Below are 57,671 nucleotides of genomic sequence, written 5' to 3' on the forward strand. Positions count from 1 at the left end.
AAATCAATGTAAAAGAAGAGCGCATTTCGGCTTTAATCATGTGTCCAACACGGGAACTTGCCATTCAGGTTGCGGAAGAGATTGAAAAACTCGGTCGTTTCAAAGGCATTCGTTCCCTGCCAATTTACGGTGGACAGGATATCGTTAAACAAATTCGCGCTTTGAAAAAGAAACCACAAATCATTATCGGAACACCAGGACGTCTTCTTGACCATATTAACCGCAAAACAATCAAGCTTGATGATGTTCAAACGGTTATTTTGGATGAAGCGGATGAAATGCTTGATATGGGCTTCATGGATGATATCCAATCTATTCTTAAACTTGTTCCAGCAGAACGTCACACCATGTTGTTCTCTGCAACTATGCCAACAAACATTCAGAAATTAGCTCAACAATTCCTTACAAATCCAGAGCACGTTTCGGTAATCCCGAAACAAGTGAGCGCTCCTTTGATCGAGCAAGCTTATATTGAATTGCATGAGAAACAAAAGTTTGAGGCGCTTAGCCGTTTGATCGACATGGAAGCACCAGACCTTGCAATTATCTTCGGACGTACAAAGCGTCGGGTAGATGAGTTGGCAGAAGCTCTTCAAAAAAGAGGTTATGCTGCTGAAGGACTTCATGGTGACTTGTCTCAAAATCAACGTGATAACGTAATGAGAAAATTCCGCGATGGCAGTATTGATGTCCTTGTAGCAACTGACGTTGCTGCGCGCGGATTAGATGTATCTGGTGTTACGCACGTTATCAATTTTGACCTTCCGCAAGATCCAGAAAGTTACGTTCACCGTATCGGCCGTACAGGTCGTGCAGGTAAAGAAGGTACTGCTTGGACTTTCGTAACGCCACGTGAAATCGATCACCTTCACTTTATTGAGAAGGTTACACGCCATAAAATCAACAAAAAGCCTTTACCAAGCGTAGCAGAAGCGGTAGAAGGTAAACAAAAAATGACAGCTGAGCGTATTTTGGATATGCTTCAAAAAGAAGAGCACTCCGAATTTAAAGGCCTAGCTATTCAAATGCTTGAGCAATACGATTCCGTTAACTTGCTTGCAGCAGCTATGAAGCTTCTAACAGGTGACAAGAAAGATTTAAATATCGAATTGACACCAGAAGATCCGATTCGTGCAAGAAAGAAAAAATTCGATGTTCGCAGCTCAGGTAGACGTGTTGGCGGTGGATACGGTTCAGGATCAGGATCAAGCGATCGTCGTCAAGGTGGCGGCGGTTACGGTGGATCTGGATCAGGCAATTCCTCAAGTGGTGGCTCACGTTACCCGCGTAAGGATAGCAGAGATTACGGTTCAAACAGAGAAGGCGGAAACAGCTCAACTTCGAGAAACCGCGAATACGGAAGCAACAACTCCGGAAATCGTGATCGTTCCAGAGCGCCGCGCAAAAGTGAAGATACACTTGTAAATAAATAAGATGCAGCACCAAAAAGGCGGAGATCCTAGGATCTCCGCCTTTTTTCAAGTTGTATATGGATTAAAGTATAAATGAGCTAGTGATGATAACTAACAAGATGAAAAGTACCAAAATAGCACCTGCGGATGTTCCAACTGGATGAGACATAGTATCAACCTCCTGAATAATGATTTGGGGGTGGTGCGACTAGACAATACTATATTATGTAAAAGTACCTATAACGACTAGACGGCTACCTATATCATGAAAAATAGGCTATAATTAAGTACATATACAAATAAGACATGCTATTGTCATGTCAGCAGTTAACAACGTAGAAAGTTTCCAGACGGAAACGCTAAGGAGGAAGCAGTTTTGGAGTTTAAGGGAGTTATGGGAGGACTATACAGAATATCAGAGTGGATTATGCGGTTATCCGTTATTAATTTACTTTGGATGCTTTGTTCGATTCCGGTATTCTTTTTCCTCTTTATGGGGTTAGTGAGTCAAACGCCGGATGCGTTGCAAGCTACACTGCCGATTCTTGCTATTTTGGCACCGTTTACTTTATTTCCAGCAACGACTGCTATGTTTGCAGTAGCTAGGAAATGGGTGACTGGCGAAGAAGATGTTCCATTGTTAAAGACATTTTTCCGCGGATATAAAGAAAACTACTTGCAAAGTATGTTAGGCGGTATTTTCTTTGTTCTTATCTTCGTGATTATCGGAGTGAATTATTTCTTTTATTTAAAGCAAGGCAGCTCGTTGAAGGTTTTGGCTGTTTTGTTTATCGCTTTCACCGTGATTATGATTATCGCCTTGTTTAATTTCTTCTCAATTATTGTTCATTTGCACATGAAAATTTTTCAAATCGTTAAGAATTCAATCTTAATTACGATTGGCAATCCTATCAATTCTATAGTGTTGCTCATTTGTAATGGTGTGATTGTTTATATTTGCTTAACAAAATTCAATTTCTTCTTAGTTGTGTTCTTCATGGGTGCTATTGTTGCCACATTCTCCTTCTGGCAGTTTAACCGAAGCTTTACGAAGCTTCAGACGAAACAACAGGAGTTGGAAGAGAAAGAACAACAGAGACTGGCTGAAGCTGAAGCGGCTGAAGAAGGAAATGCTGATGCGAGTGAGGGAGATATGAATGATTCTCCGATTAGCTTGCATAAAAAAGATGAGAATGACAAGACTAAAGATTAATCCTACCAGTTGATTATCAGCGAGGTTGGATCTATAATAAGAAAACAGAAGAAATCTGCGATGCTCGTAACGGTTTTAAGTTGTTTTAAACCAATGACTGTTTCTAGGGAGACCTATATTGAAGTGTGGCTGACATGCCCTCGAAAGGGGACCTCAAATACACGTCTGCGGACACCCACCTGCGAGAGCGGGTTTGAAGCACGGAAACCGGACGGCATAGGCGGGTTTCTTCGAATAAAAAAGAGGTTGAACAGGGTATAACCTGCTCAACCTCTTTTTTATTGAAATATAATTTTTTTTTTGTTAAGGGTTTCTTACCAAGCGAATAACTGGATTTTCTGTAGCTAATTCAAGCGAAATCATAGGAATTTGCTCAATAACTGGATTTTCTCCCGTTATTTCTGACAAACCTCGTCAAACGGGACATTTTGAGTAATATTAGATGTAGAAAATCCAGTTAAACTCCATAAAGTGCTAGTTGTGCTTGCGAATAGATGTAGGAAATCCAGTTAATCCTCAGAAAACAGAAACTACCCAGATCGGGAATGCAAAAGTAATCCAGCGTAGGCAGTTGCTACTGTCCCTTTCCCATTCGAATAACTGGTACAAGGTGTAGAATCTCCATTTCGGCATTACGTAGCCAATGTCCCCATTTGCCAATAAGTTATTACCTTTTCTTATTGCTGCTCAGCAAGATCCGTTAACTGATGGAAAGTGCTTTGTAGTGTAGGATACAGACTGCGATAGATTTTATAATATGCTTCATATTTCTGTTGGTTAGCAACATTCGGTTCTACACGATCTGTGACTTCAATCCAATCTTCACATAATTTCGTAATATCGACTTGCAGGACACCAGATGCAGCCATGATAGCTGCCCCATAAGCTGGGCCATCTGTCGAATTAACCGTTACGACAGGGATTCCAAAGATATCCGCGATCATTTGACGCCAGAATGGACTTCTAGCACCGCCGCCGTTAACGCGAAGTTCTGTCACTTCGATACCGGATTCCCGAATCAATTCCATGGAATCGCGAAGTCCGAAGGTGATACCTTCAAGAACAGCGCGGGTCAAATGGGATTTCTCGTGTCTTAGATTCAGCCCAATGAAGGCACCACGTGCTTTGGGATCAGGATGTGGCGTACGTTCGCCTGATAAATAAGGAAGGAACAATAAACCTTCACTTCCGAGTGGAGCTGTAGCTGCTTTTTCTGTCAGTATTTCATACACATCTTTGCCTTCTCGCTCAGCACGTGCAAGCTCTTCACTGGCAAAATGATTGCGCCACCACTGGAAGGAGCCGCCTGCCGCGAGCATTACACCCATGCGGTGCCACTTGCCTGGCACACCGTGACAGAAGGAATGAAGCCGGTACGCTTCATCCACTTGGTAAGTGTCGTCGTGGACGAAGACGACACCAGAAGTGCCGAGCGCCACCGAGGCGATGCCCTGGCGTACGACGCCTACCCCAACGGCGCCGCATGCTTGGTCGCCGCCGCCAACAACGATTGGCGTGCCTGGGGCTAAGCCGGTGAGCGCTGCTGCCTCAGGCAGCAGGTGCCCGGCAATGTCGCCGGACTCATAGAGCGGCGGCAGCCACTCGAGCGGGATCTCTAACCGCTCGGCGACGGTTTGAGACCAGCTGCGATGGGCTACATCGAGCAGCAGCGTGCCGCTGGCGTCGGCCATGTCCATGCCGAACGCACCCGTCAGGCGCAGCCTGACGTAGTCCTTCGGCAGCAGCAGATGCCGAACGCGGGCGTAATGCTCCGGCTCATGCTGCCGGAGCCAAAGGAGCTTGGGCGCGGTGAAGCCAGTCAGCGCCCGATTGCCTGTGAGTCGACCGAGCTCGGCTTTGCCGACAGTCGACTCGATGTAGGTGCACTGCTCCGCGGTGCGCTGATCGCACCAGAGCAGCGCAGGCCGGATGACCTGCTGCGCTTCGTCGAGGAAGACCGACCCGTGCATCTGGCCGGAGAAGCCAATACCTGCGACTGCATCGCCTGATACGCCGGTGCTAGCCAAGAGCCCTTGTATGCCTGCAATGGTGGCATTCCACCAATCTTCTGGATGCTGCTCAGCCCAACCTGGATGGGGTTGTTGCAGCGGATATTGGGCAGAATGTGAGCCGATAACCGTACCGGCCTCATCCACTAGAATGCATTTAATGGCAGAAGTACCTAAATCTAAACCCATAAAATAAACCATAAGATCACCCTTTATATTAAATTATGGTTATTGCTTCGATATTCTTTGTTTGTTTATTGAATATACAAAGATAACTATCTCAATGTATTCGCTCATGCTTTCAAATATCCTTCTTTTCCAGATGATTATTCCTATGAATTTTTCTCAGAAGGGAAACCTTATGAGAAGGGATCTATAATCGTTAATAAATGTGGTAAAACTTGTATCAAAACTTTCCCCAGGGAAAAACAATTTCGTTGGAACATAAATGTTTACCTGTAGCATAAGATGGGGTTATGTAGTATACTACATATAAATGTTTCCCTAGAACAACATTATTGGTCTTGTGAAAGAAGGGTGAAGCTATGGATTTTGCAATGAAAAAACCAGATCAGGAACCGAGTGGATGGCGTAAAGATGCTTCCACGCCAAGTTTACCTGAAGTTCATCATAGTATGAAAGTGCCTAAGAAAGCTGGCTTTTTCCGAAAGTTACTTGCCTTTGTGGGACCGGGTTACTTGGTAGCTGTTGGTTATATGGATCCAGGAAACTGGGCGACGGATTTGGCTGGAGGATCCCAGTTTGGATATACACTGCTTTCAGTCATTCTAATATCTAATCTAATGGCCATTCTCTTGCAGGCTCTATCAGGTCGACTAGGTATCGTAACAGGGCGAGATTTGGCGCAAGCATGCCGTGATCATTATAGCAAGCCTGTCTCTTATGTACTTTGGTTTCTGTGTGAGCTTGCGATTGCTGCTTGTGATCTTGCTGAAGTCATTGGTGCCGCGATTGCTTTGCAGTTACTGTTTGGGTTACCGCTTATCTATGGTGTGATTCTTACAGCGTTAGATGTTATTCTGGTGCTAATGCTGCAGAAGAAAGGCTTTCGTTATATTGAAGCGATGGTTATTAGCTTAATTGCTCTTATTATGGTTTGTTTTATTATGGAGCTCATTTTCTCTCGACCTGAATTTGCAGCTGTAGCTGCAGGCTTCATTCCAACTACTGAAATTGTAACGAATCCAGCCATGTTATATATTGCCTTAGGTATTCTAGGTGCGACGGTCATGCCGCATAATTTATATTTGCACTCATCTATCGTTCAGACGCGGAAAATTGAACCTACGATTGAAGCCAAACGTGAAGCGATTAAATTCTCAACTATTGATACAACGATTGCCCTAATGCTAGCGCTATTCGTAAACGCAGCAATTCTTATTCTTTCTGCGGCAGCTTTTCATTCAGCTGGGAAAGAAGTGGCGGAAATTCAAGATGCCTATCATCTCCTTGGACCTATGTTAGGTACAGGGGCAGCGAGTATATTGTTCGCCGTTGCACTCTTAGCATCCGGTCAGAACTCAACGCTTACAGGTACACTAGCCGGACAGATCGTCATGGAAGGTTTTCTGAACATTCGATTAACACCTTGGCTACGTCGGTTGATCACTCGGTTAATTGCTATCATTCCTGCGGTCATCGTAATCGGGATCTATGGGGAAAGCGGAGCAACAGATCTACTCATTCTAAGTCAGGTTATTTTATCCTTGCAACTATCTTTTGCAGTGATTCCACTAGTTACCTTTACATCAGATCGTAAAAAAATGGGCGTACTCGTGATCCCGAAATGGATGGCGGTACTGAGTTGGTTTGTAGCTATTTTAATCGCAGGATTGAACGCTTACCTGCTGTTTACAACTTTTTTTGGATAAAAAGGAATAGATAGGAATGGAATCTGCTAAATCGGGGGAGTAATCCCTCGATTTTTCATTTACCTCTTTTTCTAAAGCTTAATCAATGGTATTATAGAGAATAGTGTTGAAATGGCAAGTGGTCTACATGCACTTCATTGAAGGGGGAAAGGGCTTTTGCTAAAGAGAACTTTAATCGGATTAGTACGTAGTCATGAAACGACAGGGGAAAAAGCTAGAGATCCTTTACTTAAAACTAGATATTTTAAGCTGCCGAAGGAGCAAGTTTGGGAAGAGGTAACAGCTGTATTGAAGAAAACACCAGGGTACAAGCTATTACATGAGGTCCCGAACGTAGGAGAAATTCTTGCTGAGCGCAAGACGGTTACTGGAAGAACCCAAGACGTTACGCTAACTTTATTTGCCATTAATCCGGTGAAAACGGCTGTTGATATTTATTCAGCTTCACGTGGTTCAATGGGCGATCTTGGATCCAATTACCGTACGATATTAGATATTTATAAACAATTAGACCGTAAGCTTGCTTCATATAAAATTGATGGATAACAAAAACAGCAGGGAAGCTTGGCCTCCTTGCTGTTTTATTTGTGTGGATTAAACTAATTTTTTAACAGCTTCTACAGCTGCTTCGTAGTTCGGGTGAGCTGTCATTTCGCCGAGGTACTCAACGTATTGAACAGTGTCATTAGCGTCGATTACGAAAATTGCGCGCATATCCAATTGAATTTCTTTGATCAATACGCCATAAGCTTCGCCAAAGGATTTTGTTTTGTAATCAGACAATGTGATCACTTTATCGATACCTGCAGCACCGCACCAACGAGCTTGTGCGAAAGGAAGATCAACGCTGATTGTAAGAACTGCAACATTGTCGCCAAGGCCAGCAGCTTCTTCATTGAAACGACGTGTTTGTGCATCGCAAACGCCTGTATCCAAGGAAGGAACTACGGAGATCAATTTCACTTTACCTGCGTAATCAGCAAGTGATACTTGCGTCATCAAATCTTTGTTGACTTTGAAATCAGGTGCTTTGTCACCTACTTTAATTTCGGGTCCTACCAAAGTGATAGGATTGCTTTTCAGGGTAGCAACACCAGTACGTTCTTGTGCCATTGAATGATTTCCTCCTTTATTATCCATGCTAAATAACAACTCACTTATTATAAGCTTTTTGCAGATAAGTTGTCCAATCGTTGCTATCGAGCTATAATCGGAGTCATAGAACGCATTTTGTTTCTTCATCATGTAGTTAAGTCGGGGGATTTACTCACGTGGAATTAAGACAGTTGCAATATTTTGTGAAGGTTGCTAGGAAACAGCACGTGACACAGGCGGCGGAAGAGTTGCATGTAGCACAGTCGGCGGTTAGTCGGCAAATTCATTTGCTGGAAGAGGAGCTCGGCGTTGATTTATTCGTTCAAAAGGGACGTAACTTACATTTGACCTCTGTCGGGCATTTATTTCTTAGCCGGGTTGAAGGTATTCTTACGGATTTAGAGCGTGCGGTGGGCGAAATACATGAGTTTCTTGATCCAGAGGCTGGTGAGATTCGTATTGGTTTCCCGCATAGTCTGGTCATCAATTTACTGCCTGCTGTTGTTGCGGCATTCAAGAAAAATCATCCCAATGTTAAGTTTAGACTGCGTCAAGGTACATACACTTCGTTAATTCGTGATGTTTCGAGAGGGGAAATTGATCTAGCCTTTATTTCACCCTTTCCTGAATCCCACGAGCATGTGACAGGTGAAATTTTGTTAACGGAAGAGTTGTATGCTATCATCCCATCGAATCATATTCTGGCAGACTATACGTCAATTCGCCTTGAACAGTTGAAGAATGAGCCTTTCGTTATGTTTAGTGAAGAATACACGCTTCGAACGATCGTAATGGATGCGTGCCAGCAGGCAGGCTTTGTGCCTAAGATTGAGTTTGAGGGTGAAGAGACAGACACGATTCGTGGACTTGTTGCCGCGGGTATGGGTGTCAGCTTACTTCCGGCGATGGCTTTATTGGAAAGTGGTCAAACGCAGCCAGTCAAAATACGGGTCACGGATCCTCAGGTTACAAGGACGGTTGGATTGATTTGTCGCAAGGGTGTGAAGCTGCCACTGGTGGCTGAAGTGTTTCGGCGATTTTTATATGATTATTTTAAATGAGAAAAGCTCTCCCGATAGGTCTATGAAGAACCTGTTAGGGAGAGCTTTTGTATCTAATCGTCGTTATTACGACCATTGAATATCATAATGTACTTCAGTAGCTCAAGTACGGAGATTAATGCAGCGGCTACATAAGTTAGTGCGGCAGCATTCAAAACTTTAGCTACTCCACGTTCTTCTTCATTAGAGATGAATCCTTGTGCTACCATTTCATTGCGTGCTCGGTTGCTGGCATTAAATTCAACGGGTAATGTAACTAATTGAAAAGCTACAGCTACGGCAAAGAAGATGATACCGATTTCCAATAGCCAAGGGATGCTTTGAAAAAAGAAACCCGCAAGGATGAGTATAGGAGCTACGCCGGAAGTAAAGTTAACAACAGGGAACATCTTGTGTCTTGCGACAAGCATTGGGTAATGCACTTGGTGCTGAATAGCGTGACCTACCTCGTGACAGGCAACAGATACAGCTGAGATGGAACTCTGGAAGTAGACGGGCTCCGACAAGCGTACGGCTCGAGCCATTGGATCATAATGGTCTGTTAACGTTCCTGGTACAGCTTCAACGGGAACATCATAAAGGCCATTCGCGTCTAACATTCGTCTTGCAGCTTCTGCTCCGGTCATGCGCGAATAGACAGGTACGCTGGACCATTTGTTGAAAGTTCCTCGCACTCGAAATGAAGCCCACAAGGAAAGGCCGAATGCGATGATAATTAGGAAGTTCATTGGGTGGAAAAACATAGGGCATTCCTCCGTATTTCAATTATGAGAACGGATTTTTACCTAGAAGGACAATAAGTGCTTCGATGCAAGCGGCGGTAGGTTGTGTCAGAATATGATACAGCTTTTTCAACTGCTTCGGTTTCAATTGCTGAACAAGTGGACTGAGTTCTTTGGCTTCCTTCATCAATTGTTCCAGATGCAATTGAAGGGATGTAAGCTTATCTGTCACTGTATCATCGGAGGTAACTTTACTCCATTGTTGTAAGTTTACTTTGATTTCCTCTAAGGTATATTTCTCGTTCTTCATTGATTCAATACGCTTCAGTCGATACAAGGTTTCATCACTGTATAGACGATAGTTCGTATCGGATCTTCTTTCGGGTTCAATTAAGCGCAGCTTGGTGTAGTAATCAATGGTACGAGGGCTGACGTCAGCAAGCTTAGCGAGCTCTCCGATTTTGTAAAGCTTCTCATTCCCCATGCTAATTTCACCTCTACTCCAATGGTTTGAATTACTTTCTTCTATATAAACATGATACCTGATATTAAACCGTACAGTCAAACGTGATACTTCGGAAAGCTTACATTAGATTTTGGCATAAAATCGGTGTTTTGTGTTCGCTTATGAGCTGAAACACGAATTATGCCTGTTCGATGTTAGGTTATTTTTCGCTTTTTTCAATATTTTAGCGAAAATCCTATTGTCAAACCCAAATAACCTGTATATAATGACATTAAGAGTTTCATTACATGTTACTTAATCTAACATTAAAAGGAAGTGGTCGTATGGTTAAGAAGTTGTTGTTAGCTTTCGGCGTTATGTCATTACTGTTCCCTACACTCGCATTTGCAGCGGATGAAGCGACAGTACCACAACTACAGAGTGCAATTGATGCAGTATGGGTCATGTTAGCAGCAATCTTAGTCATCTTCATGCAAGCTGGTTTTGCACTTTTAGAAGCAGGGTCAACTAGAATGAAAAATGCCGGTCACGTAGCCGGTAAAACGATTTTAACTTTTGGGATATGTGCCATTGCATTCTGGGCTGTAGGATTTGGTTTCGCCTTCGGTGATGGAAATGCATTTTTCGGAGAAACGGGCTTCTTCGTAACAGGTTTAGAAGATCAAGCTGCAGCAGCATTTGGATCTCTTTCCTTCTCTGATGTGCCAATTGGTATCAAATTCTTGTTCCAACTAGCATTCGCTGGTGTATCCCTTGCTATTGCATGGGGCGGATTTGCAGAAAGAGCGAAGCTTCCGGTTTACTTCATTTTCGGAATTCTTTACACTGTTATTATTTATCCAATCGTTGCGCACTGGGTATGGGGCGGCGGCTGGTTAAGTAAATTAGGTATGCAAGATTTCGCGGGTTCAACTGTCGTTCATTTACAAGGTGCAACAGCGGCGTTAGTAGCAACGATCTTGCTTAAACCACGTATTGGCAAATATAATAAAGACAAAACACCTAACTTAATTCCAGGTCATAACCAAGTATTGTCTGTTCTTGGTGTAATCATCCTATGGATTGGTTGGTTCGGTTTCAACCCAGGAAGTACGCTTAGTGCAATGGGAGACGGATTCTTCGGTTATATCGCATTGACAACGAATATGGCTGCTGCGGCAGGTGCTGTAGCTGCATTGATTATCTCTTGGATGTACTTCGGGAAAGCAGATATTCCTAGCATGTTAAACGGTGTTCTGGCTGCGCTTGTTGCCATTACTGCAGCATGTGCGTTCGTAGACGCTTGGGCTGCAATCGTTATTGGTGCAGTAGCGGGTATCGTTACTTTCTTCACCGCACAATGGTTCGAAAGAGCTGGAATCGATGATCCGATCTATGCTTTCTCTGTACACGGTATCGCTGGTATCTGGGGTACACTTTCCACTGGTTTGTTCGCAACACCTGAGCTTTCAGCTAAAGTAGGTATTGGTGGTGCAGGTTTATTCTACGGCGGTGGTTTCCACCAATTGGGAATTCAAGCACTTGGTCTTGCTGGAGCTCTAGCATTCGTACTTGTTCTTTCCTTCATTATCCTTGGAATTCTTAAAGCTACAATTGGTCTTCGTGTTACAGAAGAAGAAGAAATCATTGGTCTGGATCTTTCCGAGCATGGTTCATACGGATATCCTGAGCAAATGAAAAAAGCAGCTCAAAACGGTGTGTCCGTTTAATAAAACATATACTTTCTACTAGAGCAAAGGGGATGCAACATGAATCATCTCTCAATGGAACGGATCCTGGAACGCATTTATCTCTCAGAGCAATTCGAAGAGATGCGAATAACCAGAGATCAGGTGCATGAGATGTTTCGGGAGCATCTCCTTTTTTCCTATACATCTGAATTGGGGCAGCAAATCAATCAAATGCATGATGCATTGATTCAAAGAACGACACAGATTGCAGAACATTTACTTGAGGATGAAGGTTACGGTAAGCCACCTGTTTCGTATGCTTTTATTTTATTCGGCAGTGGTGGCAGGAGAGAGCAGACGCTGTGGAGTGATCAGGACAATGGACTCATTTATGAAGATAGTGAAACGCATACCCAAGATGAATTAGATTTTTATTTCGATAAGCTTGCATCGTATATCATTCGCGGTTTGGATGTGTTGGGATATCCTCCTTGTGAAGGGAATGTCATATCCAGCAATCCACAATGGCGGAAGTCGCTGCAAGGATACACGGATATGATGATCGGCTGGTTTATGGAACCTGATTGGGAAAATGTGCGCTACCTGCTCATTTTGGCTGATATGCGTTGTATGTATGGGTCTGGAACGTTGGTGACGAAGTTGAAACAATCGTTTCTTGACTATGTGCAGGAGCATCCAGGACTTTTGAGATACTTGTTGTCGAACACATTGCATCACAAAATTTCGTTAGGTATTTTCAGTCATTTAATTACAGAGCGTTACGGTGAAGATGCAGGTGGATTTGATATCAAATATGGGGCTTATATTCCGATTGTTAATGGGATCCGACTGCTTGCTATTCAAGCAGGAATTCTTTCCGCTTCTACGCTTGAACGAATTAGGCAGTTAAAGGTGCATGGAATTATATCTGAACAGCTAGCCAATGATTGGGAAGTGGCTTTTTCTATCGCTTTAAAACTAAGAGATAGTACACCGTTCCAATTAGATGAAGAGAAATACACGACTAGAGGTAAACTTTCGGCAAATCAGCTTAACAAAGAGGTTCGCGCGCAACTAAAGCAATGTTTACGTACGGGAATTCAGTTGCAGAAGTATGTCGGTAAATCCATAGGCTCACACATAGAGAGAGAGAAAGGTTAGTTATATCGGAATCGGAATTCACGTTTCATTCGCGTAGGGAGAGGTGAGTCAGTTGAAGGATATGCGTCCCGCAGGTCGTATGTGGCACTTATATAAAATGGGTGGTTTGACCCCAGCTTTAACCTCGATGTTTGATGCACAGAGTGCACAGCAAATGGCCTTCATTAGGTCGATGCTGAAGGAGCAACGGAAAGACTCTTTGTTTGAAATTCCTTTGCACGCGATGGAAATCGTGGTGTTTGATCTTGAAACGACGGGTTTCTCTCCATATAATGGAGACGAAATTATCTCATTCGGTGCTGTCTCTGTTATTGGTGGTGAAGTGCAAATACAAGATACCTTCTATAGAATGGTGAACCCCAAGCGCAAGATTCCAGATGAGATCGTAGAGTTAACGGGTATTACGAATGAAATGGCTAGTGATGCACCTGACTTAATCGGTGTTTTAAGTGAATTTTTAGAATTTGTTCAGCAGAAAATTTTAGTGGCTCATGCCATTGGACATGATAAAAGTTTTTTGAACTCGGCCTTGTGGCGTACGTCAAAAGTTAGCTTATCCCATCGTGTCTTAGATATTATGATGATTGCGAAATGGCTCATGCCTAAACGCAAAAATCTTGGTTTAGACTCACTTCTACATGCCTATGATATCCCAGTAACTGTGAGACATCATGCGCTTGAGGATGCACTGATGACCGCGCAGTTATGGTCCAGATTTATGGAAGAAATAAGGGCAAGAGATGTAGACACACTAGGTGATTTATATGCTTTATTAAGCCATCATTGACCGATGACAAACGAAAGTTTGTGATATGCGGTAGTGGTGGTTTTTTTTAGGGAATAGACCTGGAGGTCAGGATTCTCTTCGTGTTGCAGGGAGAGGATCCAGTAGGTTGGAATAGTGTGCCAGAGCGTTAAGAGATCCTCGGCAGATGGAGTTGATGCGGCAGTAGGGTGTGAATGAAAAATCCCGACGATCGTTCGACGTTCATCTGTTAGGTAGGGAAGCATATCGATGGGGTTGATGGTGAATTGTTTAGTTGGATGTGCCGCTTGATTGTGCAGAGGGATAAAGGTGTGGATCTGGAGCTCGTCTGTCTGTGAGAAAGAGGCCTCTTGAATGAGAATGCCACATGCTTCATTAGGGAGCGAGCGCATACTGTGAGAGATCATTTGATCATATAATTTTCTAGTTAAATGAATGTTCACTTTGCTCACTCCCTCACATTACATGGATATGAGGTAAGTATATCATGTTTGTTCTTGTAGCTCCGCATTGGGTTTAATGCGGAAAAATACCAATACTAACATCGTAAGTGATAATGAGGCTACGGTAATAAAGAGAGTTTTATGGGAGATGCTCATGAGCCAGCCGAATAAGGGGGGGCCGAAGGCGACTCCTATAAATCTTAAGCTATTGTAAAGGGAAGTAATCATCCCGCGTTGCTCACGCTCTACCGATCCGGTAATGAGCGTGTTCAGGCATGGGAGTAAGAGTCCTGTCCCTATCCCGCTAAGTGATAATAAGCCAATGAAGATATATAGGTTCCCATTTAGGAATGTAGCCAAGGTGAGGGATACAACCATAATTATAAGTCCAATGTTCATGAGCCAGCGCATGAGTTTGCCGTTTTGTTTGATTTTTGCCCCTGTGGTATAAGAGGTGATGACGAGGCAAAGCAAAGGGATTGCCAGAATAAGGCCTTTGCGCACGCCTTCGATGCTATAGGGCTTCTCTTCCAAAATCTGTGAGAGGTAGAAAAGCACGCCGAATAATATGAATAAGGTGATCGACCCGGCTATGAAGGCGGGAATTAGCCAATGACCTTTGCTTTTAAGAATGGTTTTGATTTGCTTCAAATAGAGCTTAAGGGGTTGGGCTTCTTTCTCTTTGGCCGGTTCTTTGATCATGAAAATAACAGCGAGCAGAGCGAGTAAACAAAAAAGTGGAAAAGCAAAAAAAGGCGCAAACCAAATTATTAGCGCTAGAAGAGAGCCTAGAATAGGACTTACAACTTTGCCAATTCCGTTGGAGGCTTCGATGAGTCCTAGTGCTTTGCTGGCTTTGGGGCCCTTGTAAATATCGCCAACAAGCGCCATGGCAATAGGGGCTGTTCCCGCGGCTCCAAGGCCTTGTATGGCTCTAGAAGCTATTAGTATAGGGTAGGAGTTCCAGACAGCGCCAAGCCCTGCTAGGACCCCGGCAGCGCCGTACACGATAAGCGATGGGATGATAACAGATTTACGTGTGAAGCGATCAGACAAATAACCTGATATCGGAATGATGAGGCCGGCTGACAGTGAAAATAAGGTAATGATGAGTGAACTTTGGAAGCGTGAGATATTCATTTTATCTTGCAAATCTGGCAGAATCGGGACAAGCATAGAGTTGCCTAGGACAAGCACCAAAGGGATGGAGGCAAGTGCGAGGTATTGCCATATACCCCCATTTTTGCTCGTATCCTTATTTATTTTATGAGACGAGCCATCCTCTTCATGTTCGTAAATTCTCATTTTATTGAGCGGGGCTTTACCTCTCGCTTTCACGGCAGCTGGTTTCATTTCATTGGTTCCTTTCATCGCAAAGAGTAGGTATACTCTTCCCTATTAGGATGAAAACATACTTCCGGATTGCGATGTTGGAATTTTCGTTAATTTGGAGATAATATAGAGGGAGTGGGGGTTGATATTGTGAAGAAGAATCTCATCGTGATCGCTTTCGTCGTTCTATTGGCGGGCTTTGCGATTTATCAAAATGTAAGGAATGAAGATAAACAAACTCTCATGCCCAGCGAGCAAGCGGCAAAGGTGAATTTCTTAGCGCCTCCATTTACGTTACAAGGGTTGGATGGGAAGGAATATTCGGTTGGAGGTCCCCGTGATAAACCGATGTTTGTAAACTTCTGGGCATCCTGGTGTGGTCCTTGCGAGGAAGAAGCGCCTGATCTGGTGAATATGTATAAAAAATATGAGGGCAAATTTGATCTTTATGCGGTGAACGTGACGCCAGGGGATAAAATGGACAATATTAAAAAATTTGTGGATACCTATCAGTACCCGTTCCCTGTGCTGCTCGATAAACAAGGGACAAATGCGGATACCTATAACGTTATTGCGATCCCTACGAGCTTTCTTATTGATAAAAATGGCGTGATCAGAGAAATCATTCATGTGCTTTCCCCGAAGGAGCTCGACAAGAAGATGGCGAGTCTTCTGAAGGAAGACTAACTAAAAAAAGCTGCAAGAGCGTGGATAGCTCTCTTGCAGCTTTTTCGTATAAGGATCAGTGATTCACTAAACCTAATCGTTCTTGTTGCTCTTTGTTAGCTGGCTCCACGCGTTTCCTGCTGATGAGGGCATAGCGTAAGCTGTCAACAAGTGCATACCAGCTAGCTTCAATAATGTTACTAGATACACCGAGTGTGTTCCATGTGGTATTGAAATCAGTGGATTCCATAAGCACGCGAACTTTGCCTGCTGTTGCATCTTTCTCGTCAAGTACACGTACTTTATAATCCGAAAGATGAACGTTCTTAATGTCTGGATAGTATTGAATGAGCGCTTTCCGCAAGGCATTATCAAGTGCATTGACAGGACCGTTACCTTCAGCCGCGGTATAAATAGTTTCGCCATGTACTTTCACCTTGACGATCGCTTCGGAGACAACAGAATGATTCGCTGATTTCTCAACGAGCATCTTAAATGATTCTAAGGTGAAAATTTCTTCAAGGCCTTCAAAGGCTTCGCGCAATAAGAGTTCAAGAGTAGCGTCCGCACCTTCGAATTGATAGCCCTGGTGTTCCATGTCTTTTATTTTCTCGATAATCTCTTTGGTCTTCTGATGCTCTTTGTTGAAATCTAAGTTTAGTTCTTGTGCCTTGACCAAAACGTTACTTTGGCCGGCGAGTTCGGAAACGAGCACGCGTTGTTTATTTCCTACATACTCAGGTTTCGTATGCTCATACGTGCTGGCATCCTTAAGGATGGCGGATACGTGAATGCCCCCTTTGTGTGCGAAGGCCGCGTTACCCACATAAGGTTGGTTAACAGGCATATGCATGTTGGCGATCTCACTGATATATCTCGAAACCGATGTAAGTGACTTCAGTTGATCTGCAGAGATGACATCATAACCCAGTTTCAATTGCAAGTTAGGGATAATCGAGCTTAAGTTCGCATTTCCGCAACGCTCCCCGTAGCCGTTGATGGTCCCTTGAACTTGTCTAGCGCCGGCTTGTACAGCTGCTAAGGAGTTCGCTACACCTAATTCACAATCATTGTGAGCATGAATGCCCACTGGTGTGGAAATGTGCTGTGTAACTGTCGTTACAATGGCAGTGATCTCATTCGGTAAGGAGCCGCCATTCGTGTCACAAAGTGTAATCCAATCCGCGCCAGCGTCTTGTGCTTTTTTGATTGTTTGAAGCGCATAGTCAGGATTATTCTTGTAGCCGTCAAAGAAATGCTCGGCATCATAAATAACTTCCATTCCGCTGCTTTTCAAAAAGAGAACGGAGTCATAAATCATGTTTAAGTTTTCTTCAAGTGTTGTTTGAATAGCTGTCGTTACATGAAAGTCCCATGACTTACCGAAAATCGTGGCAACTTGCGCACCGGATTCAACGAGTCTATTTAGGTTAATGTCATCAGCGGCAAGCGAATCTTTCCGTCTTGTGCTACCAAAAGCGGTAATCTTGGCATTCGTAAAAGTCATGGTGCGTGCTCGCTCAAAGAATTCAATATCTTTGCTGTTGCTGCCCGGCCATCCGCCTTCAATATAATGAACCCCGAGCTCATCTAGCTTACGGGCAATTTTGATTTTATCCTCAACGGATAGGGAGATACCTTCTCCTTGGGTTCCGTCTCGTAGGGTGGTGTCGAAGATTTTGACTGATGTTGGCATGGGTTCCTCCTTCAAAAGCTAGCAAAGTGACTTTGGTGCATTGGAAATGTGAGTAGTTTCGCTTGCTTTAAAGCGCTAATGTATAATTTACGATTATAACATAAATGTACAGGTAAAGACATCATAACGTAAAACCGCGTCACCTTGAATGATTATTTTTTTGACATCTTAATTGGGTTATGTTTCACTCGAATAGACGGCTCTGAAATCTGATTCAATATACTGGGAGGTAATGAGTATGGTGTCGGTAGAGCATCATTATCCCAAGCAAGGCAGAGTCATTTTACATATTGATATGAATGCATTCTATTGTTCGGTTCATGAAGCCGTAGAGCCTGACCTCTATAAGGGGAAGCCGCTTGCTGTTGCTGGGAGTGTGGAGCTACGTAAGGGGATAGTTGTTACTTCATCATATGCAGCTCGCAAGCTAGGGATCAAGACAGGCATGCAAGTTAGGCAAGCGTTGAAAATATGTCCAGATCTGATTTTAATCAAACCAGACTTTGATCTCTATCGAAATTTCTCGAGGCGGTTTATGCAGATAGTCTATGGGTATTCACCGATGGTAGAATCTATGTCTATTGATGAATGTTTTGTAGATATCACAGGTTCCAAACAGTTTGGTACGCCACTTGATATCGCAAATAGTATTCAAAGAAAAATAATGCAAGAGTTGAATTTACCATGCTCCATTGGTGTCGCGCCGAATAAGCTGCTAGCTAAAATGGGATCTGATATGAAGAAGCCAAATGGGATTACGGTACTGCGGCTTCGAGATGTGCCGACTGTTTTCTGGGATAAGCCGTGTCAATATTTATATGGAATTGGGAAAAAAACAGCGGAAAAGCTTACGAAGCTTGGTATCCTGACTTTAGGGCAGTTGGCTGTTGCGGATGACACGTTGTTAAGTAAGCACTTCGGAGTCATGGGTCCTCACTTAAAGCGCGCAGCCAATGGAATTGATTCCTCGGTTGTGAATCCAGAGCAAGAGCAGAGCAAGTCCATTGGGCACACGACGACATTACCTCGTGATTATACGGATCGCAACGAAGTTCATCGTGTCCTGCTAAATTTGGCGGATCAAGTAGCGAGGAGGCTACGTAAGCAGGAGCTCATGACTTCGACAATTCAGATTACGATTCGTAATCCTGAGATGAGGACGATTACGAGATCACTTACTTTGCAGGCTCCGACTGAACATATGGATGATATTTATCGCACCGCCTGTCAGCTATATGATCATCAATGGGAAGATGGTAATCCCGTAAGGTTACTTGGAATCACATTACAGAATTTGATCGCTAAGGAAGAATCCTACGTACAGCTTGATTTATTCGATTACGAGAAACAGCCGCGGAGGGAAAACCTGAATCGAGTAATGGATAAACTGCGTGATAAATTCGGTGAAGGTGCGATTCTTACAGCAGGGATGATGAGTGACGACCCCTCTTCCTTAATTCGAAATCACAAAGTAAGAGGGACGTCCTTGCAAATGGATCATTTGCGAAATAATCCTCTTCATAAAGATAAAGGAGAGTGAAGAACATGGCTCATTATTTGGGCTTCGCGGGATTTTCCAACAGCGGGAAAACAACATTGGTTGCTAAGCTCGTCATAGAAATGAAACTTCGCGGCCATCGGATTGCGGTAATGAAACATGATGCCCATGGACACTATAAAGAAGCACAAGGAGCCGACTCCACTGTATTTGTTGAGACAGGTGCCGACGTCGTGGTTACACTTTCTCCGAATGCGATACACGTCTATGAGAAGAAGGAAACAACGTGTCTGGAAGAGCAGTTAGTAGCATATGACCATCTTGATTATATTTTTATTGAGGGGTTCAAGAAGGAAAAGCATCCAAAGATTGGGGTTTATCGTACAATAGAGCAAAAGGGATTACTTGAAGGAAGGGCGCCGGGCTTAATTGCAGTTGCGACAGATCTAACAGATCTAGAAGATACTTTCGCGCTTCCGCAGTTTAATTTGAATGATATCGGTGGAATTGCAGACTTTATTGAGCAGTATTTCATGAATTGTCAATTTTAAGGTTTGAACTTTGTCCGTATTTATATTATATTTTACAATGAGGATAATTAGAGGAGGAGTAGAACACATGGCTAAGTATACATTTGTTGATAAAGATACGTGCATCGCTTGCGGCGCTTGCGGAGCTACAGCTCCAGATATCTATGATTACGATGATGAAGGTTTGGCAGAAACAATTTTTGATGGTGATGGGAACAAAGGTGTTACTGAAATTCCTGAAGATCTATTTGATGATCTGCAAGATGCTCAAGATGGTTGCCCAACTGACTCCATTAAAGTTGCGGATTCACCTTTTAACTAATCATAATTTCAAAATTCATTTTGTGGGAAAACTGCGAAATGTCGAAAGAGCTCGTTTCCTGAGGGGGAACGGGCTCTTTTTTTTTGATGAAAAACGTGAAATTTGTAACAATTTATTGCCAATTCACAGCTAGCATCTTACAATGAAACTAGTAAACTCGGGGAGGATTATATGGGTAAGAAGAAATGGATTAAGACTTTAGTAGTAGGACTCATTTTAATGGTATTTTCGACATATTTCTACACAGTGAACTCTAGTGGTTTATTTTACTTTGTCGAGGGTCCTCTCCAGGATATTTTGCGCAGCGCCAAATCGGTAGAGGAGCGTCAACCGGACGATCGGATCAAGATTGTTAAAATTGATGAAAAGTCACTTTCTGCCATCGGGAAATTTCCGTGGGATCGAAGTACATATGCACAAGTCATTGAAAAGTTAGAGCAATCAGGTGCGGCGGCTATTGGGATCGACGTTGTGCTTGCAGAGCCATCGAAGAACCCTGCAGACGATAAAGCATTAGCTGATGTGCTAGCGAAGTACTCCAATATTATTTTGCCTGTACAGATTAACTATCCTTCCAAACAACAGTCAGCAGGCGAACTAGTTCCTGAGAGAATTGATTATCCCTCCGAAACCCTAACGACCAAAAGAGAACAAATGGCTCATATCAATGTATTTGTTGATAAGGATGGCAAAGCACGCAAGCTTCCTGTCGGTTTGCCTGATGAGAAAGGTGCATACATACCCGCATTCAGTGTCGCTCTTGCGAATTTAGTTTTGGATGACAATGAAAAGGTAACACGTGATTCGGCAACTGGTGAATGGAAACGCGGGAATGAAGTCTTACCGACAAATGATAGAAATCAAGTGACGACTGAGTTCTTCACGCAGCCAAGACAAAAGATTGACGCAACGACTGGTTATGAGTTGCTTTCCTTCGTTGATGTACTTAATAGTACAAAAGCACTGCCCCTAAAAGGCAGCATAGTGCTTGTGGGTCCATTTGTTACAGCCATGCAGGATGAATACCCAACACCGATCTCCTCGGTTAAGATGTTCGGGATAGAAATCCATGCCAATATGATTCAAACATTATTGGAGAGTGTGTTCTTTAAGGATGCTTCGAAATCCGCTGGAATCGCGATTATTTTACTAATTTCATTGCTGGCCATATTTTTATTTGAAAAGTTCAATGGGAAGACTGCATTATTCATATTCCTGGGCATCTTCGTGCTATATGGCCTTGTATGGTTAGGATTCTATACGGTTGGTTCTATGTTCTTACCGCTGGTGTATCCACAATTTGCACTAGTAACGATCTATGTTTGGTCATTAGTTAGTCATTATTTAGAAGAACGCAAAGAACGGAATCGGGTTACTGGGATTTTCGGTCGATTCGTTTCCAAAACAGTTGTGGATGAGCTGCTGCAGTCAGGTGAAGATGTGAAGCTCGGCGGAAGCCGTAAAGACATTTCATTAATATTTGTTGATATTCGAGGGTTTACACCGATGTCGGAACGACTGGAGCCAGAGCAGGTTATTCAGGTGTTAAATGAATATCTAGATGTCTGTACCAAAGCAATCTTTAAGTTCAATGGTACGTTAGATAAATTCATTGGTGATGGCGTTATGGCGATGTTTGGCGCACCGATTGAATATGATAATCACCCTGAAATGGCTGTTAGAGCTGCGATCGAGATGAAGTCTCAAGCAGATATTCTCGAGCAGAAGTTGATTAAGAATTATGGTATCGGTGTGAAATTCGGTTTGGGTATTAATAGTGGTCCTGCGGTTGTTGGTAACATCGGATCTGAAGATCTGAGGTTGGATTATACAGCCATTGGAGATACAGTTAACTTATCAGCACGACTAGAATCTAATGCTAAACCAGGCCAAATTTTGATTAGTGAACAGACGTATGAGCGAGTCAAAGGTTTATTCGAGATTGAATCTATAGGTGAAATTAAAGTAAAAGGGAAAGAAAAACCGGTTGCTGTTTTTGAAGTTATCGGGCACTTGAAATAAAATTGCTGGGAGGCGTGCGGAGTGGGAATGACAAAGAAATCATTTGTATCAATGTTTTTAAGTTTTAGCTTAGTGTTTAGTTTAGTTTCTGTGCTGTTGGTAAAACCTGTGGATGCGAAAACGGTCCGGGTTGCCATTATTTCAGCTTTGTCTGGAGACGTCACGATTAAGAAAGGCGGCGGCTCTAAAACATACGATGCTTATGAGAGCATGAGCTTAAACCAAGGTGATACCGTTTATACAGGAGACAGCTCCTCGGTAACGCTGAATTTAGCAAGCGGTGACGCTGATGTCACATTAGGTGACAATGCAGAGCTTAATGTATCAGACCTTAACTCAGCGAATGGAAATAAGAAATCAAAGCTGAAAGTTTGGGCAGGTTCCATGTGGGTTAAAGTTAAATCATTGGCCGGTGCAGATGATGAATTTGAGATTGAGACGCCAACTGCAGTAATGGGTGTACGCGGAACGCAATTCTTCGTTTCCGTTGATCCGGTTAGTGGTAAGACCAAAATGGTTGTTGGCTCAGGAAGGGTTTCCGCATCGACGGTTAAGTCCAATTCAGATGAGACGCAAACCACAACGATTACATACTTAAATCCGACGCAAGAGATTTCGTTAGATAATCGCGAAGAAACGTCGGATTTGGATTTGAAAGTAGAATTCTTTGATCTAGAAGACTTTATCAAACAAGCTTCTCCAGAAATTATTGCAGAGTTGCTGTTGAACAAAGCAGAGATTGATCAAGAAAACGAAGAGTTTATTTCTAAGAAGAAAAAAGAAATTGAAGAGGGCCTTCAAGGTGATCCATCTACCCTGAGCATTAAAAATCTATCAGATTTGGATAAAGTGAAACAAAACTTAGAGAATTTGATAGGTAATATTGCTAAAGAAGCATTGGCTGAGAAAAAAATAGATCAAAAGGCATTGGATAAAATTATTGAAGAAACGAATAAAAAGATAACGCAAGAGGATAAGAAACTTGATTTATCTAAAGTTAAGCCGCTAGATAAAACGGCTGGTGTAGATCCTGAATTAGAGAAGAAGAAGCAAGAAGAGCTGAAAAAGCTAGAAGAAGCAAAGTTGAAAATGAAGCTGGAAAAAGATAAAAAAGCTGAGGAAGCTAAGATTAAGCTAGCTGATGCATTGAAGAAGCTAGAAGAAGAAAAGAAAAAGATTCAGGAAGAGAAGAAAGCTGCTGAAGCGAAGGCGAAAGCTGAGGCTGAAGCGAAGTTGATGGCTACTTATTCAGAGCTTGAGAAGAAAGCATTCGAAGCGGCGCAGACGGCAGTGAATAATGGGAATGGTAACACTCCTAATACCAACCCAGGCGCTAGCCAAGGAACAGACCCAGGAACAGATCCAGGAACAGATCCAGGAACAGATCCAGGAACAGACCCAGGAACAGACCCGGGAACAGACCCAGGAACAGACCCGGGAACTGACCCAGGTACGACGCCAGAGCCCTCTGTTAGTTTGACTACGGAGGCATTTTATCCAGATAGTATGAGTGGTCATGAAGAAAAGACGGAAGGTCCGAATTTTAACCCATTTTATTATCTAAACATCCAATTATCTAACTTTACTGATATTTATGCTGCAGAGGTTCATTTGCTTTACGGTGAGGATACATTCGTAGTGTCGCAAGAGTTACCACTCATTGATCAACTTGAAAATAGGAATATTTTCCACACAGCAGCACAGGCAGGAACGAGTGCGGACTATATCAAGGAATATAGCTCGTTGTATGAAAGTGGAGGGAGTAATGAGCTTGTTTATGCTGTAACCAAATTCGGGAATGCAACTAATGTTGAAGTTAACGGAACAACAACGTTAGTTAGTATACCGATGGTAACCGTCGGAGTTGACCAGATCCGAGTTGGTAAGATCGTGGTTGTTCGGAAGAATGGTGACACTGTACAGAAGATTAATATTCCATTAACAAATATTAAACCTGCTAATGTGAGTAATCTACCACCTCTTTAATTAATTTGTAATTCTATTATCACTGCAAAAGGAGATCCTATGAAACCATTACAACAAATATTTGTTTCAAGTATAATAGCTGCTACCTTGCTTGGAGGCTCATCGGCTTCGGCGGCTGGGTTAAGTGCTGATGCGTTGAAATCTAGCGATGGTCAAATTCTATCGGACATATCGACACTGGCGGGAATCGGCGATTTTGATGATCGTGAAGGGGAAGCATTACAGGCGGCATTTCGTGCCCCGAGCAGTGTACTACAGCTTGCTGATGGCAGCCTGCTCATTGCGGATACACGGAACCATGTCATTCGTAAAGTGAAGGATGGACAAGTCAGCACGTTTGCTGGTCCTGAGTTAGCCATTTTGAAGAATAGTCAAGGTTTCCCGACGGGGGGACTCCTTGATGGGAAAGCAAATGAATCATTCTTTAATGAACCGACAGGTCTTGCTGTAGATGCCAACGGTAACGTTTATGTCGCTGATGCAGGTAATCATGCAATTCGCAAAATAGACGTAAATGGGAATGTCTCCACAGTTGCAGGAAATGGTGTGCCTGGAAATAAAGATGGTAAGGGATCCGAAGCGAGTTTCAATCACCCAGGTGATATTGCTGTTGGTGCTGACGGTACCTTGTATGTGGCGGACTCACTTAATCATGCGATTCGTAAAATCACTGCAGATGGTAATGTTACAACGCTCTCTGCGCCTGTTACACGTGTTATTCAAGTTCGTCCAGGTGAAGCTTCATTCGCAGGAGAATATCACGACGGAAGCCTTTCTACAGCGACATTCAATGAGCCTTCTGGACTTGTAGTGGATGGCAAAGGGAATCTCTATGTTAGTGATACAGGGAATCAGCGTATCCGTTATATTGATTTGGCATCAGGAACGGTTTCGACTATCGCTGGATCTACACCGACAGTTGGTGCTTCGGCGATCTATGGGAAGAATGAGTTATATGCAGAAGGTGATTATGCGGATGGAGAAGCTTTGAAAGCGAAGTTTGACTTCCCGAAGGGTCTCACTGTAACCTCTGAGGGGGGGCTTCTCATCGCGGATAGCTTGAATCATTCAGTTCGGTACCTATTGAACGGCCAAGTTACTACACTTACAGGAACGCCTCAAACGGGGGAAACAGACGGTGTTGAGCAATCTGCTGCGTTCTATAATCCTTCGGATGTACTGGTAACATCACAAGGTAATCTGGTTGTAGCTGATGCATCTAATAACAAAATTCGCAAAATTACACCATATCAATTGCCTGAGACGGTTTCAAATGATGGGCAAGTGAAGGTAGTTAGCGGTAACAAACTTATTTCCTTCGATACTCAACCTGAAATTCAAGATGGGCGTACGATGGTGCCAGTTCGTGCAATCAGTGAGACGTTTGGGTATAAGGTGACTTATGTTGAACGGGATGGTAAATCAATTGTACAGCTCTCCAAAGGTGATTTGACGGTAGAGTTAACCATTGGTGAAACGGGGATCATTCGTAAGCAAGGAGTTCTGCCAGATTTGAAAGTGGATACAGATGTAGCGCCTTATGTGAAGCAAGATCGTACGTATGTGCCTGTTCGCTTCTTCGCTGAACAGATTGGATTGGATGTGCAGTGGGATGCTTCGTACCAAACAGCAGTTTTACGTGTGAAATCGTATTCGAAATAAGCATGAGATCAAGAAAGGCTTGGCAGAGTAAACTACTCTGACCAAGCCTTTTTTTCATTCGGACTTCAGCTTTGTGCCTCGATTGCCGATAAAAACGGAGAATACTGGAAAGCGGACTGGGGGCATGAAAGCTTGAAGCCGAATAATCGAAACGATCAATTGACGAAATTCTTCCAACATAATCCGATTGAAGATCCATTATATCTCAAAAAATATGTCAAAGTGCATCCAGATCATAAAATGGCGTGGTATTTGCTAGGTAGAGAATATACGGCTCAGGGAAAAACAGGTAAGGCGGCATACTGTTTTGCACAGGCTGGGGAAATATATGAAGCGTTTGAGCAACAGAAAATAGTATTGGATGAGCCGCTACCTTCTAACCTAACGGCATCAATCCTTAGCAAAGAAGCGGCAAAAGGGGAACGTAGAGTTCAGGCCAGTGGCAAGCGGAAATGGCTGCTATATCTTGTGATTTTCGTTTTACTGGCATTACCCTCGGGCATGGATCTAGCTAAATCGGATGGTAGTGAGCATGTGCTCATGTCGACTGAAGAACCTGTGATGGGAAACGAGGTTGCAGCACGAACGGATATTCAGGTGAATAATCCGGGATTGAAGTTATACTTCTCTGATGGGGATTGGGGTACTAAACTGCAACAGATTTTACAACCCCCTGTTAGAGGAATGGGAGAGTCTGTGATCATGGATGCACCTCCAAGCAAAGATGGCAAATGGAAAGAATGGCATCGCTCTGTTAGTCCTTTGCTTAGTGTGGAACATTCAGCGACGGGTGGAAATCAAGCTGTGTTAACGTATTATCAGGAACAAATTTGCTCCTGTCAGGTGGTAGATAGCTCTAAGCTAGTGCCCGTCATTCACGCTTGGATGCATGATCGTGAGGAAGCTATTATTGTGCAAAGTGCGATTCAGGCCTATCAAAAAAAGACGGGAGTTTTGCCGGATAAGCCACAACAATTGACGAAGCCGTATCCAGATAATCTGTTGCCAGGACTTACGCCGCAAATGAAGGAGTCTTTTCCTATGGCCTTACAAAAGGTCGCTGAGCTCTCGAGTGGGAAAGCAGCTCAGGTGCCGAATCTAACGGGTGGAAGTGCTGGAGGACAACCTCCGCAATCGAGTGAAGAAAAGGTGCTGGTGGCGAGCAGTTCACAGCCTGTCGCCTCGTCAGACCCGTTGATAGAGCCGCTAAGGATAATAATTGATACCGAACAGCATCAGCTGGCTGTAGTGAGCGGGAATTTCATCCTTAGGCGTTATCCAGTAGGGCTTGGTGGAATAAAAACGCCAGTAGGAGAATTTATAATCAGTGAAAAAGTGCGCAACCCGAATGGCAGATCGAATGGCGAATTCGGCAGCCGCGGCATGACGTTGTCCAATTCTCTATTTGCGATACATGGGACGAATAAACCAACAAGTATAGGTAAGGATGAGTCTCATGGGTGTGTTCGTATGCTGCAGCAGGATGTAGAAGAATTGTATAACATGGTTCCTGGGCAAACGAAAGTGACGATTGGGAAGGGAGGGTTACCTCTTTCTGAAGCTGGTGAAGGAATAGGCGCTGGTGCTGGAATTCCTCAGCAAACGATTAGTTTGCCTTTGGAGACGAAGGATAATAATCCGGGTAAGGTGTATAAATGGCTGGATTGAAAAAAGGAGGAGCAAGTTTGACTATGCTCCTCCTTTTTGGGGTTAATACGCAATTATATGAAGTATGTAGGTATCGTAAGTTTTCTTCTTGACAATCATTACGAAAGCGATTACAATTCAAAATGTGAAGTTTTTAATCATTCTAACGAATTCATTTGTTCAAAATGAGCAGTAAAGTCATTATTATTATGACGACTAAGAAAATCGATCCTGTCCAGTAAATCGCTTTCAAATTAACTTCGTTTTTCTGTCTGCGAGATGCGGTTACTGGTTTGCGTTTGGCCATAAGAATCACCTTTTCCATTAGGATTAAACGAGATGATTCTATCATATCATAAGAATGCGCATACAACGATACGAAAAATGAGCGTTTCGAAAAAGAGTATTGACGCTCATGTCATTTTATTGTAAGATTTAATCACACGGAACACCTCAAACAGTTGAATATGTCAGTTTTAATAACATGTTACCGTAAGGGCATTAGTTATTAGAAGAAATGCAAGAATTCTTCTATAACTATGCCCTTTTTATTTTGCCAATTGCCAATCATGAAAGGGGTTGATCGCGCGAAACTAATCGAAGTTTAACTATCGGGTACACGATTTACCAATAAATAAGTAGATGAATTAAAAAAGGGAGAAGATGATCACATGAACATGAAAAAATGGTCAACAATTGGTTTGGCAACATCAATGGCACTCGTAGCTGCAGGTTGCGGTAAATCCACGCCAGCAGAAACTACTAAACCAGCAGCATCTGTAGCTCCAACAACGGCGGCAGCTACTGCAGCTCCAACTACAGCAGCTTCAACTAAACTTACTGGTGATTTTGAAATCCAATACTTTGTTGGCGGTTACGGCGACAAATGGTGGAAGAAAGTTATTGCTGATTTCCAAGCGAAAAACCCTGACTTGAAAATTAAAGAAAGTGCGGGACCAAAAATCAACGAGCAAATGAAACCCCGTTGGATCGCTGGTAACCCACCTGATTTCGTATACATCGATGGACCTGAGTTGTTCGACCGTCAAATGGTTACAGACGGCCAATTAGAAGATTTGACGGACTGGATTAAAGACGCTAAAAACGTTGATGGCGAGAAAATCATTGATTTGCTTGCTCAAAAGCCACAACTATTTGACGGTAAAACGTACAATATTCCTTTCGTAATGAGCTCATGGGGTATCTTCTACGATAAAGCCTTGTTCAAAGACAAAGGATGGGCTGAACCAAAAGACTTCGAAGAATTCTTGGCTGTGAGTGAGAAAATCAAAGGCGCTGGCATTAATCCATTCATCCATACTGGTAAATATCCGTACTACATCAACGGCGGCGTATTGCTTCCAGCGATCGTGTCCGCGAACAACAATGATTACAAATTGCTGCAAGATATGTCCACCAACAATCTTGAAGCTTGGAAAAACCCTGCAATCCTCAAAGGATTAAACAAAATCGTTCAAATGCGTGATAAAGGCTACATCGACAAAGCATCCGTACAAATTAACCACACGGATTCCCAATCCTTGTTCCTACAACACAAAGACGCATTCATCCCGAACGGTCTATGGCTACCAAACGAAATGGCGAAGGACGTTCCAGGCGGCTTTGACTTCGGTTTCATTCCATCCATTACGCAAGATAAAGGCGGGAAAGTTGTAGCTAACACGTCCACAGCTACTTTCGGAATTGCGAAAAAGGCGAAAAACAAAGATGCTGCAAAAGCATTTATGCAATTCGTATTCTCCAAAACACAAGCTTCCCAATGGGCTGAGCTAAGTGGTGCTCCTTCCAACGTAAAAGGTGACATTTCATCTTCCAAAGCTCCTAACTTCGTTAAGGACGCTGCGAAATTTTTGTCTTCGCCTGACACTGTAGTCGTGCCAACTGTTTCCTTCGCTGCTGACGTAGATAAAGCTATGCAAGATGCGACAGTTGCCTTGACAATCGGAACAATTACACCTGAACAATGGGTTACACGTGTATCCGATGTTGTTGCGAAACAAAAGAAATAGGAACTGAATGAAGCAGTGCGGAGAACAACAAAGGCATCGCTGCCTAAGGCGTTCTCCGCCATTTTAATGATAGGACGGTGACGATAGAATGAAGACCAACGCGAAAAAGCTGAAACGGAATTTATTCATCGCTTCATTCATCATTCCGACTTTTCTATTCTTCTGCGTATTTACGATATATCCCGTTATACAGGCGTTACAGAAGTCTTTCTATGATTGGTCAGGAATGTCTGAAAATAGCGAGTTTATTGGTTTTGATAACTTCGTTGAGCTTTTCAAAGATCCGATTGTACTTAGAGCCATTGGAAATGACTATTTCCTAGTTGTTGGTAAAGTGATTGGGATTATGATTTTGGCGACTTTCTTCGCCGTAGCGTTAACAAGATTTAACTTGAAGGGTTCTGGTTTCTTCCGAGCTATCTTCTTTATCCCGAATGTCATTTCAGTCGTTGTAATCGGCGTACTTTGGAATTTCATCTACAATCCGCAAATCGGTTTCTTGAATGCTTTCTTGTCTCTCTTTACTGAGAAAAAAGTTGATATTACTTGGCTAGGATTTCCTCAGCACACGATCTGGATGCTTTTACCCCCTACCATTTGGGCAGGTATCGGCTTCTACATGATCCTAATGATTGCTGCAATCGTGAATATTCCTGCTTCTTACTATGAGGCAGCTAATATAGACGGAGCTGGTCAATGGTCGCAATTCCGCCATATCACCATGCCGCTCATCTGGGAGCAGATTAAGGTTTCCATCGTTAACATCGTTATTACAACTCTCAACGGATCCTTCGTTATTGTTCAGCTCATGACCAATGGCGGACAGCCCGATAATACGACGCAAGTTATGGGTTCTTATCTGTATCGGATGGCTTTTCAACAGTATCATTTCGGTTATGGAGCAGCCATTGGAGTCATGATTCTGATCGTGTCACTTATCACAACACTGATCTTGCAACGTATCATGCGCCAAGAAACCATCGAAATGCACTAAAGTCATCATAGACAAAGATACTGAGGGAGGGAAACCATCGTATGGCTATCAAAAATCCATTAGCAAAAATGTTAGTTTGGATCATTCTGATCATATGGAGTGTAGCCGTGCTTTATCCACTTGTGTGGACATTGCTCGATGCGCTCAAAAATAATGAACAATTTTTCTTAAATGCCCCATGGGCATTGCCTAAATTCCCGTTACTCTGGTCCAATTTTTCTTATGTATGGAGTAAATATAACTTCAGTACATACTTCCTGAACTCCATTGTGGTGACGGTTGGAAGTACGCTACTGGGTATGATCCTTGCAGCGATGACGGCTTATATTTTGGCGAGATACGATTTTAAAGGGAACAAATTTCTTCTAACGATCTACATCTCTTCCATGATGATTCCGTTCGCACTTGCTTTGATTCCGTTGTTCTTCTTGTTGAATGATTTACACCTTATCAATACTTGGCTGGGGCTAATTCTAGTCTACGCGGCGCTTAACTTACCTTTCGGCATCTTCTTGCTTGTTGGATTCTACAAATCGCTGCCGAAAGAAATTGAAGAAGCTGCGATTATTGACGGAACTTCTCACTATGGTACGTTCTTCCGAGTTATGTTACCATTGTCACAGCCAGGTCTGATTACGGTTATGATTACGAACATGTTGAATAACTGGAATGAATACTTCCTAGGGGTAGTTCTAACGAACGAGCCGACGAAATACACACTTCCAATTGGTTTGGCAGTTATGCAAGCTGAGATGCAATATCGTGTTGAATGGGGTCCATTGTTCGCAGGATTGCTGATCACAACATTACCGACTTTGATCGTATATATGATATATCAACGCCAGATTGCAAGTGGGATTACGGCTGGAGCTGTGAAATAACTGCATAGGGCAATGCATAGAAAAAACACCTTAACCTAGAGGAATTTATCCTTTCGGGAGGGTGTTCTTTCTACTATAATGGGGATAGGTAAAAGCAAACAAGGAACGGCCAAACTTGTGGGCTATAGGTGAATCAGATGAGTGTAATGTATGCATTTCAGAAGATGGGGAGATCACTAATGATCCCTATTGCGGTGCTGCCGGCAGCATCCATTCTTCTTCGAATTGGTAAAATGTCGTTTAATGATCCATTCCTTGTTCAAGTGGCTCAAATTTTTGAGTTGGGTGGAAGCGCAATTTTTGATAATTTGCCACTCATTTTCGCAATAGGAATTGCGATTGGATTAACTTCGGGTGAAGGCATTGCTGCTTTAGCTGCTGCCGTTGGATATCTGGTTTTTGATAACGTCCTTAAACATTTTCAAATGGTATCAGGCAGTTCAGAGCCACTGGATACAGGCGTGCTCGGTGGGATGATGGTGGGAATGCTCTCCGCTACATTCTTCAATCGATTTAGTCATATTCAATTACCGAAGTCGCTTGGATTCTTCGGTGGGAAACGGTTTGTTCCACTCGTGACATCCCTTGTTATGGTTTTCCTTGGTGTAATAGTTGGGCTCATCTGGCCTCCTGTACAGCGAGGAATTAATGAGATAGGATTATGGATTGTAGATAACGGAAACATAGGGGTTTTCATTTACGGCGTCATGAATCGCTTACTCATTCCTACAGGTCTGCATCATATCATTAATAATATCGCTTGGTTCCAAATAGGGGATTTCGTAACACCAGCAGGCAAAATGGTTCATGGGGATATTTCACGCTTCTTCGCTGGGGATCCCACAGCAGGGATGTTCATGACAGGATTCTATCCGGTCATCATGTTCGGACTGCCAGCAGCAGCCCTTGCTGTCGTGCGAAGCACGTCTTCATCTACGAGGAAGTTTGTAGCACCTGTGATGTTAACAGCAGCACTTACAAGCTTTCTAACAGGCATTACAGAGCCAATCGAATTTGCGTTTATGTTCGTAGCCCCTGGCCTTTATGTGATACACGCGGTTCTTACTGGCTTCTCCATGCTAATCATGAATATACTTCAAGTGAAAATGGGTTTTGGCTTCTCCGCAGGCTTTATTGATTTCGCGTTGAACTGGCACTTGGCGACGAATCCCTATTGGATATTGCTCATTGGAGCCGTATACTTCATTTTATATTTTATAACCTTTCGAGCTTATCTGCATGTCTTTCCGATGAAAGTTACAAGCAAGGATGACGCCGAGCAACATGTTCAGGTAGAAGCTGTAGAAGAGAAACCTGTTGTGGTAGATCGACCAACACGAATTCTCAACCATATCGGCGGAGCCTCTAATATAATATCCATCGATGCTTGTATTACACGACTGCGCCTACTCGTGAAAGAAGAGGTGCTTGTGAAAGATAACGAGCTTAAGGAATTAGGTGCCATAGGCGTTATCCGGCTAGGAAAAGGCAATGTTCACGTTGTTTTTGGGACAGAGTCGGAACAAATTCGTGAAAGCATTAAACCTTTGCTAGGTACAAAATGAGAAATAATCAGGACAAGCCTAAATATACCCCACAAAGTGACGTATGCCTTCGAAGTCTATTCCGATTACTTTGCGGGGACCCCGAAACTATAAATTGGGAGGTGTCTTATGATTGATCGGACGATCATACATGTTCTATCCCATAACGTGGTGATGGCGCATTTAAGCTCAGGGAAAAATTCCATTGCATTTGGTAAAGGAATTGGCTTCAAGAAAACACCAGGTATGATGATTGGCGAAGGTGAAATTACACAAGAGTTCCTTTTACATACATCAGAAGTACTGAAAAACTACGAACAAATCCTAAATGCCGTCGATGTGAAAATCATCGGGATCACCGAAGAGGTGATTGCCTACGCGCAAAGCATGCTAGAAGGCGATTTCTCTGAAACGATCCATGCATCCCTCGTAGATCATATTAACTTTGCGGTTGAGCGGCAAAAGCGCGGAATCTTCATTACGAATCCATTTGCCTATGAAATTGGATACATGTACCCTGAGGAATATAAGGTTGCTAAGAAAGCTGTTGAATTCTTGAATGAACATCTTGATGTGAAATTGCCTGAGGATGAGGTTGCTTTCTTGACTATGCATTTCAATAGTGCGCGCAAGAAAGAACAAGCATCGGATTCGCTTGCGGTTGTCAGAGTGGTCTCTCAAACGATTGAAGCTGCGAAGGAACTTGGCTTTAATTTTGATGATTCGTTCTCAACACTTCGTTTTATCTCCCATTTAAAAGGCGTAATTGAACGGGTTAAGTCAAAGAAAACGCTTCAAAACTCACTCCTTTCCAAAATTAAAGAAGAATACGGCGACACTTATGTGAAGGCAAAGGTTTTGTCGTTAATGTTAAGTGATTCCTTGCAATTAGAAGTGCCTGATGATGAGACGGGATATTTAACGATGCATTTGGAGCGCTTGCTGCAACGTACAGAAGTTTAAGTGAAATAAATAAGCTAGAGCATTCCCTTGCAACCTTTGTGGAGCAGGGATTTTTTGTGTGAATACGAGGTTTAAGATCTTAAGTGGATTGCATATTTCTACATAGTCAGCTAAACTGACTGTTAGAGTACTTAGAGAACGGAGTGCATAGGACATGCTGTATAAGAAGTTAGCAAAGCCGGTTTTATTCCGAATGGATCCGGAAAAAGCGCATCATTTGACGATTGACGGCCTTAGTGTTGTAGGGAATTTACCAGGTGGAAAGCAATTACTTAAATCCATGTATGGGGTGTCAGATTCACCTCAATTAACGCAGAATTTATGGGGATTACACTTTGGTAATCCAGTGGGTCTTGCTGCAGGGCTAGATAAAAACGCGAAAGCGGTCAAAGGTTTTTCGCAATTGGGTTTTGGTTTCATGGAGGTGGGTACGATTACGCCGAAACCACAGTCAGGTAATGAGTTACCACGATTGTTCCGTCTTCCTGAAGATAAAGCACTCATTAATCGCATGGGTTTCAACAATGTGGGTACAGCTGAAATGGCTCACAACTTGGAAAAAACAGGGAAACGTGCCATTCCAGTTGCCGTCAACATTGGTAAAAATAAATCAACGCCAAACGAGCAGGCCGAGGAAGATTATCGTGCTTGTATTGGTGCGTTATATACATACGGAGATTTCTTTGTTGTTAACATAAGCTCACCAAATACACCTGATTTGCGTAATTTACAACATGGCGATGATTTGAAACGATTGTTGTCTACGGTGCGGGATGAAATGCAAGTGCAGCATAAGAAGCATGGCGGAGCCGCGAAACCGGTGCTTGTCAAAATTGCTCCAGATCTAACGGATGATGAGCTTGTTCTTACCGTACAGATCATTAAGGAAAGCGGAGTATCTGGGATTATCGCAACGAATACCACACTAAGCAGAGAAGGCTTACGACATGCTAATCGTGATCAAGCGGGTGGGTTAAGTGGATTACCATTAACACAGCGCTCAACTGATGTTATTCGACGTGTGTATCAATTATCAGAGGGCAAGCTGCCGATTATTGGGGCTGGCGGGATTTTCACTTCGCAAGATGCATATGACAAAATCCGGGCTGGAGCAAGTCTAGTTGAGGTATATACCGCATTAATTTATGAGGGACCAGGTCTACTTGGGCGTATAAATAAAGGGCTTCAAGAACTGTTAAAGAGGGATGGTTTCACACATATTTCCCAGGCAATAGGCGTAGATTCGCACTAACTTCATTCAGAATGGAGGATACATGGATGGATGGACGAGACTGGAAGAAGTTTCTACTGCCTTATGAACAAGCGGTAGAGGAATTGAAAGTAAAGTTCAAAACATTACGTGGCGAACTTAAAAGTCGTGAAGAGTACGCACCGATCGAATTCGTAACGGGACGCGTTAAGAAAATTTCGAGTGTGCTGGAGAAAGCGAAACGTTTGAGCGTGCCGATGGATCAGTTAGAATCAGGAATTGAAGATATCGCAGGCATTCGTATTATGTGCCAGTTCGTTGAAGATACAGAAAGTCTGGCTGAGCTAATCCGCAGTAGACAAGATATGAGTGTTGTTTATGAGAAGGATTATATTACGAATAAAAAGCCTAGCGGATATCGAAGCTTTCATATTATTATTGAATATCCTGTGCAAACCGCACTTGGCATGAAGAAAATTTTGGCAGAGGTGCAAATCAGAACTTTAGCGATGAATTTCTGGGCGACGATTGAGCATTCTTTGAATTATAAATATAAAGAGCAATTACCAGTTGAGGTTCGGGCTCGTTTAAGTAAAGCTGCAGAAGCTGCGTACCTATTGGATCAAGAAATGTCGAGCATCCGCGGAGAAATCGTTGCTTCCCAACGGATGTTTGAGGATAATTCTAATCTAATTAATCGTGTACTGAGCAACATTCAAGAATTGTATTTCTATCATCGTGTACGAGAAGCTGCGCAGTTTCAATTGCGTTTCAATGAAATTTGGGAAACAGAAGAAGGACTTAGTGATTTATCTGCCGATATCGAGGCTGCCATCTCGCGAGCCAAAAAAGGAGAAAATAGCTAACCCATGAGCGGATATGACCGATTGTATGTCGCTTTTCTGTACTATTGGATCGATCAGCGGGATTATTTCGAATGTCATGAAGTGATGGAGGAGCTTTGGCTGGAGGAAGGCCGAAATCCGTTATACCAAGGTCTGCTGCAAATTGCAGTAGGCCTTTATCATCATGGGAATGGCAATCCGAACGGATCTATTAAACTGTTCAGTGCGGGGTTAGACAAGTTGGTTCCGTATCCAGATCATACGTTAGGGATTGATCTAGGTTTATTAGTGAAGGATAGTGAGGTTTATCTGGGGAAGCTGTTGAATTTGAAAGAGGAACCGTTTCTTCCCTATGATTTGGACATCGTAATTCTTGATCAAGAATTAGTGAGTCTTCTGGATGAGTTAAGATTGAATCCGCCAGCTACGATAGAACATGAGTAATATGAGAAAAGGACTTCTCACCAAGTGGTGAAGAAGTCCTTTTGTAAGTTCACATGTAATTGATTAATGGCATTAACCTTTATACTTATTGAAAAAAGCTTTGAACACTTCAGGTGTATTGCCTGCTGTAGATCCAGCTTCTGGAACTCCACCAACAATGCGATCTACTTCTACGCCGTTTTTGTAATAAACTAAAGTAGGTGTGGATTCGATCTTGTACTTGTTCCAGCCTTCTTTGAACTCTTCCAAATTATATTGCTTCACATCTAGATTTAGTTCTTTCTGTAGCGGAACTAGAACGGGTGTTGTCACTTTGCAATGTGGGCAAGTTGACGCATAATAGTATTGGAAGAATGTTTCTTTGTTCTTCAACTTGGCATCTAGATCAGCAGGTAAAATTAAGTTCTGATAGTTCGGATCGTTTAACTGTTTCACAGTCTCTGGGTTGAGCTTAGATGCGGCAACTCCATAGGGATTACCAGCGTTCGCTTTATCCGAAGATTTGGTAGATTGCTGATTTACAAAGTATAAACCACCGAATAAAATAACAACTATGCCTAAATAAATAAGCAACTTCTTCATGTATGCACCTCTTTATAATGTGTACTTTCTACTATCTTCTATAAAAAGTATAGCATATCCTGTCCAAAATCGGAATAATATTGGCTGTTTCGTGACAACTCAGCTATAATACCGTTACACCGTACATGGAAATAACAAAAGGTCTGAACATATGGGATTTTATATAGAAAGCGAAGATGTCGAATGGCGAAGCAGCTACCTCCCCTTTTTAGGGAGAAAATGATTGATTTACTGGGTATAGAGGAGTTTGAGCATTTTCTTGCTTCCTATGAAGAACCGAGAGTTTATGGATTACGAGTTAACACAGGGAAAGTAGAACGATCTGAATTTTTGGAAGAAAGTCCATTTCAACTGACCGCTGTACCTTGGGTACCTGAGGGGTTTTATTATGAAGAGGGTGAACGTCCAGGTAAGCATCCCTATTATCATGCTGGGCTTTACTATATCCAAGAGCCGAGTGCAATGGCACCGGTGGAATTGCTTAGGATAAAACCAGGGGAGAAGGTCCTGGATTTGTGCGCAGCGCCTGGCGGGAAATCGACGCAAATCGCCGCGAAGCTGCAAGGTGTAGGTGTGTTGGTTGTTAACGATATCCATTCAGATCGGGTCAAAGCTTTGGTTAAAAATCTAGAGCTGCTCGGCGTGCGCAATGCCGTTGTGTTGAATGAAAAGCCAGAACGGATGTTGACGGCTTTTGAAGGCTATTTTGATAAAATCTTAATCGATGCGCCTTGTTCAGGTGAAGGCATGTTCCGCAAGGAAGAAGAGATGATGGGACAGTGGGAGCGTCATTCTGTACAGGAATTTGCTGCGATGCAGCGAGAATTGTTGGGACAAGCGGCTGTTATGTTGGCGCCTGGCGGAAGAATCGTGTACTCGACCTGTACGTTCTCACCGGAGGAGAATGAGGCTCAGATTGCTGAGTTTCTGGACAAGTATCCTGCGTTTGATGTTGTGCCTATTGAGGGATTCAGTCCTGGCCGGCCGGCTTGGTTAAGAGAACCGTGGTGTGAGGCGGATGCTTATTCGGAAAAGGCAAAAGCTGCAGTTGCAGGGACGGCGAGGTTGTGGCCGCATAAGTTGCGGGGTGAGGGGCATTTTTTGGCGGTTTTGGGGTTGGGTGAAGGATTGGGTGCGGGGGAAAGGGACAGAGCAGGTTCGAGTGCGGGGGAAGGAGAAAGAGCGGAAAGCTCGAGAGCGAGTGCGGGGGCAAGTGCAAGTGCGGGGGCTGCCGACTTTGTGGCGGCAGCGGGGAAGCGTAGCAGCCGTCAGGCGCTACGCGGGAAGGGCCGTGCAGAGGCGCCGCCTAGCACGGGGGTGAGCTTGGAGCCGCTGGAGGCGTTCTCCGGTGAGCTGCTGCGCAGCGAGCCTTTCGCCCTGAGGCGGCTAGTCTGTTACGGCGAGCACGCGTATGCGTCGCCGGCGGGCTTGCCCGAGCTGCACGGACTGAAAGTCGTGCGGCCGGGCTGGTACATCGGCGCGCTGCACCGCGGCCGATTTGAGCCGTCCCATGCGCTAGCCATGGGACTGCGTTTGCGCGAAGCCAAGCGAGCGCTGAGCTTGGCTTCGCGCGACGAGCGAGCCCTTCGGTACTTGAAGGGCGAGACGCTCGAAGTCGCGGAGAGCGAGATACTCCGCGATCCGGAAGAGACCAAGGCAGCCAAAGGCTACTGCCTAGTCTGCATTGACGACCATCCCGTCGGCTGGGGCAAATGGCTCGACGGGATGCTGAAGAACGAATATCCGCCCGGCTGGAGGTGGACCTAACGGTCATGAAACAAACACAACGACTCGATAAAATACTCGCCCATGTAGGCGTTGGCACACGTTCTGAACTTAAACGTCTGGCCAAAGAAGGTGCCATTTACGTCAATGGTGTAAAGGTCAAAGACAGCGGCATGCAAGTAAATCCAGATAAGGACACGATTACCGTGAATGGAGAAGCCGTCACTTACCGCGAGTTCGTTTATCTGATGATGAACAAACCGCAAGGGGTTGTCTCCGCAACCGAAGATAATCGAGATCGCACGGTAGTTGATCTTTTGGACGAGGCGTACGATCCGTTCGAAGTTTTCCCTGTAGGCCGATTAGATAAGGATACAGAAGGTTTTCTTTTGCTCACAAATGATGGGAAATTAGCACACAACTTGTTATCACCTCGCAAACACGTTCCGAAAACCTACTACGCCAAAGTAGAGTGGGCAGTGACCGAAGCTGATCGGGACGCATTTAGTAAAGGCGTGACCTTGGATGATGGCTACGAAACGTTGCCTGGTGATCTGACAATTTTACAGACTGGTGATGAGGCTGCGGGAATCCCTTCCGAAATCGAATTAACGATTATGGAAGGCAAATTTCATCAAGTGAAACGCATGTTCCAAGCCGTTGGCAAGCAAGTTGTTTTTCTTAAAAGAATTTCGATGGGCCCGCTGGCTCTAGATCCAGATTTGGCTTTAGGTCAAGTTAGAGAATTAAGTTCAGAAGAACTCAACGCATTACGGAATGCTAACGAGAATCAAAATTAACTATACAAAAATACTAGAATATGGTATTTTCTTGGTAATGGAATTTATTTGTGCGGAAGAACCGCTCGGATATTGCTCAAATTGAGCGATGTTTGGGTGGTTTTTGCTGTTTATAGTGATAATAGGTAGACATTTACAAATATGAAATGAGATACTACCAATAATTGGTTTTTTTGAAAATTTCAATGATATAGAAAAAGGGGAGAATTATTATGAAAAAAGCTTTGTTTTTAGCCTCGATTATCTTAGTAGTGACCGTTTGTCAATCCATGACAACATCTGCGGATTCACCGATAAGTAATAGTTTGAAGGACATTTCAAGTCATTGGGCTAGAGCATCTATTGAAGGTGCTGTGAAGAGTGGTTACGTGGATGGATACGAAGATGGAAGCTTTAAACCAGATAGCGAGATATCGAGGGCGGAGTTTGTGAAGCTTGTTGCTGCTGCAACAAAAAGTAAATCCATCGCAACAGTTGAAGGTGATAATTGGTATAAGCCATATATAAAAGAGCTTCAGGATCAAGGAGTGCTTAGCCAGAGTTTTTATTCTGACGATATGATGGTTCCCATTACTAGAGGCGAGATGGCCGTGATTGCTACTAAGTCCGTGGATAAAGCATCAAACGGTAACTTTGTAGATGCAACTAAGTTAGGATTAATTCATGGATTAAGTGGGGGAGAATTAGCACCAGATGGAAAGACAACACGCGCGCAGGCTGTGACCGTTATCGAGCGTATTCTAGCAGCCAAACGTGGGGAGAAGTTGCCTGTTGATAAGTATGCTATGAGTAAAGCTGAAATCGAAGCAACGGGTAGTAATGTAGGAACAATGCTTGGCTTGAAGCCGAAGGAAATTGGAACTGTCTGGACTTATGGAACTGGCGTGACGGTGAAATTGAATCAGTTGATTATTGCCGATCCATCCGATCCGGAAGATCCTTTTATGCCGTTGATCGATATGGAGACCTTTGACGAAACTTTAGACAAAACAAAGAATACTGTGGTTCTAGCAAACTTCACAGTTACTGTTGATCAGTCTGGAGTTGATCAAAATGTTAGTTTATTTCCTGAGCAAGTACTTACTTTGTTAGATCAGACTGGTGCGTTTCTTCTTAAGGATGCAGTACAACTCAAACGTTGGATTAGATTTGATAAACCGAAAATTCAAACAGGTTTTGTTGCATATGCTGGAAAGAGGAATCTAGTATCCCGGGAATTTGGTTTTGATATACTTGGTGAGCATATCAAGCTCGCAACCAAATAAAGGGAGCACTGTCTTATGAAACATTTTATTAGTCGTGTCATGTTCTTATTGCTAATTTTTGATTTAATGTTCCCACTTCTAAATCTTAATGAGGCACAAGCTGCAAGTAACAAAACGCTGCATTACAACTTTGAGTTGGGCATTTACTCTGAATCAACAAATATAAACGCACAATACTCGGCATCAGATAAAAAAAGCTTTGACAAAGATATAAGCTCTTTTGTATCTGGAACTATTACGAGTGTAACCTTAAAGAGTAATGGAGTAGATCGTTCTTCTAAGGTTTCCTTTGATGGAAGTATAATTAAAGTTGCTGCATTAGAAGGTACAAAAATGATAGTTCACGGAAAATCTGAAACGAAACCTATGCATCAAATTTATCGTCAACCACCGGGGAAGATATGGGAGCATAAGGGTGAAAAAAACCCTTACCCAGTAGAGTTTACGGGGGCTTCTGGAACACCATCTGAATACCCTGGACTAATACCTATTTTTGGTAAGAAGCGTTATGCTGGACCAGACTTTGATTACAGAGTTCCAAGTAATTTTGGACCAGACTTGCGTTATTCGTGTAATTCACCTCTGTATTTGGAAGATGGCGAACCAGGTCATGAAGCTAGTGGAGATTTTGTTTACGATTGCGATAGGGATGGTTATGCGGTTACTACCGCATATGAGGTGGATAGACCAAACTTTTGGTTTAATGATCCTACAGACGCAAATGTACTCGGAACAGATGCAACCATAAAAGACGGAGACAAACTGGTACAAAGTTCAATAGAAATGTATGACGCTGAGAAATTCAACTCAAGTTATGGTGCTGAGCCTTTTTCGGTTGGTAAAGGTAATATCGCTGGTCAGGGTATGATACGTACTATGATGTTGCTAGGTGAAAGAAAATCCAATGGTGGAAATGTTCCCAATGGACAAATAATTGATGAGACTGACAACGGCCCCTATGGTCTACTCCGCAACTATCAAATGTACGCCATTGGCCTTTGGAAAGGTGATACCTACAAATACCAAATGTCCATCGAGGTGACCTACACACCACCAGTTCAAGCCGATCTAACTTATATTTCAATCGATGCAGGATCTTGTGTACAAACAGGTGCAAGTACGCTCATAACGATTAAATTTCAAAATATTGGTATTGCAATTCCTAATGGTACAACCTTCAATGTTACATTGTCAGCAGACGGAGTAGTCTTTAAAACATATACTTACTCATCTGGTTTGGGCAGCACACCTATAACGGAAACTGTCAATTACACCTTTACCAGTTCCAAAAGTATTACACTGGCTGTTGATTCGAATAACGCCATTAGTGAGGCCAGCGAGTCTAATAACTTGACCACAAAAAATGTATCTCCTGTTGCGAGCTGTGGACATACAGGTGGAAATTTAACCGGAACTGTAAGTATGGACAAAGCATACATTCCTTGGAAGTCAGACAACCTTGCAATTGTCAAAGTTAATGACTCGGATCCAAGTTGCAAGGCTTCCAAGTTTAATGTTTCTTTTGAAGATAGCCGAGGTAACAGTTACAAAAGTCCCGACATGTCATTTAACGGGATTGTAGATGGAAAACTGGAAGGTACGACCATGTTCTTCTACATTGGTCCTAATTATCTTGGAGGTATTGGATCGGGGAATATCTCAGTCTCTGCAGATGTCCTAGACACTTGTGGCAGTTGGAGTTCAATCGGTAACACGAATTTTACAATCGGGAATCCACCACCAGTTCAACCACCTAATATTCAATTTGCTTGGTTTAAAAATGACTACAGCACTCAGATTACGAAGGCAATCGTAGGAGATAACGTTGCACTCAAAATAACCAAAGCCGAAGATATACAAAACTACAGCTTTAGTTACGAGTGGGACTTTACTGTAGATACACCTTGGATCGCGGGTATACCCGCGAGAAAGAGTCTCGTATCGCCAATCAGATTCAACCAACTTAATGGCATATTGGCCGATGAGGTTGGGGAGCACACCGTATGTATTAAAGCAGCAAACAGCCAACGAAGTGCAACCTACTGTGAAAGCTTACAAGTTATCCCTCCTAATCCCATACCAATTATTACTGGTGGTCCTACAGTAAAAGAAAATAGGATACTCACACCAGCGTTGGATGTAAGTAGTTCTTACTCACCTGTTGAAGGTAGAACAGTAGATCACACCAAGGATGAAAAAACAGGGCTTTGGGCTACAAGTTATAGCACTCCTGGAGAGTACGATTTATCTCTGCATGTGTATGACAACACCGGATTAAAGTCATTACAGCCAGCTACACATCATCTAACAGTGACGCCTGATTATCCGCCAATTGTTACACTTGAAAAACCTATTGCCACCGTGAGAAACACGGATTACACCATGCGCAATACATCTTACTCTCCAGATGGTGACAATGTAGTTATCTTTAGGGTTCGACAGGGTTATGACGCGGCTAATAATGGTGTTTGTACTGGCTACGCAGACGTGTCCAACGATGCAAATAACTTCATCTTCACACCTACAAAAGTTGGTACCTACTGCTTCCAAACATACGCTGAGGAAGACTACGGAAAGAATGCCGCTAGCGTGTTCACTGTAGAGGTGGTTGATGATGCACCTGACGCATCATTTACTGTAAAGGGGAAGAATACCACACCTGTTATTCCAGATGTTACGGTATTAAAACCATTGGATTTGGCAAAGAGTGCTTCTTCCACGTTAGATCAAGCATCCGTTCCTAATATGTACAGGCTCAACTCGGTTGGTAATCTTCTCGCATTACCTGCCAGTCGGTGTACCTTTGCTACGGTTGGGTTTACCGCAGAGTGCGGAACCAATGATTTCTATAAATACTCTTATCAAACAATTGAAGAGGTGTCGCCAACTTACAGCGTAGTTAGCTCAATTGCGATTCCACCAAATCCTAGTTATGTAAGTAACATACCCATACTGAAAGATTTACTACTACAGGTGGGCCAAACTAACTTCGATGACGGAGAAGATGAGGACACTACGAATTCGCGGACGTGGGCCTTAGTGACACCAACCAGTACGGTATTTACAGGATTTACCGTTTACTCAGAAAACATGGATAGTGGGGGTAGTGGTTCTTGGTATGGTACTGATACTAGAAATCACTTCATATACGTTAATCCATCAACTGGAAACTACACCATAGAATCATACACGACCTACAGTGATGGTGGTGGAACCGATTGGTCATCTAATTATGAATCTTATAATAGCTCACACGTCAAAACTAGCACATATAGTTGTTCAAAAAGAGTTCCATGCTTAACTTTTAGCATGGATGGTCATTCATTAAGTCGGGGTGTTATTGGAAACAACGATGGTTCAGTTGCCGTGTATCCAATCGTTTTAGATCGCATAGATCCTTCTTTGCGTGTAGCCAAGCCACTGATCTATGACGCGACTACGGCTGTTGCCACTATGACTGGTTGGATGAACACCTACAAATTTAATACAGGATTAAAGTTTCAAGACTACGCGACAAAGATGCTAACTACTGGGGAATCTAGGTATTCCTCAACGGTACCTGATCAAAGCACAACCACCATAGCTTCTTTTGGTAACACGCATGTCTATGACAACCCTAACTCCATAAAATCTACGTACGGGTTACAACCAAACATACAGATAGTAAAAGATAACACTATCAGTAGTATAAGTTGCCCAGCACCTATCGCTTCGCTTGACACTAATAATCGAGTGAGCGACTATACCAAGCGCACCTTTTTGGATGCACATAATCCAAACATCGTTTATTACATCGTAAACTACAACAAGTACAGTTTAACGTACGATTATTCTGAAGATGAATATCAATGGAAAGCTACACCAAATTGGTTCACACAGGCGCTTAAGTTAACGCATGATGGTAATGGTAATGTAAACTGCGTTGACACAGCAGGCCAAGTTCCCATAGATGCTGTAGCTGTGGCTTCATTATCCGATAGAGGAAAAGATGCGGCTACAAACGCAAGCTTGTACGCGGGAACTCGGATATACCCAGGGGGATTGATCTATAACGGAACAAGTATTATTAGTGTAAACTTAGTCCGAGGCTCAGGAACTGGCGCAAACAAGGAAGTGGTGATGGGCAACGGAATCACTAGAAATATTGGTCAGCTACAGAACAACAAGCTAATAAAGAACGTAGCATTGAGCACATCCTTCCGGTTTTATAACAACGGATCTTATGAAAACGTGCCTGCTGGAGTTTCTTTCCGTATGCAAGATAATCGAAACATGTATCGCGTAGAAGTTGATGCGAATACCGTTTCTCTACTCAAGATCGTGAACGGAGTAAAAACGTATCTAGAAACAAAGACGATCACTGCTGTCGGCACCTCATGGGTTAACCTAAAAGTACGTGCGCTTGGGAATCAGATTAAAGTATATGTCCAAGGTGTTCCTTACATTATTCTAAACGACAATACATTTTTATCTGAGGGATATGTTGGCCCGTATACCGAAGTAGCTTATACAGAGTTCAAATCTATCATAGCGGAGAAATATCCAGACAGCGCGTCAGAAGATTCTTTAGGTGTAGTTCTTGTTGACGAGCCTGCGGAATATGACACTATTGTAACGGATGCTGAGAATGACCCGATAGCTCCTCCGCTCACGGAGTGGACTGTACAGCAAACAGACAGCACCATGTTCTTTGATGCTGGAGATGGAAAGTCTGGATTTGAGGCAATGTACACCAGTACCGCAGCCAAGCCTATTTTTTCTAAGGTTGGCAAGTATCGTGTTGGTTACAAAGTTGTTGATGATCCACAACCAGACTTTCTCTATCCATCTAATGTCTTTGGATCCTACCGAAAAGCTAGCCCAATTTACTACTCAGACATTACGGTTCATCGCAAGCCGATAGCAAGATTAGCTCTCTATCTAAACGGAGATGGATCAATAGGAAATACGGACACGTCTTACGACCCTGACCGTTGTTATGCGAATCTAAGTTGTCAGTCTAGTTATGACGCAAATAAGGGAATTTACGAAAGAATGTCCTACTTTGTTTCTCCATCGGGAGTTTCATCAGCGTCTTTACCGACTCGTCCCATTGAGTCGGGAGACTACTACGCTTATCTCGCCGTGAAAGACGAATACGGAGCTTGGAGCGATTTTGTCGAAGCAACAATAAACATTACCGTTCCATTGCCTAATAATGCACCTACTGCCACACTAACATTCCCAACTGGAACACAGGGATCGCCTTCATATGTTTCGCTAATTCCAACCATATATTGGAATCAAAAAGATCCCGATGCGGGCAGCTTCTTTACACAATTTGAAGTTTCGGTGAAAGATCAGTGGGGAAATTGTGTGGAATGTAAGGTTGAAACTTTCAATACTTCGCTTACCTCATGGTCATGGACTCTTGACACAACGCTAACACCAGGAGGGCTGTATCAAGTACAGGTTAGAGTATGGGATGAAGGAGGTAAAGCTTCCGCCTGGTCCAATACATGGTGGATGGTTACCAATCGTCCGCCAACAGCAACTATGTTGGATCCAAATGGTACACAAGCTTCACCATCAATACTTCACACGCTCACACCGGTTATACGATGGACTCAGATTGACCCTGACCCAAGTACGACATTTCATTATTTTCACATTCAAATTACGAATGAAGCGAATACTGTCATGATCTTGGATACTGGTCCATATTGGCAAGGGACGACCTCAACAACAGGAAGTTGGCAAGTGAATGCCAATTTGCCTGCTGGACAAAAGTTAAGAGTACGTGTACGAACTTTCGATGGTGTTGTCTGGTCAGACTACTCCGAGCAAACTTGGATGTATATTAATCGCGCTCCTATAGCTGATTTCGATTGGAGTCCTAAGCCTGTCTGGGAAGGCGATGAAGTGCGGATTACCAATACTTCGATCGATCCTGATGGCGATGAGCTATCTTATTTATGGACCGTTGAGGGGCCAGAGGGAATTACATGGACTTTTTCATCGTTTAATTTTATACAAAAATTCGCAGAGCCAGGTAGTTACAAAGTGACTCTCACCGTTACGGATGGGATTCTTACTACATCAGTAGACAAAATGATCCTAGCATTGCCCTTGACCATAAACGCTGAGGTGACTTACATGGACAATTGGTTGATTTTGCATAATCAGAAGGGGCACCAAACACAAGTAAATCCGAAACAATTTTATTCAGGAGAGATATTCGTGGTGAAAAGTCGGAGTGCATCCGCCCCAGTAGTGGAGGTGATCGCTTGGATAGACACAATTGGTCTGGACGGTCAATCCTTGTATGTTTCACAGGAACTATTACCCCAGTTAGGTGATAACAACATGTATAGTGCCGAACTATTCGATAGTAAATTCCAATCCTTCACGGAGGGGCTGCCGACTGGGGCACAAACGATTCATTTTCAGATTACATATGAGAATGGCACTGTAAAAAATGAGGATATTCCAATTGAAATTATTGGGAATGTACAGCAATCTATTGGCGTACATCGAGTGCAATAAGTATGTCGGTGATCTGGAGTTACACCTATGGTACAATTAATCGATAAAAAGGCGAGGGAGAGCGAATATCTTGAACTATCGATTAATCGCACTGGATGTAGATGGAACACTTCTTAACGATCATCATGAATTAACAGATCAAACGATTGAAACGATACAAGAGGTTCATGATCAAGGCTGTCATATTGTGCTATGTACGGGGAGAGCGCCGGCAAGTACGTTACCGATCCTAGAGCAATTGGGTTTGGAAGGAACGATGATCACCCACAATGGAGCAGTAACTGTTCATGCCGATGAGCGAGGTCAGTCGCTGGTAAATGAGTTTTCTTTTGAAATTAGCGAAATCGAAAGTATGTTGGCGTATGCTCGCAGTGCGGGGATTCACTTCGATGTATGCACAGCATTTAATATGTATATCGAACGTGTCGGCGAGTATGAGAAGATGATGTATCAGAAGTTTCTCATCAATCCTAAACTTGTCACATCTGTTTCAGAGCTCGGCGTGCCGATTGTTAAATTTACGCTTTTTGCCCAACCGGATGTGTTGGATCGAGTTCAAGTGGAGTGGGAGGAGCAGATGCTTTATGGGAATTTGAGGATGATTCGCAGTGGAGATTTGTTCATTGATGTGATGAATCCGCAGGCCAATAAGGGGAACGCATTGAAGGCGTTGGCTGCTACGCTAGATGTTGAAGCACAAGAAATTATGGCTATTGGTAATTATTATAATGATCTGGAAATGATGCGTTTCGCGGGGTTAGGGATTGCGGTAGAGAATTCACCGAACGATGTGAAAGAAGCCGCAGATGCGGTGACTTCTTCCAATAATAATGAAGGCGTACATGAAGCCATACGAAAGTACTGTTTTTAATATTGAAATTCAGATAAATTACCTCGATTTTTGAGGTTTTTTGTCGTTTTAGGGGTTTTTAGTACTTATTTCCTATGATAGAATGAGAGAAAGAATAATAGACGATGGATGTGATCAAAGTTGACGAAACAAGGAAAGCTGTATTCGAAAAAGGAAAAAACTGCTGCAATTATGGTTGGTACTGCTTTGGTAACTGCTCCATTTTTAATGGATGTCTCACCTGTTACCTATGCGGCTGTGAGCAGTTCACCAATGCCAGAAGAGATGTATTCCAGTGATAAAATTGGAAATTTAATTGTTCCTATGGATGGTACAATTCCAATACGTAATTTAAAAGCAATTTATGGTAAAAATATTAATGGTTTTGAAGTAACGAGTGTGAATAGTTATGGAAGTGGAGATCTTTTTGCTTATAACGAACCAGGTTACAGCGCTGAAGGCCTATTGAAAATACACCCTTATCGCCCAGGGACTGCGACTTTCACCGTCTCATGGAATAATAACACTAGTCAGGATACATTTGATGTGACAGTTGTTAGTGATGCAACCACAACGGAAGAAAGAAATTATGATATTAGTGATGTTGCAAAAAAAGCAATAAATAGTACATCCCCAACCCAAGCAAAAGCTTTACTTAGTGGAATAGGTCCTAAGAACTCCACTGGAAATGTTGAGGGAAATAATCCGCCTATCTTGAATCCCCAGAATTTTTACAATCCGTTTCAAAATGGAAGTTTAGAACTAGGTTCTTTTTTTTATTTAAGTACACCGCAACTAAGCTCATTTTTTAGTGATGTGGATGGGGATAATATTACTGCTGTCGTATTTGACAATATTGATAATTCAGAAATTACACCAGCTGCTAGATTTGTCTACAAGTCGGATTATAATAGTTGGATTGTTGAGAGTTTACGGGTAGGCGAAAGTACATTTACGGCTGTTGCCCTAGATAGTCGTGGTGGTGTGTTGGCATCCCAACCGTTCACAATTGAGGTGGTTGACAACCCAAAACCAACGATAAAAGACACACCGCTAGCTTCACACTTAGCCACGGTTGGTAATGAACTTGATTTATCATCAAATTCAGAACTTGATTTGAATGAAATTTTCTATGATGCACCTTCTCAAAATCTACAATATTCGGCTGAGGTAAGTTTTACAAATGGCTATGAAAGTGGTACTTATATTACTTATCCTCAACCCATTTCATTCTCAACGAGTACATTGTCATATGAGAATATTAGGTCGCTACTAAGTAATCTTCCTGAACATTATACAGCGGTAAATGGCGAAATCAATATTACTAACTTGAAAGCTAAAGACACTTTTAACCAGTTATCACCATCTTTGCCCGCTACTATTACGCTTAATTATAGCGAATATGGAGATTATAATGAAAACATACCGCAAATTATGGATCTTTATGCTTCAAATAACGCAGGTGAAAGCAGTTTCACTTTCGAAAAACAAGGGTGGTTTGACTATGATAAGAGTTTATTAGATATCAAATATCCCCAATCAGAGATCATCCACGCGGCAACACCAATTTGGGATAATGAAAACGACGAGATTAAAATTGTTGCAGGGAATACAGCAAATACTAAATCCAAATTGAAAGTTTATTCTGTCTTTAATGAACCAATTGATAAGACAGTCTGGTTTCAAAACGATATTGAAGTTAAAGTAATTGAGCCTACACGTTCGGGGACGACTCAATCCATTACCCTTAGTTCTCTATTTGGAGATAGTGAATTTGATTGGGAAGATTTCACGGAGTATTTCTACGATTATGTCTCAATGACAACTGTTACAGATGTGACATATGGCTTTAACGACTCAGAGGATTATACTTTGACTCTGGATAATGTGAGTCCGAATGGCACTGTTTTAACGATTACTCTTCCAGACTTTAGCGAAGAAATGGGCAGTCGCATATTCAAGATTCCATTTATTAGGCCATAAGATGTCACAATATAATCACATCATCTCTCTCATTCAAACTAATTATCTTCAAGAAGCAGAGAATGAATTATTCCTAGCTATCAAGCAATCACCACTTGAGGCTCAGCTCTGGGTGATGCTCGGTGAAACGCTGCTCCTACAGCAACAAGCAGGTGCAGCGAAGCGGGTCTTCGACCGTGCTTGGCTGTTGGATCCGCAAGCCAAGTGGGTCAATCACATCTACAAGGCGATGGAGAAGATCCCACAGGGAAATCCGAGACCGGACGTAGAGGATCTTTTGTATGTTCCCAAGGTGACGGTGACCGCGGCGATTCTTTCGCACAATGAAGCCGCGGATATTGCGAAATGTATCATTGCTCTGCAAGGAGCTGTCGATGAAATCCTGCTTGTGGATTCATCGACGGACGAGACTCGCAGCCTAGCCATGCAATTTCCGAAGGTAAAGGTTGTCCCGATCTTATGGGAAGATAACTTTGGAGCAGCACGGAATATCGGTCTACAGCACGTTCAGACAGATTGGGTCATATGGATCGATGCCGATGAGGTTTTGATACCTGAGGATGTCAATGCCATCCGCGAGGCTGCTAGTGTGTTTAACCAATCAGAGATCATACCTGCCCTGCATGTCTGGCATTTGAATCGAATAAACGGAACCGTTCAACATGATTTCTCTCAAGTACGGATGTTCCCAGCACAACGAGGACTTCGTTACTTTGGACGCATTCACGAGCAAATAGCTACGGAAAAAGGTATTTATCAGCTCGATACGTATCGTAGAGCAGTTAAAATCAGATTGGATCATCACGGCTATGAACCAGCAGTTCTTCAAAGCAAGGGCAAGCTAGAGCGTAATCTCCGTTTACTAAAGCTTATGATAGAAGAAGAGCCCGAGAATCCTGGTCACTGGTTATTCTACGGGCGTGAGTCTCTAGGACTCGGTCTGGAAGATCAAGCACTCGAGTCACTAATAGAAGCCGAACGCCTGGGCCTCCAAACTCCCTTATTCGGCCGGATGCCTGAGATCTACCGATTCTTGATACAAATCGTGCTGCAGCGCAAAAATTATTCCGAAGCTGAGGCCTTCTGCCACAAGGCACTCGGGCACTCGCCTGATTTCCCTGATGCGCACTATTTGCTTGCACAAGTGAGAATGAGACAAGCCGATGAACTTCTGCAATTAGCAGAAACGAGTATTAAGCAGTCGCTGACCAGCTTGCCTAATTACCGCGGCAGTGTTAGCGCTGATTATCACATTGGCGAGTGGAAAGCAGCGACTTCGCTTGGCGAATTGGCCATGCGATCGGGGAAGCTTGCGAAGGCGAAACAGATTTTCACTCAGTTCAAGGAAAAACCAGGTGCAACGGAGATACTTTCAGCGAAGCTAAATGTCATTGAGACAGAGCGTCAACGGCTGAACCAAGCCGAGCAACAACCCAAAAATTAAAAGACGATCTCCATGCCTCAAAGGGCAGGAGATCGTCTTTTGGCTTTCACATTAGTTATTAGATAACGAATGCGCTAGTTATGATAACAAGAAGGATAAAAAGAACTAAAACCGCAGCTGATGAAGTTCCTACTCCTGACATGGACATTCCCTCCTTTCGTGGTGATTGTTATAAGATAAGATATGTAAGTGGGGGCAGAAGTGTATAGACGGATATCCTGATTACTCATATTTTGGTCGATAATGGGCATGCTACAGAAGAATGACACAAGATCTGTAGAGGAGGCGACGAAGTCGTGGCCGATATTATGCTTAGACCCGACCTGAAAACAGCAGGCGGCGAAGTCTGCGATATTATGTACAATGGGGAGTTTGTCGGTACGTTAACGCTAGTCTACAGGGAATCGGATCGTCTCAAAGGCGCGATTCATCTGGAGCAGCAATCCATCACGATTGTGAATAAGCAAGCGGTTTATGATTTTGCCCAGTCCTATATCCAGGATGTGATTGATGCGCTTGGAATCGCCCAGTGTGAAGTTACGGTTAGCTATAGTGATTATGATTTTGTCATTGTGACCGAGCATGCTGTTCAGCCGTTGGACATTCAAGAGGATTATATATCGAGTGTAGACCTCCTGCATGATGATGGAATAGATTATTCGTGGCTAAGGGAAGATATAAGCCTGGATGATCAGGAGTCGGATTTGTCTGCGGAACAGCTGGATATGCTGGAAGAACGGAAGAAAGAACAGGGATATGAACTCGTCATCGTTAACGAAAATAGGAGCAGTGTCGAATATCACGTGTATGATAAGGATGCTGAGTTAATCGCAGAAGCCATCCTGCATATATATGGGTCCGAAGTGATCGGGGATATTACGTGGAAATTTGATCCTTTTGATGAAGAGATGGACATTGTCACTGAACTTATGGTGGCAGATTTCAATGAAGAACAGACCGATTCGTTCGTGTTCCATATGATTTTTAATGGTGAGACCGTTGATACAGTGGAATTAACGCATATTGATATGCTGGATTTGGTGGATGACATTCAATCTGAAGATGATATGTGGATACCAACACGAGACGACTATTCAATCATTTTGGTTAGAGATGATTTGGATACGTTATCTTATGAGATTTATCAGCAATCCTACGGCGGTTTACCGATCGGAACCGCAACGGTGGATATTAGCTCGCGGCAGCTCACAGGATTTATTGATTTTCGTGAGCCCGGAGATTCGGATGATCGAGAGCTGATCGCCACATTGTTGTTAGATGAGTTAGATAAAGAGAAGGAATACGAAACCTTCAATTTATCTATGCTCTACCGGAATAAGCTGATCGACGAAATTATGTTTGAAACCGAACAAATTCACTAACCGAAATGAACAAAAAAAGGCATGATCTCTCACCCTAACATGAGAGACATGCCTTTTACTACATGAACTGTTATTAGAAAGAGTTAGAAACTGTGATTTGATCTAACGAAATGCGACCAGCCGCGCGTGCTGGCGTAGCAGCCAAACCAACGCTGATCAACATAACAGGCACATAACGTGCAGGAACATTGAAAGCTTCTACGAATTTGCCAGCATCATAACCACCCATTGGGCAAGTGTCGTAGCCAAGTGCTTTTGCTGCAAGCATCAAGTTCATTGCTGCAAGCGAAGCATTGCGAATCGCTTCATCGCGTGCAACTTGTGGGTATTGGTACGCGCCTTCGATTTGTGCAACTAGCGTATCCATTACAGCTTGTGGAAGGAACCCGCCAGCAACCGCTGGACCGAACACAGCTTGCGCATTTTTGTTGGCTTCAAGATCACCAAGAACGGCGATAACGACAGAGCTTTCAACGATTTGTTTTTGGCCGTAAGCGATTGGAAGCAGTTTTTCTTTTTGTGCTTGGTCGTCGATAACAAGAAGCTTCCAATGCTGAAGATTCCAAGCGGATGGTGCCAAGGCAGCGGAAGTTAAGATTTGCTCAAGATCAGCTTTAGGCATTGTGTGCCCAGTTTGGTATTGCTTTACCGAGTGACGATCTTCGATTACTTTCAAAACTTCATTTTGTACTTGTGTGCTCATTACGGATCCCTCCAAGGATTAAAATTAGTTCTGTATATTGTTGTTCAACCATCGAAAAGCATGCATGTTAGTCTTTGGTAAGCGCTCGATGAACTGTAAACAACTTTGTAACAATTTACTGTAATCATAAATGTTATAGTTGATCATGTCAAGAGAGACTTTCCCGTTGTCGTAAAATGTTGGATAATGGAAAAAGAAAGGGGTTGTTTCTCTTGAAATTTTCGCAAAAAGAGTTGAATCACCTTGTTTTTTTGAGCGAAGTCGTATTGACAGGAAAAAAGAAGAGCTTGATGGATGAAACCTTACAATGCTTACTCTATATTGTGAAATCACTTGAAGAAGTCGAGCTTCCTGATTCTGTCGTTGGACAAATTGAGCGATTAACTGCTTTAATTGAGACAGATTTGCGCGATGAGAATGTGCGTATGCAAGAGATCCGCGGACACTTAGATTGGATGCAAAAGAAGGAGCGAAATTCTTCCTTGCCATCCTAGTAGGTGACATTCTGTCTATTTATGATATAATGTAGAGTACTGTTTTTTTTGAATATATGAGGTGATTATAATGAGCTATGAAATCCCAGTAAATGTGCAAGAGTTGGGGCGTGACATCCAAGAGAACCAATTGAAATATCACCATAAATCCGTTTTGATTTCCAAAGAATTTACGTTTGACAGTGCGCATCATCTGCATTGTTATGAGGGAAAATGTAAAAGTCTACATGGCCATACTTATAAGCTGCAAGTGATTATGCGGGGAAAAGTGGATAGCCGAGGGATCGCAATTGATTTTGGAGATATCAAAAGAATTACGAAAGAACGTGTGATTGATCGATTGGATCATCGCTATCTGAACGACGTATTGCCGCCGATGAATACGACGGCTGAGAATATGGTAGTTTGGATCTACGAAGAAATTCATCAAGCCTTGCTTGATGAGAAGCTGTATCCAGCCATTTCTTTGGACGAGATTCGCCTATGGGAAACGCCGACTAGCTATGCAGCCATCACTCGTTCGATGATGGAGGAGGATCTGTAATGCGTGATATTCGCATTCCCATGGTCGAGATCTTCGAGACGGTTGAAGGGGAGGGAACCCGTGCCGGGTTCCCAACCATCTTCGTCCGTCTTTTTGGTTGCAACCTGCGCTGCTCGTGGTGTGATACCACGTACAGCTACCCGCCGGCGGAAGCCGAGAACGTCATGACCATTGCTGAAATTATCAGCAAGGTAGAGACGTTCCGCTCCCGGCATATTTGCCTAACAGGCGGCGAGCCGCTCCTGTACGGCAACAAATCACTCGCGTTGATCGAGGCGCTCGCAGAGCTTGCGCAGGTCGACGACCTGCACATCGAGACGAATGGGGCGATTGACCTCGCACCGTTTATCTCGCAAGTATCGTCGCCTAAGGTGCGCTACGTTATGGACTTCAAGCTGCCGGATTCCGGCGAAATGGATCAGATGATCTATAGTAACTTCGAGCTTCTGCGCGAGCAAGATGAGTTGAAGTTTGTTATCGGTAGCGATCTCGACTTCCGTACAGCAGTTAACGTACTTCAAGAGTATCCAACGAAGGCGCTGCCGATGTTCAGTCCCGTGTGGGAAACGATGCCGCCGCGTAAGTTGGTCGATCTGATGCTGGCCGAAGGGCTATCAAAAGTAAAGCTTAATATGCAGTTGCATAAGATTATTTGGGACCCAGCAATGCGCGGCGTCTAGCCAATAGGCATTGTACACGACGTGTACAGTGCCATTTTCCAATTAATATAAAGAGGTGCTTAGGTATGAGTGAAAATCAAAAAAGAGCCGTCATCATTCTTAGCGGCGGTCTAGATAGTACGACATGTATGGGACTTGCCAAGGAAGCGGGCTATGAGTTGTTTCCGATTTCTTTTGACTATGGACAGCGTCACAAGATTGAAATAGAGAATGCCAAGCAAGTTGCTGAGCATTATGGGGTTGCAGCGCGTCACAAAATCATCAAGTTAGATTTCCTGCGCGATTTCGGTGGGAGTGCTCTGACCGACGATACGATTGCTGTTCCCAATGTGACAAATGCTCCTGAGACTGAAGAAATCCCTGTTACTTATGTACCGGGACGGAATTTATTATTTCTTTCCATTGCAACTTCCTATGCAGAAGTCACGGGTTCACAAGCCATTTACATTGGTGTGAATGCATTAGATTACAGCGGTTACCCGGATTGTCGACCTGAATTCATCCACAAAGTAGAAGAAGTTATTGCGCTGGCAACCAAAGTCGGTGTCGAAGGCAAGGGGATTACGATTGAAACACCATTGATCTCTTGGACGAAAGCGAAGATCGTAGAAGAAGGATTGAAAATCGGTGTTCCATATGAGCTGACAACATCGTGCTACAATGGTAAAGCAGAAGCTTGCGGCGAATGCGACAGTTGTCGATTGCGGTTGAAAGGCTTCGAAGAAGCGGGTTCTAAGGATCCGATCGCATATTTAGCGTAGCTGTACGGGGAAGAGAAAGGCGGTGCTTGCATGACTCGTATTATGGTTGTTGATGATGACGCGGATATCCGAGAGTTGATTCGCGTTTATTTGGCAGGGGAAGGCCTAACTGTTGTGCAAGCCAGCAATGGTCAAGAGGCGCTAAGTCTTATGGAATCCGTTCCTGCTGACCTAGTCGTGCTGGATGTTATGATGCCTATGATGGATGGCTGGGAGCTATGCCGCGAATTGCGATCGCATTACCCGGAACTTCCTTTGTTGATGGTGACTGCGAAGAGTGAATCTGTACATAAGGTGAAGGGCTTCCAGCTCGGGACCGACGATTACTTAGTAAAGCCTTTTGACCCCGTAGAGTTAGTCATGAGAGTCAAGGCGCTATTAAAGCGATATCGTATTCATTCTTCACAAGTCATTTTCATAGGTGGCGTGACCATCGATCGAACAACATATGAAGTACGCTATCAGGATCAGCGGTTTACGTTGCCATTGAAAGAATTTGAGCTACTCTATAAATTCGCAAGTCATGCGGGCCAAATCTTTACGCGTACTCAGCTGATTGAGCAAATTTGGGGGATGGATTATGAAGGCGATGAACGTACGGTGGATGTCCACATCAAACGATTGCGGGAACGATTTGAACCTTTCTCGGAAGGATTTCAGATTACAACCATACGCGGTTTAGGCTACAGGCTTGAGGTGAAGGTATGATTAAATCGCTCTATTTACGTGTGGTTGTTACCTTTCTAGCAATTGTAGTGGCCAGTGTGCTTATCGCTTTTCCTTTAGCCATGTACTTTTTTACGAATATGATTTCTACGCAATTTCAATCCGAGATGCTCGCTGTTGGACGTCAAATAGTTACATTAAGCAATGAAGTGCAGCCGAAGAATTTGCATTCCTTTATAGCAGGGAGCAATAGACTGAACGAAAGTTATTTATTTACGCTTTTTGAGTCTAACGGTGAAACGATAAAGGGAATTCCTGTGGATTCTAAAGGGAAACCGCGTATTCAACCAACAGAAGTCGCTGATGTGTTAAAGGGGCATGTTTATAAAAGTTTAGATCTCGGAGTACCACTACGTGGATTTTTCAGTGGGATTAGCTCCATAAAAGTAGGGGTACCGCTGACAGTTGGGAATCAGAACTATGCTTTATTTATACATACGAATATCACAGAGGATGCTAGCCGTCAAATACGGACATTGATTACCTTTGTTCTTGCTATTGTCCTCATCGTGGGGAGCATGCTTATTCTGATCGCTTCGCGTTATCTAGTTAATCCTCTGAAGAAGCTGACTCTAGCGACAGAGAAGCTGGCTCGAGGTAATTTTAATGTCAATGTGAATGTGAATAATAAGGACGAATTGGGCAAACTCGCAGAGAGCTTCAACCATATGGCTGGAGAGCTTAAACAGTTGGAACAGATGCGTCAGGATTTTGTCTCGAATGTCTCACATGAGATCCAATCCCCGCTGACCTCGATTCGCGGCTTTTCCAAAGCGTTAAGGGAATCGGAAATCGCTGAGCAGGATCGGATTAAATACTTGGAGATCATTGAACGTGAGAGCGAACGTCTGTCTCGTCTAAGCGAGAATTTACTGAAGCTAGCTTCGTTGGAATCCGAGCATCATCCGTTTCATCCTACGATCTATGATTTAGACGAGCAATTGCGTCGTATTGTTGTATTCTATGAACCGCAATGGTCTATGAAAGAATTGGATATGGATCTGGCACTGCCTCGTGTGAAAATC

Annotated in this window: 49 protein-coding genes and 1 other RNA gene (2 of these 50 only partly in view); 39 read left to right on the plus strand and 11 right to left on the minus strand. The window is 43.2% G+C overall.

Annotated features, from left to right (window positions below; all coding sequences use genetic code 11):
• The 3 genes from ASG89_RS11215 to ssrS form a co-directional block, all read left to right on the plus strand.
• On the plus strand, nt 1-1,433 hold the 3' portion of the coding sequence (locus ASG89_RS11215; protein WP_057310651.1) for a DEAD/DEAH box helicase. The gene continues 187 nt to the left of window position 1, outside the view; the window shows 1,433 of its 1,620 coding nt (coding positions 188-1,620); its start codon lies beyond the left edge, outside the window; it ends in the stop codon at nt 1,431-1,433.
• Nucleotides 1,434-1,788: 355 nt separating this feature from the next.
• Nucleotides 1,789-2,625, plus strand: coding sequence for a YesL family protein (locus tag ASG89_RS11220; protein WP_057310652.1), 837 nt, complete (start codon nt 1,789-1,791; stop codon nt 2,623-2,625).
• Between the two features lie 49 nt (nt 2,626-2,674).
• Nucleotides 2,675-2,856, plus strand: a non-coding RNA gene (gene ssrS, locus ASG89_RS35085) — 6S RNA.
• 446 nt (nt 2,857-3,302) lie between these two features.
• Here ssrS and xylB read toward each other — a convergent pair.
• Nucleotides 3,303-4,823 carry a xylulokinase gene (gene xylB / locus ASG89_RS11225; RefSeq protein ID WP_235549711.1) on the minus strand — a complete coding sequence of 507 codons (1,521 nt, stop codon included), beginning with the start codon at nt 4,821-4,823 and terminating at the stop codon, nt 3,303-3,305.
• A 356-nt stretch (nt 4,824-5,179) separates the two neighbouring features.
• Here xylB and ASG89_RS11230 point away from each other — a divergent pair, with 356 nt between their 5' ends.
• Both ASG89_RS11230 and ASG89_RS11235 read left to right on the plus strand, forming a co-directional pair.
• The gene (locus tag ASG89_RS11230) at nt 5,180-6,526 is read left to right on the plus strand and encodes an Nramp family divalent metal transporter (protein WP_057310654.1); all 1,347 of its coding nucleotides are present in this window, start codon (nt 5,180-5,182) and stop codon (nt 6,524-6,526) included.
• A gap of 156 nt (nt 6,527-6,682) precedes the next feature.
• On the plus strand, nt 6,683-7,072 hold the full coding sequence (locus ASG89_RS11235) for a DUF1499 domain-containing protein (protein ID WP_056616306.1): 390 nt from the start codon (nt 6,683-6,685) through the stop codon (nt 7,070-7,072).
• Between the two features lie 48 nt (nt 7,073-7,120).
• Here the strand turns inward: ASG89_RS11235 and tpx are convergent, their stop codons facing one another.
• On the minus strand, nt 7,121-7,639 hold the full coding sequence (gene tpx / locus ASG89_RS11240) for a thiol peroxidase (protein ID WP_056616303.1): 519 nt from the start codon (nt 7,637-7,639) through the stop codon (nt 7,121-7,123).
• A gap of 158 nt (nt 7,640-7,797) precedes the next feature.
• Between tpx and ASG89_RS11245 the strand changes: the two genes are divergently transcribed.
• Nucleotides 7,798-8,682 carry a LysR family transcriptional regulator gene (locus ASG89_RS11245; protein ID WP_057310655.1) on the plus strand — a complete coding sequence of 295 codons (885 nt, stop codon included), beginning with the start codon at nt 7,798-7,800 and terminating at the stop codon, nt 8,680-8,682.
• A 53-nt stretch (nt 8,683-8,735) separates the two neighbouring features.
• Here the strand turns inward: ASG89_RS11245 and ASG89_RS11250 are convergent, their stop codons facing one another.
• Together ASG89_RS11250 and ASG89_RS11255 are read right to left on the minus strand one after the other, a co-directional pair.
• Complete coding sequence (locus tag ASG89_RS11250) at nt 8,736-9,425, minus strand: zinc metallopeptidase (RefSeq protein WP_057310656.1); 690 nt, start codon at nt 9,423-9,425, stop codon at nt 8,736-8,738.
• Between the two features lie 22 nt (nt 9,426-9,447).
• Nucleotides 9,448-9,888 carry a MerR family transcriptional regulator gene (locus ASG89_RS11255; protein ID WP_057310657.1) on the minus strand — a complete coding sequence of 147 codons (441 nt, stop codon included), beginning with the start codon at nt 9,886-9,888 and terminating at the stop codon, nt 9,448-9,450.
• Between the two features lie 305 nt (nt 9,889-10,193).
• Between ASG89_RS11255 and ASG89_RS11260 the strand changes: the two genes are divergently transcribed.
• Genes ASG89_RS11260 through ASG89_RS11270 form a run of 3 tightly spaced genes read left to right on the plus strand, consistent with a single transcriptional unit; the run spans nt 10,194 to nt 13,488 of the window.
• Entirely contained in the window at nt 10,194-11,579 is a 1,386-nt protein-coding gene (locus tag ASG89_RS11260; RefSeq protein ID WP_057310658.1) for an ammonium transporter, read from the plus strand.
• Nucleotides 11,580-11,618: 39 nt separating this feature from the next.
• Nucleotides 11,619-12,701, plus strand: a complete 1,083-nt coding sequence (locus tag ASG89_RS11265; protein ID WP_057310659.1) for a DUF294 nucleotidyltransferase-like domain-containing protein — start codon at nt 11,619-11,621, stop codon at nt 12,699-12,701.
• A gap of 52 nt (nt 12,702-12,753) precedes the next feature.
• Nucleotides 12,754-13,488 carry an exonuclease domain-containing protein gene (locus ASG89_RS11270; protein WP_057310660.1) on the plus strand — a complete coding sequence of 245 codons (735 nt, stop codon included), beginning with the start codon at nt 12,754-12,756 and terminating at the stop codon, nt 13,486-13,488.
• Here ASG89_RS11270 and ASG89_RS11275 read toward each other — a convergent pair.
• A complete protein-coding gene (locus ASG89_RS11275; RefSeq protein WP_057310661.1) occupies nt 13,482-13,910 on the minus strand; it encodes a Mov34/MPN/PAD-1 family protein in 429 nt (142 codons plus the stop codon). The two genes, ASG89_RS11270 and ASG89_RS11275, sit on opposite strands and share 7 nt — an antisense overlap.
• 42 nt (nt 13,911-13,952) lie before the next feature.
• Nucleotides 13,953-15,281: an MFS transporter gene (locus ASG89_RS11280; protein WP_235549712.1), complete on the minus strand. Its 1,329-nt coding sequence runs from the start codon at nt 15,279-15,281 to the stop codon at nt 13,953-13,955.
• A gap of 111 nt (nt 15,282-15,392) precedes the next feature.
• Between ASG89_RS11280 and ASG89_RS11285 the strand changes: the two genes are divergently transcribed.
• Nucleotides 15,393-15,929 (plus strand): TlpA family protein disulfide reductase, encoded by a 537-nt coding sequence (locus tag ASG89_RS11285; RefSeq protein WP_057310761.1) that lies wholly within the window; start codon nt 15,393-15,395, stop codon nt 15,927-15,929.
• 55 nt (nt 15,930-15,984) lie between these two features.
• Here ASG89_RS11285 and cimA read toward each other — a convergent pair whose 3' ends face one another.
• A complete protein-coding gene (gene cimA, locus ASG89_RS11290) occupies nt 15,985-17,604 on the minus strand; it encodes a citramalate synthase (protein WP_057310662.1) in 1,620 nt (539 codons plus the stop codon).
• Nucleotides 17,605-17,842: 238 nt separating this feature from the next.
• Between cimA and ASG89_RS11295 the strand changes: the two genes are divergently transcribed.
• The 7 genes from ASG89_RS11295 (at nt 17,843) to ASG89_RS11325 (ending at nt 27,292) form a co-directional block, all read left to right on the plus strand.
• On the plus strand, nt 17,843-19,144 hold the full coding sequence (locus ASG89_RS11295; RefSeq protein WP_057310663.1) for a DNA polymerase IV: 1,302 nt from the start codon (nt 17,843-17,845) through the stop codon (nt 19,142-19,144).
• Between the two features lie 5 nt (nt 19,145-19,149).
• Nucleotides 19,150-19,653 carry a molybdopterin-guanine dinucleotide biosynthesis protein B gene (gene mobB / locus ASG89_RS11300; RefSeq protein WP_057310664.1) on the plus strand — a complete coding sequence of 168 codons (504 nt, stop codon included), beginning with the start codon at nt 19,150-19,152 and terminating at the stop codon, nt 19,651-19,653.
• Nucleotides 19,654-19,720: 67 nt separating this feature from the next.
• A complete protein-coding gene (locus tag ASG89_RS11305; protein ID WP_057310665.1) occupies nt 19,721-19,954 on the plus strand; it encodes a ferredoxin in 234 nt (77 codons plus the stop codon).
• A gap of 171 nt (nt 19,955-20,125) precedes the next feature.
• Nucleotides 20,126-21,976 (plus strand): adenylate/guanylate cyclase domain-containing protein, encoded by a 1,851-nt coding sequence (locus ASG89_RS11310; RefSeq protein WP_057310666.1) that lies wholly within the window; start codon nt 20,126-20,128, stop codon nt 21,974-21,976.
• A 27-nt stretch (nt 21,977-22,003) separates the two neighbouring features.
• The gene (locus ASG89_RS11315) at nt 22,004-23,962 is read left to right on the plus strand and encodes a FecR domain-containing protein (protein ID WP_235549713.1); all 1,959 of its coding nucleotides are present in this window, start codon (nt 22,004-22,006) and stop codon (nt 23,960-23,962) included.
• Nucleotides 23,963-24,001: 39 nt separating this feature from the next.
• Nucleotides 24,002-25,624 (plus strand): stalk domain-containing protein, encoded by a 1,623-nt coding sequence (locus ASG89_RS11320; RefSeq protein ID WP_057310668.1) that lies wholly within the window; start codon nt 24,002-24,004, stop codon nt 25,622-25,624.
• Nucleotides 25,625-25,756: 132 nt separating this feature from the next.
• A complete protein-coding gene (locus ASG89_RS11325; RefSeq protein ID WP_057310669.1) occupies nt 25,757-27,292 on the plus strand; it encodes a L,D-transpeptidase family protein in 1,536 nt (511 codons plus the stop codon).
• Nucleotides 27,293-27,443: 151 nt separating this feature from the next.
• Here ASG89_RS11325 and ASG89_RS37610 read toward each other — a convergent pair whose 3' ends face one another.
• Nucleotides 27,444-27,596, minus strand: coding sequence for a hypothetical protein (locus ASG89_RS37610; RefSeq protein WP_157276603.1), 153 nt, complete (start codon nt 27,594-27,596; stop codon nt 27,444-27,446).
• A 346-nt stretch (nt 27,597-27,942) separates the two neighbouring features.
• Here ASG89_RS37610 and ASG89_RS11330 point away from each other — a divergent pair, with 346 nt between their 5' ends.
• From ASG89_RS11330 to ASG89_RS11365, 8 genes are all read left to right on the plus strand, one after another.
• Complete coding sequence (locus ASG89_RS11330) at nt 27,943-29,301, plus strand: ABC transporter substrate-binding protein (protein ID WP_057310670.1); 1,359 nt, start codon at nt 27,943-27,945, stop codon at nt 29,299-29,301.
• Nucleotides 29,302-29,389: 88 nt separating this feature from the next.
• Nucleotides 29,390-30,295 (plus strand): carbohydrate ABC transporter permease, encoded by a 906-nt coding sequence (locus ASG89_RS11335; protein WP_057310671.1) that lies wholly within the window; start codon nt 29,390-29,392, stop codon nt 30,293-30,295.
• A gap of 41 nt (nt 30,296-30,336) precedes the next feature.
• Nucleotides 30,337-31,176 (plus strand): carbohydrate ABC transporter permease, encoded by an 840-nt coding sequence (locus ASG89_RS11340; protein WP_057310672.1) that lies wholly within the window; start codon nt 30,337-30,339, stop codon nt 31,174-31,176.
• Between the two features lie 146 nt (nt 31,177-31,322).
• Nucleotides 31,323-32,741 carry a PTS transporter subunit EIIC gene (locus ASG89_RS11345; RefSeq protein WP_057310763.1) on the plus strand — a complete coding sequence of 473 codons (1,419 nt, stop codon included), beginning with the start codon at nt 31,323-31,325 and terminating at the stop codon, nt 32,739-32,741.
• A gap of 108 nt (nt 32,742-32,849) precedes the next feature.
• On the plus strand, nt 32,850-33,683 hold the full coding sequence (locus ASG89_RS11350; protein WP_057310673.1) for a PRD domain-containing protein: 834 nt from the start codon (nt 32,850-32,852) through the stop codon (nt 33,681-33,683).
• Nucleotides 33,684-33,837: 154 nt separating this feature from the next.
• Nucleotides 33,838-34,935: a quinone-dependent dihydroorotate dehydrogenase gene (locus ASG89_RS11355; RefSeq protein ID WP_057310674.1), complete on the plus strand. Its 1,098-nt coding sequence runs from the start codon at nt 33,838-33,840 to the stop codon at nt 34,933-34,935.
• A 26-nt stretch (nt 34,936-34,961) separates the two neighbouring features.
• Nucleotides 34,962-35,759, plus strand: a complete 798-nt coding sequence (locus ASG89_RS11360) for a GTP pyrophosphokinase family protein (RefSeq protein WP_057310675.1) — start codon at nt 34,962-34,964, stop codon at nt 35,757-35,759.
• A 3-nt stretch (nt 35,760-35,762) separates the two neighbouring features.
• Entirely contained in the window at nt 35,763-36,182 is a 420-nt protein-coding gene (locus ASG89_RS11365) for a DUF309 domain-containing protein (protein ID WP_057310676.1), read from the plus strand.
• A gap of 72 nt (nt 36,183-36,254) precedes the next feature.
• On the opposite strand, the gene ASG89_RS11370 is transcribed toward ASG89_RS11365, so the two are convergent.
• A complete protein-coding gene (locus tag ASG89_RS11370; protein ID WP_057310677.1) occupies nt 36,255-36,764 on the minus strand; it encodes a thioredoxin family protein in 510 nt (169 codons plus the stop codon).
• Between the two features lie 183 nt (nt 36,765-36,947).
• Here ASG89_RS11370 and ASG89_RS11375 point away from each other — a divergent pair, with 183 nt between their 5' ends.
• The 7 genes from ASG89_RS11375 to ASG89_RS11405 all read left to right on the plus strand — a co-directional run bounded on the left by ASG89_RS11375 (nt 36,948) and on the right by ASG89_RS11405 (nt 51,356).
• Nucleotides 36,948-38,531 (plus strand): RsmB/NOP family class I SAM-dependent RNA methyltransferase, encoded by a 1,584-nt coding sequence (locus tag ASG89_RS11375; RefSeq protein WP_057310678.1) that lies wholly within the window; start codon nt 36,948-36,950, stop codon nt 38,529-38,531.
• Between the two features lie 5 nt (nt 38,532-38,536).
• Entirely contained in the window at nt 38,537-39,289 is a 753-nt protein-coding gene (locus ASG89_RS11380) for a pseudouridine synthase (protein WP_057310679.1), read from the plus strand.
• Nucleotides 39,290-39,501: 212 nt separating this feature from the next.
• Nucleotides 39,502-40,554 carry an S-layer homology domain-containing protein gene (locus ASG89_RS11385; RefSeq protein ID WP_057310680.1) on the plus strand — a complete coding sequence of 351 codons (1,053 nt, stop codon included), beginning with the start codon at nt 39,502-39,504 and terminating at the stop codon, nt 40,552-40,554.
• A gap of 15 nt (nt 40,555-40,569) precedes the next feature.
• Entirely contained in the window at nt 40,570-47,079 is a 6,510-nt protein-coding gene (locus ASG89_RS11390; protein WP_057310681.1) for a PKD domain-containing protein, read from the plus strand.
• A 70-nt stretch (nt 47,080-47,149) separates the two neighbouring features.
• Nucleotides 47,150-47,950, plus strand: a complete 801-nt coding sequence (locus ASG89_RS11395; protein ID WP_057310683.1) for a Cof-type HAD-IIB family hydrolase — start codon at nt 47,150-47,152, stop codon at nt 47,948-47,950.
• A 120-nt stretch (nt 47,951-48,070) separates the two neighbouring features.
• The gene (locus ASG89_RS11400) at nt 48,071-49,912 is read left to right on the plus strand and encodes a hypothetical protein (RefSeq protein WP_057310685.1); all 1,842 of its coding nucleotides are present in this window, start codon (nt 48,071-48,073) and stop codon (nt 49,910-49,912) included.
• A 1-nt stretch (nt 49,913) separates the two neighbouring features.
• Nucleotides 49,914-51,356, plus strand: coding sequence for a glycosyltransferase (locus tag ASG89_RS11405; protein ID WP_057310687.1), 1,443 nt, complete (start codon nt 49,914-49,916; stop codon nt 51,354-51,356).
• 58 nt (nt 51,357-51,414) lie between these two features.
• Here ASG89_RS11405 and ASG89_RS36275 read toward each other — a convergent pair whose 3' ends face one another.
• Nucleotides 51,415-51,504: a YjcZ family sporulation protein gene (locus ASG89_RS36275; RefSeq protein ID WP_414813255.1), complete on the minus strand. Its 90-nt coding sequence runs from the start codon at nt 51,502-51,504 to the stop codon at nt 51,415-51,417.
• Between the two features lie 148 nt (nt 51,505-51,652).
• Between ASG89_RS36275 and ASG89_RS11410 the strand changes: the two genes are divergently transcribed.
• The gene (locus ASG89_RS11410) at nt 51,653-52,738 is read left to right on the plus strand and encodes a hypothetical protein (protein ID WP_057310689.1); all 1,086 of its coding nucleotides are present in this window, start codon (nt 51,653-51,655) and stop codon (nt 52,736-52,738) included.
• A 73-nt stretch (nt 52,739-52,811) separates the two neighbouring features.
• Here the strand turns inward: ASG89_RS11410 and ASG89_RS11415 are convergent, their stop codons facing one another.
• The gene (locus tag ASG89_RS11415; protein ID WP_057310691.1) at nt 52,812-53,441 is read right to left on the minus strand and encodes a nitroreductase family protein; all 630 of its coding nucleotides are present in this window, start codon (nt 53,439-53,441) and stop codon (nt 52,812-52,814) included.
• Nucleotides 53,442-53,653: 212 nt separating this feature from the next.
• On the opposite strand from ASG89_RS11415, the gene ASG89_RS11420 reads away from it, so the two are divergent.
• The 6 genes from ASG89_RS11420 to ASG89_RS11445 all read left to right on the plus strand — a co-directional run.
• Nucleotides 53,654-53,935, plus strand: a complete 282-nt coding sequence (locus tag ASG89_RS11420; protein WP_157276604.1) for a hypothetical protein — start codon at nt 53,654-53,656, stop codon at nt 53,933-53,935.
• Nucleotides 53,936-54,005: 70 nt separating this feature from the next.
• Nucleotides 54,006-54,479: a 6-carboxytetrahydropterin synthase QueD gene (gene queD / locus ASG89_RS11425; protein WP_057310695.1), complete on the plus strand. Its 474-nt coding sequence runs from the start codon at nt 54,006-54,008 to the stop codon at nt 54,477-54,479.
• Nucleotides 54,479-55,159: a 7-carboxy-7-deazaguanine synthase QueE gene (locus tag ASG89_RS11430; protein ID WP_057310697.1), complete on the plus strand. Its 681-nt coding sequence runs from the start codon at nt 54,479-54,481 to the stop codon at nt 55,157-55,159. The genes queD and ASG89_RS11430 overlap by 1 nt, the downstream gene beginning before the upstream one ends.
• A gap of 65 nt (nt 55,160-55,224) precedes the next feature.
• Entirely contained in the window at nt 55,225-55,920 is a 696-nt protein-coding gene (gene queC / locus ASG89_RS11435; protein ID WP_057310698.1) for a 7-cyano-7-deazaguanine synthase QueC, read from the plus strand.
• 30 nt (nt 55,921-55,950) lie between these two features.
• Nucleotides 55,951-56,628, plus strand: coding sequence for a response regulator transcription factor (locus tag ASG89_RS11440; RefSeq protein WP_057310699.1), 678 nt, complete (start codon nt 55,951-55,953; stop codon nt 56,626-56,628).
• On the plus strand, nt 56,625-57,671 hold the 5' portion of the coding sequence (locus ASG89_RS11445) for a sensor histidine kinase (RefSeq protein WP_057310701.1). 360 nt of this gene lie beyond the right edge of the window; only the first 1,047 of its 1,407 coding nucleotides appear in the window; the start codon lies at nt 56,625-56,627; its stop codon lies beyond the right edge, outside the window. Before ASG89_RS11440 ends, ASG89_RS11445 begins: the two co-directional genes overlap by 4 nt.

Origin of the sequence: Paenibacillus sp. Soil766, assembly GCF_001428105.1 — a bacterium.
GTDB lineage: Bacteria > Bacillota > Bacilli > Paenibacillales > NBRC-103111 > Paenibacillus_E.

Coding starts and splice junctions, on each gene's coding strand:
- xylB (WP_235549711.1), bottom strand. CDS start 4,823: ATGGGTTTAGATTTAGGTACTTCTGCCATTAAATGCATTCTAGTGGAT.
- ASG89_RS11230 (WP_057310654.1), top strand. CDS start 5,180: ATGGATTTTGCAATGAAAAAACCAGATCAGGAACCGAGTGGATGGCGT.
- tpx (WP_056616303.1), bottom strand. CDS start 7,639: ATGGCACAAGAACGTACTGGTGTTGCTACCCTGAAAAGCAATCCTATC.
- ASG89_RS11250 (WP_057310656.1), bottom strand. CDS start 9,425: ATGTTTTTCCACCCAATGAACTTCCTAATTATCATCGCATTCGGCCTT.
- ASG89_RS11255 (WP_057310657.1), bottom strand. CDS start 9,888: ATGGGGAATGAGAAGCTTTACAAAATCGGAGAGCTCGCTAAGCTTGCT.
- ASG89_RS11260 (WP_057310658.1), top strand. CDS start 10,194: ATGGTTAAGAAGTTGTTGTTAGCTTTCGGCGTTATGTCATTACTGTTC.
- ASG89_RS11265 (WP_057310659.1), top strand. CDS start 11,619: ATGAATCATCTCTCAATGGAACGGATCCTGGAACGCATTTATCTCTCA.
- ASG89_RS11280 (WP_235549712.1), bottom strand. CDS start 15,281: ATGAAAGGAACCAATGAAATGAAACCAGCTGCCGTGAAAGCGAGAGGT.
- cimA (WP_057310662.1), bottom strand. CDS start 17,604: ATGCCAACATCAGTCAAAATCTTCGACACCACCCTACGAGACGGAACC.
- ASG89_RS11295 (WP_057310663.1), top strand. CDS start 17,843: ATGGTGTCGGTAGAGCATCATTATCCCAAGCAAGGCAGAGTCATTTTA.
- mobB (WP_057310664.1), top strand. CDS start 19,150: ATGGCTCATTATTTGGGCTTCGCGGGATTTTCCAACAGCGGGAAAACA.
- ASG89_RS11305 (WP_057310665.1), top strand. CDS start 19,721: ATGGCTAAGTATACATTTGTTGATAAAGATACGTGCATCGCTTGCGGC.
- ASG89_RS11310 (WP_057310666.1), top strand. CDS start 20,126: ATGGGTAAGAAGAAATGGATTAAGACTTTAGTAGTAGGACTCATTTTA.
- ASG89_RS11315 (WP_235549713.1), top strand. CDS start 22,004: ATGACAAAGAAATCATTTGTATCAATGTTTTTAAGTTTTAGCTTAGTG.
- ASG89_RS11320 (WP_057310668.1), top strand. CDS start 24,002: ATGAAACCATTACAACAAATATTTGTTTCAAGTATAATAGCTGCTACC.
- ASG89_RS37610 (WP_157276603.1), bottom strand. CDS start 27,596: ATGGAAAAGGTGATTCTTATGGCCAAACGCAAACCAGTAACCGCATCT.
- ASG89_RS11330 (WP_057310670.1), top strand. CDS start 27,943: ATGAACATGAAAAAATGGTCAACAATTGGTTTGGCAACATCAATGGCA.
- ASG89_RS11335 (WP_057310671.1), top strand. CDS start 29,390: ATGAAGACCAACGCGAAAAAGCTGAAACGGAATTTATTCATCGCTTCA.
- ASG89_RS11340 (WP_057310672.1), top strand. CDS start 30,337: ATGGCTATCAAAAATCCATTAGCAAAAATGTTAGTTTGGATCATTCTG.
- ASG89_RS11345 (WP_057310763.1), top strand. CDS start 31,323: ATGTATGCATTTCAGAAGATGGGGAGATCACTAATGATCCCTATTGCG.
- ASG89_RS11350 (WP_057310673.1), top strand. CDS start 32,850: ATGATTGATCGGACGATCATACATGTTCTATCCCATAACGTGGTGATG.
- ASG89_RS11355 (WP_057310674.1), top strand. CDS start 33,838: ATGCTGTATAAGAAGTTAGCAAAGCCGGTTTTATTCCGAATGGATCCG.
- ASG89_RS11360 (WP_057310675.1), top strand. CDS start 34,962: ATGGATGGACGAGACTGGAAGAAGTTTCTACTGCCTTATGAACAAGCG.
- ASG89_RS11365 (WP_057310676.1), top strand. CDS start 35,763: ATGAGCGGATATGACCGATTGTATGTCGCTTTTCTGTACTATTGGATC.
- ASG89_RS11370 (WP_057310677.1), bottom strand. CDS start 36,764: ATGAAGAAGTTGCTTATTTATTTAGGCATAGTTGTTATTTTATTCGGT.
- ASG89_RS11375 (WP_057310678.1), top strand. CDS start 36,948: ATGGCGAAGCAGCTACCTCCCCTTTTTAGGGAGAAAATGATTGATTTA.
- ASG89_RS11380 (WP_057310679.1), top strand. CDS start 38,537: ATGAAACAAACACAACGACTCGATAAAATACTCGCCCATGTAGGCGTT.
- ASG89_RS11385 (WP_057310680.1), top strand. CDS start 39,502: ATGAAAAAAGCTTTGTTTTTAGCCTCGATTATCTTAGTAGTGACCGTT.
- ASG89_RS11390 (WP_057310681.1), top strand. CDS start 40,570: ATGAAACATTTTATTAGTCGTGTCATGTTCTTATTGCTAATTTTTGAT.
- ASG89_RS11405 (WP_057310687.1), top strand. CDS start 49,914: ATGTCACAATATAATCACATCATCTCTCTCATTCAAACTAATTATCTT.
- ASG89_RS36275 (WP_414813255.1), bottom strand. CDS start 51,504: ATGTCCATGTCAGGAGTAGGAACTTCATCAGCTGCGGTTTTAGTTCTT.
- ASG89_RS11415 (WP_057310691.1), bottom strand. CDS start 53,441: ATGAGCACACAAGTACAAAATGAAGTTTTGAAAGTAATCGAAGATCGT.
- queD (WP_057310695.1), top strand. CDS start 54,006: ATGAGCTATGAAATCCCAGTAAATGTGCAAGAGTTGGGGCGTGACATC.
- ASG89_RS11430 (WP_057310697.1), top strand. CDS start 54,479: ATGCGTGATATTCGCATTCCCATGGTCGAGATCTTCGAGACGGTTGAA.
- queC (WP_057310698.1), top strand. CDS start 55,225: ATGAGTGAAAATCAAAAAAGAGCCGTCATCATTCTTAGCGGCGGTCTA.
- ASG89_RS11440 (WP_057310699.1), top strand. CDS start 55,951: ATGACTCGTATTATGGTTGTTGATGATGACGCGGATATCCGAGAGTTG.